The following is a 55,819-nucleotide window of genomic DNA, read 5'->3' as shown; positions in this document are numbered from 1 at the left end:
TTCACGAATGCGACAATGCTCGAGCAGATGGCCATCGCGTTTGCATTCGCCCTGGCCGGAACACTCTTGTTCATGCAGATCCTGGAGCGCATCAAGTTCAAAGATGCGATCTTCATTCCGCTGGTCGGGCTGATGTTCGGGAACATCCTGTCTTCACTGACGACATTCTTCGCCTATCGGTCGAATGTGATCCAGAACATGTCCTCTTGGCTGCAGGGGGATTTCTCCATGATCATGTCCGGACGCTATGAACTTCTTTATATCAGCGTCCCGATCCTGATCCTGGCCTACCTGTACGCAAACCGCTTTACGGTTGCCGGCATGGGGGAAGATTTCTCCAGGAACCTCGGGCTCAACTACAGGTTTGTATTGAACTTCGGACTGATCCTGGTGGCCTTGATCACCGTAACGGTCGTCCTCACGGTCGGCATGATTCCGTTCCTCGGACTCATCATCCCCAACATCGTCTCCATCATGAAAGGGGACAACCTTGAGAAGACTTTGCCGCACACGGCTCTCATGGGCGCGATTTTCCTTCTCGTCTGTGACATTCTCGGACGTGTGCTGATTTATCCATATGAAATTTCCATCAGTCTGATGGTCGGAGTCATCGGCAGCGGCATCTTCCTTTACTTGCTGTTCAGGAGGAAAGCCTATGCGTGATTCCACAAAACTCATCATCCTGTATGCGCTGGCGGCGCTTTTTGTCGGGCTGTACCTGTTCCATGATCTGAACGGCAGCTATGACTACGCCCTCCCGAGAAGGGGCGTGAAGGTTGCGGCGATGGCCGTGACCGGCATCGCGATCGCCTATGCAACGGTCGTCTTCCAGACGATCACCCAGAACCGCATCCTGACGCCGAGCATCATGGGGCTGGATTCTCTCTATATGTTGCTCCAGACGCTCATCATCTTTTTCCTGGGCTCGACTCATATAACGGTCGTCAACAAGCAGGTCAACTTCCTGCTGTCGGTGGCAGCGATGATCATTTTCGCACTGCTGCTCTACCAGCTCCTCTTCAAGAAGGGGAACCGGCCGGTCTACTTCCTGCTCCTGGTCGGAATCATCGTCGGAACCTTTTTCGGAAGCATCTCGACATTCCTCCAGGTTCTGATCGACCCGAACGAGTTCCTGACCGTCCAGGATGCGATGTTTGCCAGTTTCAATAATGTCAATGCAGATCTGGTCTGGCTTTCCATAGCGGTTGTCGCGGTCTGCATCATCATAGGATGGCGCCAGCTCAGGATCATGGACGTGATCTCGCTTGGCCGGGATATCTCCATGAATCTGGGCGTACCGTATGACAGGATGGTGCGCGGCACCCTGATCCTGTCGGCGGTCCTGATCGCCGTATCCACGGCGCTTGTCGGCCCGATCACATTCTTCGGGCTGATCGTCGCCAACTTGAGCTACCAGTTCATCAAGTCTTATAAGCATTCCTTCACGATTACAGCTGCAGCCGGCCTGAGCATGGTCCTCCTTATCGGGGGACAGTGGGTCGTCGAGCGTATCTTCACCTTCTCTACCACTTTGAGTGTCGTCATCGAATTCGCCGGCGGCGTGTATTTCATCTATCTACTACTTAAGGAGAGTCGATCCGCATGATTCAAGTTCGTGAGCTGTCCAAGTTTTATGGAAAAAAAGCCGTCGTCGAAAAGGTCTCGGTCAACATTCAGCGCGGTCAGATCACTTCATTCATCGGACCGAACGGGGCGGGTAAGTCGACCCTGCTCTCCATGGTGAGCCGCCTGCTAGATGCAGACACGGGAGAAGTGCTTGTCGACAAGGATGATGTCCGCAAGATGAAATCCAATGATTTCGCCAAACGCGTATCGATCCTGAAGCAATCCAACTACATGAATGTCCGCCTGACTGTAAGGGAACTGGTCTCTTTCGGACGCTTCCCGCACTCGAAGGGCCGGCTGACCGAAGAGGACAACCGTGTCATTAACCAAGCAATCGAGTATATGGAACTGGGCGAAATGGAAGACAGCTTCCTGGACGAATTGTCCGGCGGCCAGCGCCAGCGGGCATTTATTTCTATGGTCATCGCACAGGACACCGAGTATGTCCTTCTCGATGAGCCACTCAACAACCTTGATATGAAGCATTCCGTCCAGATCATGAAGATCCTCCGCAGGCTCGTGGATGAGCTCGGCAAGACCGTCGTCATCGTCCTCCACGACATCAACTTCGCATCGGTCTATTCCGACCGGATTGTAGCGCTGAAGGACGGGCGTGTGGTCAAGGACGGCCCTACCGAGGACATCATCAACTCCGAGTCGCTGAAAGAAATCTATGATATGGACATTCCGATCAAGCAGATGAGCAACTGCCGGATCTGTGTATACTTCAATTCTTGAACACATTCTTTAATTACGAAAGAAGAGGGATTCTGATGAAGAAGTTCACTTTCCTCGCCATGCTGATGGCGTTTATCCTCGTCTTGGGGGCCTGCGGCAACGACAATGCAGGAGAAGACAAAAAAGACAGCGGCACATCCGATCAAGCAGCGGATACCATGACAATCGAGCACGAGCTCGGCAAAGCTGAAATCAAAGGGACGCCTGAGAAAGTCGTTGTTTTCGACTTTGGTATCCTCGATACACTCGATGAGCTCGGCGTGGAAGTTGCGGGTGTCCCGCAGGCAACCGTCCCGAACTATCTCGAGCAGTATGCATCGGATGACTACACGAATGTCGGCAGCCTGAAAGAGCCGGACTTTGAAGCCATCCACGCGCTGCAGCCTGATGTCATCTTCATCTCCACCCGCCAGGCACAGCTGTATGACCAGTTCGCTGAAATCGCGCCGACCGTCTATATTCCGATCGACACGATGAACTACATGGAATCCTTCAAGGAAAACATGAATACAGTCGCTAAGATTTTCGGAAAAGAAGATGAAATGAACAAGGAACTTGAAGACATCGACAGCCGCGTGGCCGGCATCCAGGAAAAGACTTCCGCAACTGATGAAAAGGCCCTGATTGTCCTCGGCTCCCAGAGCAAGGTCAGTGCGTATGGCCCGTCATCCCGCTTTGGCCTCATCCATGATGTGTTCGGCCTGAAGCCGGCTGATGAGAACATCGAAGTCTCGACGCATGGCCAGAACATCACATTCGAATATATCCTGGAGACGAACCCGGATATTCTCTACGTCATCGACCGTGATGCAGCGATCGGCGAGGATTCAAGCGTGAAGGCATCGCTGGAAAACGACCTTGTGCAGAAGACGAATGCCTACAAAAACGATAACATCCACTATCTGAATGGCGAATACTGGTACCTTTCCGGAGGCGGCCTCCAGTCGATGAAAGAGATGATCTCCGAAGTCGAAGGAAGCCTCTGATCGGTCCCTCCCAAGCACCCTGCGTAAAGCAGGGTGCTTTTATTTGTCGTGAAAAAATTGTAGAATCGGCAGGAATTATGTCGGCCGAAACGGAATAGTTGGAATATGTTTTTGGGCTGCCGACTCCTTTTCTTCGGGTATGTCCCCTGCCTCCGGTGATAAAATGAATACAGAGTTTATTCAGGCTGGAGGGAATTGGGTGAACAATAAAAGGAAAGTGGGGGCCACGGCGGCCGCCTTCGTTTTGTTTGTGCTGCTGGCGATATTCTATGAATCCCCGTTGCTTGAGGCGCTTGACAGGACCTTGTCGGAGGCGCTGGCGGGGGCGGAGTTCTTGGGGGTGCTCAGCTTCCTCGGCAACCCTGAGACCGTTGCAGCAATCTGTTTAGTGGCGATCGTCCTGCTTTTGATCAGGCGTTCACCGCGTGATGCCCTGTTTATCGTACTTGCGGTTGGCGTGGGATTCGCCATTAATGAATGGCTGAAGGAATGGTTCGGGCGACCCCGTCCGGATATGCCGGACCAGCTGGCAAGCTACAGTTTTCCGTCAGGCCACGCCCAGATGGGGCTCCTCTATGTGAGTTCGATCGGAATCGTGGTCATGCGGCGGATCCGCCCGATCTTCTGGCGCTGGACAGTCCTGGCCGTTGCCGGCATTCTGGTTGCGGGTATGGGCCTTTCACGTATTGTACTCGGACGGCATTATGCAACGGATGTGCTGGCAGGCTGGGCCGCCGGGACGGCCTACCTGTTCCTGCTCCTGATTCTGTTTTCTTACTGGAATAGGGATCGCATCGAATCCTGATCAGCGGAACCCCTGATTGTTAAGGGGTCATGGCATGTGGTATAGATAAGGGACAGCAGGAAAGAAGTGATGGATGGTGTACAGAATCAGTGAAGAACTTGCAGAACTCGGGCGCCGGCGCATGGGTGACGCCCCGGTGGAAGGGTTCGTCTACGGACAGGGCCCCGTTGAGCCGGAACTGATGCTTGTCGGTGAGGCGCCGGGGGAATTTGAACTGGTGGACGGCATTCCTTTTATCGGGCGCGCGGGAAAGGAACTCATGAAATCCCTCGCCTCGATCGGGCTCCGCCGGGAGGATGTCTATATCACAAGCGCCGTACGCAGCCGACCGTATCGCTGGGGAACGAAAAAGGAGCGCGACGGCACACTGACCGAGCGAAAGTATAACCGTGCACCTAAGGCAAAGGAAATTCTTGCCCACGCGCCTCTTCTGGATGCGGAGATGCGGGACGTGAGGCCAAAGCTTATCGTCACGCTGGGCAACATCGGCCTGCAGCGCCTGCTCGGCAAGGAATATAAAGTGTCGGACGTGCATGGACAGCTGATCGAGGCTCCGGTCCAATATTTGAGGGACACGGAGGATGGGACATACAGCCTGACAGAGGACGTCAGGACAATTATTCCGACATTCCATCCGGCTTCCGTGTTCTATAACCCGTCATTGCGGGAAAAGGTGGAGGAAGACTGGCAGGAGATCGGAAAGGCTCTGCGAAGGTATGCCGGCGAAGGCTGAATGGGTACGGGAAGGAGGCGGAAGCAGATGAAGAGACACCGGAATGCCGGAGGTGACCTGAGCGGATCATTGGACGAGCAGGACGCCATCCGCATCATGAGCGGGCTGGCCAGTGCCTTTTATGTACTGGACAAGCAGTCGGATTTCATTTACATCAATGAAAAGGCGTCCCGCCTCCTTGGACGTGAAGGGGAGCAGCTCGTCGGGAAAAATGCCTGGGCGGAATTTCCGTATGCCGTCAACGCAGGTCTGAAAGAGATGTACGACCGGATCCGCAAAACGGGAATCGCCGAGACGGAAGAAATCTATTACCGTCCTGCGGGTCTCTGGCTTCAGGTCGACGCACAGGAGATTGGCGACGGCCGGATTGCAGTCCTCTTTCATGACATCAGCCGTTATAAGGAAGCCGAGGCGCGGTTGGAGATGCTCGCTTTCAAGGATGATCTGACCGGCCTTCCGAACCGTCGTTCAGCGATTGAGAAGATGGAAGAATATATCAAGGAAGCAAATCCGTTTTCCGTCGTACTCTTCGATATCGATAGCTTCCGCCAACTGAACGACCTTCACGGACATGAGTCGGGGGACCACTATATCCGCCAGATCGCAAAGCGGCTGAAAAGTCTGCTGCAGGTCGGAGACGTGGTGACCCGGATTGGAGGAGACGAATTTATTTTCCTCACCCATCGGACGGATCCGCATGACTTGAATCAGTGGATCAAGGAAATGTTCAAACAGACCGCCATCTCTGTCAGACTAAGTGATAATGTAAGTTTTTCCGCCTCTGCGAGCGTGGGGGTCAGCCGCTACCCGGAAGACGGGAAGACGACAGCCGAGCTGCTCAGCATGGCAGATACGGCAATGCACGAGTCGAAAAAAAAGAGGGGCAGCTGCTTTCTGCTGTTCCATGACGAGATGAAGACGAGGCTTGATCGCAAGCGGGTAATCGAGGATGAGCTGTTTTCGGGTGAGTTCAAGAACAAAGGGTTCTCCTGTGTCGTCCAGCCCCAGCTGGACGGCAAAAGCGGCAGACTGATCGGAATTGAAACCTTGTCGAGATGGAATCATCCAGAACTCGGGATCCTGTCCCCTTACGAATTCATCCCGATTGCCGAAGAAAGCGGGAAAATCAGGGAACTGACGATTCATCTCCTGAACCTGGTCCTGGCGGAGGGGAAACGCTGGGCCGAGAAGTATGGCAGCCTCCCGAGAATTGCCGTGAACGTGACCTCTCACCTGTTGGATGACAAACGGTTCTACGGCACTGTGATGAGGATGCTTCGGAAGTGGAACATCCCGCCGGAACGGTTCGAGATTGAAATCACCGAGTGGAAGGAAATCCTCAGTTCGGATCTGGTCCTTTCCAATCTGAGGAAATGCAGAAGCCAAGGGATCACTGTCGCAATCGATGACTTTGGAACCGGCTTCTCGGGCCTGTCCTATCTGACGAATTTTCCGGTGGACAAGATCAAAATCGACCAATTCTTCGTCTCCGGCATCGGCATGATCGGAAAGTCGGAAGCCATCCTGAAGTCGATTGTGTCCCTTGCAAAAGGACTTGACTGCAGCCTGATTGCAGAAGGCGTCGAGACCGAAGAACAGCTCCGATTTCTAATGGAAATCGGGTGCCGCGGCGTCCAGGGCTACTATTTTGATGCACCTTTGGCGCCTGCGGAATTTGAAAAGAAATATATGCCCGCATCGCTGTCTTGCTGAAGCTTCCCAATCCGCGCCGCCTGCGCGGATTTTTATGTTGTGGCATTTTGGGTTTTCCGCCGTCTCTTCGGAATTCGCGCCGGCACCCCGCAAGCCACGCCTGCATAGCCTATCCTTCTGTATAGTTGAAACTCATACGGCACATTTGAAGCGGTATTTCGAAAATTCATCCGCGAATAAGTTGCACAAGGGAAACTTTCTGGCATATAATAGCATCATCTTAAATCAGAAAGTGGATGGTTGAATGGAAGGAAACATCTGGATCGCATTTGGCCTGACCCTGTTTGCCGGATTGGCAACGGGGATCGGAAGCCTGCTTGCGTTCTTTACTTCCCGGACAAACACGAAATTCCTGTCAGCCTCACTCGGTTTCTCGGCAGGCGTCATGATCTACGTCTCGCTTGTCGAAATCTTCGTCAAGGCAAAAGACGCGTTGACCTATGAACTTGGAAACACACCCGGCTATTGGGCGACGATTGCCGGATTCTTCGGCGGGATGCTGGTGATTGCGATTATCGACCGCTTTATCCCGTCGACGGGAAATCCGCATGAAGTGAAGAGCATCGAAGACATCGGGCAGGGACCCACGAATGACGAATATGCGAGATTAAAGAAGATGGGGGTATTCACCGCACTGGCCATCGCCATTCACAACTTCCCGGAGGGGATTGCGACGTTTACATCGGCCCTCCAGGACCCGACACTCGGAGTGGCCATCGCCATTGCAGTAGCCATTCACAACATTCCGGAAGGCATCGCGGTATCCGTGCCGATGTACTTCGCGACAGGGGACCGGAAGCAGGCATTCAAACTGAGCTTCCTGTCCGGCCTGGCAGAACCCGCGGGTGCGGTGATCGCCTTCCTGATTCTCATGCCGTTTTTGAACGGGATCATGTTTGGTGTCATTTTTGCGGCGGTGGCGGGAATAATGGTGTTTATCTCGGTGGATGAACTGCTTCCCGCAGCGCAGAAATTCGACGAGGCGCATCTGTCAATCTACGGCATGATCGCCGGCATGGCAGTCATGGCCATCAGCCTTGTCCTCGTTTCATGATGGATATTGTCAAACTGTCCTGCACATTGTATAGTTATGAAGTCAACAAAACTATACAACTGTAAAGACAGGTGAAAAATATATGGCTTCCCATACAGAACGGCAGGCGTCAAAACCTGCCATTTCCCGCAACAGACTTCTCGGAACGGCCGGGCTAGCCTGGATGTTCGACGCAATGGACGTCGGCATCTTGTCCTTCGTCATCGCGGCGCTTGCTGTGGACTGGGCGCTGACGCCGGGGGAAATGGGCTGGATCGGCAGCGTCAACTCGATCGGCATGGCGGTCGGTGCATTCGCCTTCGGCATTTTGGCCGACCGCATCGGCCGGAAGAATGTTTTTATCCTGACGCTTGTGATATTCTCGCTTGCAAGCGGGCTGTCTGCTGCAACAACCGGCCTTGCCGCCTTCCTCGTCCTGCGGTTTATCGTCGGGGGAGGTCTCGGCGGAGAACTGCCGGTTGCCTCCACACTTGTTTCCGAAAGTGTCGGGGCGAATGAGCGGGGGCGCATCGTCGTCCTTCTTGAAAGCTTTTGGGCGGGAGGCTGGCTGATTGCCGCCCTGATCTCGTACTTTGTGATTCCGGAATATGGCTGGCGCATTGCGCTCGTCCTGACGGCCCTTCCGGCACTGTACGCGATCTATCTTCGAATCCATCTTCCGGATTCTCCGGAGTTTACGGCGAAAAAGGAAAAGCGGGGCACCATCGGGAGCAATATGAAGGCGCTGTTCTCGGCGAAATACCGGCGGGCGACCATCATGCTCTGGATTGTCTGGTTCACGGTCGTCTTCTCGTACTACGGCATGTTCCTTTGGCTTCCGAGCGTCATGGTCATGAAGGGCTTCGATATGATCCACAGTTTCGGCTATGTCCTCCTGATGACGCTTGCCCAGCTGCCGGGCTACTTCACGGCGGCCTGGCTGATTGAAAAGGTGGGCCGCAAGTTCGTCCTGAGCGTCTTCATGGTCGGTACGGCAATCAGTGCCCTCGTGTTCGGCAATGCGGACACCACCTGGCTGCTGCTCACGGCAGGCGCCTTCCTCAGCTTCTTTAATCTGGGGGCTTGGGGTGCGCTGTACGCGTACTCGCCCGAGCAGTATCCCACCGTCATCCGGGGGACCGGGACGGGGACGGCTGCAGCGGTCGGCCGGATCGGCGGCATATTCGGGCCGCTCCTTGTCGGGTCACTCGCGGGCGCAGGTGTCGGACTTGGATTGATTTTCTCCATCTTCACCGGTGCTGTCCTGATCGGAGCCGCTGCCGTGCTGATCCTCGGCACAGAAACCAAGCAGATTGAACTGGAATGAAACCTCAACAACCCCCTTTCCGTAAATAACGGAAAGGGGGGGTTCTGATGGAGACTAGAGATCTCTTTGTGTCGGTCACTCCGTCGCGTGTGGCTGATATCGTGATTGAAGCATTGACCGTAGGCTCGGTAAGCGGCCGGATCGTTGACCAATATACGAGGAGCGCAGACGGGCGTGAGGTGGTCGTCCTCATCGTGGAAAAGTACTTTATGAGAACGAGCAACCGGGCCACCCTCACGTTGATTGCCGACAACTTTGACAGCGACGGACGCACAAAGGTGCGGCTGACCGGATCCGGCGGCGGAAGCGGCGCCTTCATGAAGTTCGATTGGGGAGCCGGCGCGAGCTTTTCGGCGAAGGCGGAAGAAGCGCTGGCGGAGTACCGGCTGTAAGCGGCTTTGTGGAATCAGGATCGCATAGGCGGAAAATCGGACTTACGGCACCGGAATCGGACTTAGGTATCCAGATTCGGACTTAGAGCACTGAAATCGGACTTAGGTATCCAGATTCGGACTTAGGGCACCGAAATCGGACTTAGAAATTCAGCTTCGGACTTAGGATCTTGGAATCGGACTTAGAGCGTCGATTCCGGACTCACGGAAATATTCACTCCATAGTGGGAAATGAAAGACGCCGGGCTGGGATCCCGGCGTCTTCATTTATGTCTCCATTCATAATGGGTAAATCTCATGGTCTCATTATTCAAGATAAATTCGCGGTCATCCGTCCCGATTTGGAGGAAGCCGTTTTTCTCAAGGACTTTGCAGGAGGCGACGTTCGCTGTTGTGGTTTTGGCGAGAATCCTCCGAACACCGATATCGTCAGCGAGCTGAAGCAATTCTTTCAGCGCCAGAGATGCTGCGCCTTTTCCGCCATATGCTTCGGCAACCCTGTAGCCCAGTTCCGCGCTGCCGCTCACGGCATCAATATCGGTCAGGTTCATTCTTCCGAGGATCCGGTTGCCATCGTCTTTGATCAGGTAGAAGCAGGATCCGCCGGCAGCCTGCTCATCAAGCAGTTCGCCGAGCCGTTCCAGAAAGCCTTCATACCGGTAAAAGTCATCGCCACGGCCCGGCACTGCGGTCTCGAAGAACTCTCTGTTCACCAATTCAAATTCGTAAAGCGGCCTGGCATCTTCGCGACGGAGCGGTTCCAACCGAATGTCCATACGTGATTTCCCCCGTTCAAAAAAGAGCCGGTTCAGACGGCTCTTTTTTCCATTCCGGCGATGCCGGATTTCTTTTTGTAATCTGCAATCAGCCAGCCGTTCAGTACGGCGAGAAGGATAAGAAAGGCAAGCGGGACAGCCCACATGGAATCCGGTGAGGCCGCCAATCCTACGAGCGTGGAGACGATTGCCATGACCGGCGCCATGAGATAGTAGGCTTTCGTGTCGTAGAGCCAGCCGTACGGGAGGAAATGCGCCCCGGCAATCACGGCAAAAATGAACACCATCGCTTCTGGCCGGCTTCCGAGTGCCCAGAAGACGAGCGGGAAGTAGGCGAATTGGGCCAGGTTGCATACGAGGCCAAGACTTCCGAGCGGGTTGTCTTCTGATTTCCAATCGGCTTTCAGCAGACCGGCAAGCCCGACGGCCATCGGGAACAGCAGCCCGGTCAGCGCGAGCAGAATAATATTCTGCAGCCGGAGCTCGATCGGCATTAAAAAGACAGCGGTGATCAGCGTCCAGACCACCATTCCGGATAGCAGGAACGGCAGCCCATTTTTGTTGCGCAGTGCGAGATCTTGCTTCAGCGATTGCAGGTTCATCTGAATCCCCCCAGTGTGAAATCCCCGAAATCCCCTTACTTGGCTGTGAGATGCGGCCAGATGACGTCGGCCCAGATGCGGTATCCGAGATCGTTTGGATGAATGCCGTCCTTGAGCGTCTCCGGCAGATTGACTCCCCGCTGGTCCATGAGCGCGAGCATTTCATCATGAATGTTAATGTATGCCCAGCCGTTGTCTTCAATGAAGGCCTGCGTGCCGTAGACATAGTCGGTGAACCGGAGCCCAAGAGCATTTATCGTCGGCCCGAATTTGTTTTCAGTGGTCGGGTTCGGTGAGATGAAAAGGATCCGGGCTTCCGGCAGCATTTCCGAATATAAAGCGTGCAGCTGTACAAGTGATGCATAGGTGTCTTCAAGTGTGACATTCTTATTATGATTGTTGATGACAGATGTCTCGATGATGAGGACATCCGGACGTCCCGCGATGACAGGCCCGGTCACTTCGTCCTCGAGCAGGCGGACAGATGTGTAGCCCGAGTGTCCGTGGTTTTCGATTTTCAGGGTCTTGAGCGAAGGATAGACGGTGCGCAGATGAGCCTGGGTGAGCGCACGCCATGTCTTGGACTGGTTGGAAGCGCCGGAGCCTTTCGTGACACTGCTGCCTGTGACGGCCATGCGCGCTTCGCCGGTCGTGAGCGCACGGAATACGAGATAATCAGCAGCAGGCTGGCCCGGATTTTTCAGCGGGTCGACCGATTCAATTGTTGCGACATCGGCCGATGCCTTGCCGCCTTTTCCGTCCGGGCGGAAAAGAAGAAGGAGCACACCGGCGGCGGCCAGGAGCAGGAGGAACCGGACTTGTTTCATTTGGGCTCACCCACCGGAACGGGATATTTAAGGGCATTTTTATGGATTTTGGCCCGTGCTGCTTCTTCCAGATCGAAGCCAGCGACATCAGCCAGCTGCAGCAGGTAAATATAAACATCCGCTGCTTCTTCCATGATGCCTTCTCGGTTCTTTTCGACAGCCTGTTCGCCCGAAAGCCACTGGAAATGTTCGAGTAGTTCGGATGCTTCAAGAGAAACGGAAATGGCGAGGTTGCGGGCGTCCCGGTTGCCGCTTGTCCAGCCGCGGTCTTTATTGAAGGCGAGGATTTCCTCGGTGAGTGTGGTCATGGTGGATATTTCCCCCTAAATCTGTTTGATTTGAGTATAACCGATATCGGGTAGACAATGAATGGAAGAATGTTTCGGTTTAATGAAAGGGAGGGGGACGAATGTACAGGCCGATCAATCCCGATTTTTTCGTCCAGCCTGTCCTGGAACTGGCACCCGCACTGCTCGGACAGTACATCGTCCATGAGACGCCGGAGGGGCTGGCCGTCGCGCGGATTGTTGAGACGGAAGCGTACCACGGACCGGAAGACCGGGCAGCGCATAGTTTCAACAACCGCCGCACAAAGCGGACAGAAGTGATGTTCGCGGACCCGGGGCGCATCTACACGTATCAGATGCACACCCATACGCTTATGAATGTCGTTGCCGGGGATGAGGGAACTCCGCATGCGGTCCTGATCCGCGGAGCTGAACCGGTGGAGGGGCTAGAGCTCATGCAGGACCGGCGGGGGTGGCATCTGAAGATTCCTGACCTCACGAACGGGCCGGGCAAGCTGTCGAAGGCACTCGGCGTCACGATGGAGTCGTACGGCGGTCTCTGGTATGAGGAGCCGCTTTTTATCGCGCCGGGACCCGGAATAGGCGGAGAACTGAAGGCAGGCCCGCGTGTCGGGATCCAGAACACGGGAGAGGCGGTCCACTACCCGTGGCGGTTTTACGAGGAAGGCAACCCGTTCGTCTCGAAGTATCGCTGATGTTTTAATTGAGCGCAGGGCGGGAAAAGTAGAAATGGACATTCATAAAGGAGTGATCGGATTGGCTAAAATCGCAACAGTCATTACGGACATGTTTGAGGACAGTGAATATACGGAGCCGGCACAAGCGTTTAAGGATGCTGGGCACGAAGTGATCACGATCGAGAAGGAAGCCGGCAAGACGGTGGAAGGCAAGCAGGGACAGGCGTCTGTTACGGTAGACAAGGGCATCGGTGAAGTCAGTGCTTCCGACTACGACGCGCTCTTCATCCCTGGCGGATTCTCGCCGGACCAGCTCCGCGCGGACGAGCGTTTTGTCAGCTTCGCAAAAGAGTTCATGGACGCGAAAAAACCGGTACTGGCCATCTGCCACGGACCGCAGCTCCTGATTACGGCGAAGGCGCTGGAAGGTCGCAAGGCGACCGGCTACAAGTCGATTGCGCAGGACATGAAGTATGCCGGCGCGAACTTCGAGGACTCCGAAGTCGTCGTTTGCCAGGACCAGCTCGTCACGAGCCGCCAGCCTGACGACATTCCGGCATTCAACCGTGAATCGCTGCGTGTGCTGGAAGGGAAATAAGATCTGAATGCGAAGCGCGCCCTCTGTGGCGCGCTTTTTTGATTGGAGAAAAGCGGGAGCGCGCATAGAACCTTTTGAAGCGCGCATAGAAAAGGGATGAGCGCGCATAGGACCCGGTGGAGCGCGCATAGGACTGCTGCAAGCGCGCATAGAAACCTATGCGCGCTCGCATTCCGCTGATTAATAAGTGTTGACTTATATATGCGGATGCAAATACAATAAACCGGTATTCTTTATTGGAGGGATCCCGGTGGAACTGATGGAACTTGAATCATTCATGAAAGCGGCGGGCGACGGCTCGCGGCTGAAGATATTGCAGCACCTCAATTCGGGTCCGGTATGCGTCTGTGACATGACGCCGCTTGTCGGGCTGACACAGCCGGCGGTAAGCCAGCATCTGAAACGGCTGAAGGAAGCAGGCATCGTCGTGGGAGAAAAGCGCGGCCGCTGGACGTTCTGGTCGCTCGACCGGCAACATCCTCTGTACGACATCCTGACCAGCCTGCTTTCCAGAGTGCCGGCTCCGGAGCGGACGGTCAGTGACCTTGAGTCAACCGGCGAGAAAGGATGCTGCGGGGCATGATGGCCTGGCTTGCGGCACTCATTTTCCTCGTCACGCTCGTATTTGTCATCTGGCAGCCAAAGGGGCTGTCGATCGGGTGGTCTGCGATTGCCGGAGCGGTCGTCGCTCTGCTTGCAGGTGTCGTCAGCCTGCAGGACGTTTGGGTTGTGACGGGCATCGTCTGGAATGCGACGCTCACCTTCGTCGCGCTGATTCTGATCTCGCTCATCCTCGATGAAATCGGCTTCTTTGAATGGGCGGCGCTCCATATGGCGCGTTTCGCCAAGGGCAGCGGCCTGCGGATGTTCTTTCTCGTAACGCTTCTTGGCGCGATTGTCGCGGCGCTGTTTGCCAATGACGGTGCGGCACTGATCATCACGCCGATCGTCCTGGCGATGATGCGGGCGCTCGATTTCAAGGACAAGCTGATTTTGCCGTTTATCATGGCATCCGGTTTTATCGCCGATACGACATCTCTCCCGCTCGTGATTTCGAACCTGGTGAACATCGTCTCGGCGGACTTTTTCGGCATCGGGTTTTCTGAGTACGCCTCCCGCATGTTTGTACCGAATCTGTTCAGCCTTGCCGCGAGCATGCTTGTGCTTTATCTGTACTTCGGAAAAAGCATCCCGAAACGCTTTGACGCATCCAAATTGGCAGAGCCCCGCTCGGCCATCCGGGACATGAAGCTGTTCCGCCTTTCCTGGGTGGTCATCGCGGTGCTTCTCGCCGGCTATTTCCTGAGTGAAGCGCTCGGTGTTCCGGTCTCGATCATTGCGGGAATCGTCGCCATCCTGTTCCTCGCCATCTCCGCACCAAGCAAGGCGGTGGATGAAAAGGCGGTTGTTAAAGGCGCGCCGTGGGCGATTGTCTTTTTCTCGATTGGGATGTACGTCGTCGTTTACGGACTCCGTAACGCGGGCCTCACCGATATTCTTGCCTCTCTCATCGAGTGGACGGCGGGCCACGGTATGTATGCAGCAACTGTCGGCATGGGATTCATCGCGGCGATACTGTCATCGGTCATGAACAACATGCCGACTGTCATGATCGACGCGCTGGCCATCCAGGATGCGGATGTGCCCGACATTGTACGGGAAGCACTGATCTATGCAAATGTCATCGGGTCCGACTTGGGTCCGAAAATGACCCCGATCGGATCGCTGGCGACGCTACTCTGGCTGCATGTGTTGTCGCTGAAGGGCGTCAAAATCACTTGGGGCTATTATTTCAAGGTCGGAATCGTCCTGACGATTCCCGTCCTGTTCATCACGCTGACCGGCCTGTATCTGTGGCTGGAAGTGCTTAACTGAGGTGTTGGAAATGGAAAAGAAACTGATCTACTTTCTATGCACGGGCAACTCGTGCCGGAGCCAGATGGCGGAGGGGTTCGGCAGGGCGATTCTCGGCGACCGCTTTGAGGTGCGTTCCGCAGGCATCGAGGCCCATGGCCTGAATCCGGAGGCGGTCCGGGTGATGGAGGAGGCCGGCATCGACATCTCGGCCCAACAGTCAGAAACGATCAGTGCCGAACTTCTGAAGCGCGCCGATTATGTCATCACGCTATGCGGGGATGCCCGGGATAACTGTCCGTCGGTCCCGTCAGACGCCGCCCGTGACCATTGGGGATTTGATGATCCGGCACGGGCACAAGGGTCGGAAGATGAAAAGAGCGCCGTCTTCCGCCGTGTCCGGGATGAAATCCGGGACCGGATCGGGCGCTTTTCAGAAACAGGAGAATAATCATGTAACGCGCCTCATCGGGGGCGCGTTTTCTTCAGATGAGGAAATCTGAAAATTTCGTTGAGCAGCCGAGCCTGTTATGCTATGATATCCCGAAACCCAAAAAGGAGGCGGGACCATGATCAGGCAGTTACTGGAGGCCGACAGGCAGGAGACCATGGCGTTTGTCGGTGTTCAGCCGGCAGAGAATCTGTTTATCATCGGAGACATCGAGGCGTACGGCTTCGACGATCCGATCCAGACGCTATGGGGAGACTTCGGGGATGACGGTGTCATGCGCGGCGTTCTCCTTAAGTACACGGACAATTATATCGTGTGGGCGCCGGGTGACTTTGACGCGGCAGGGTTTGCCGGTATCATCAATGCCGATCCGTCGTTCCGCTTTTTGTCAGGCATCGAACCGATTGTCCGGAGGATGGAGCCCTATCTCAATAGGAAACCGGACAATCCGCGAGTGCTTCACTATGCCAAATGCGAGACGGGGACGGAACTTCCTGCCATCCCGCAGGAGATCACTGTCCGCAAGGCGGTTCCGGATGATGCCGCGGCGCTGATCGATCAGATGTACGCCATACCGGAATTTGCGGCCGGGGAATACAGTGTGGCGCATAAACGGCGCACCCTTGAAGAAGGGACCGCAAGAGCGTATCTCATTGAGGGGGACGGGCGCATCATCAGCTCGGCCTCGAGCACGGCTGAAAACTCGCTGTCCGCAATGATTGTAGGGGTCGGGACGATTCCGGGATACCAACAGCAGGGCCTCGCCTCCTATTGCATGTCGGAGCTTTGCCGGGAGCTATTGGAAGAAGGCAAGATGCTCTGCCTCTTCTACGATAATCCAGCAGCGGGCCGCATCTACAAGCGGATCGGCTTCAGGGATATCGGCAAGTGGTGCATGTGGACTTACGAGCGGGAGCGCGTTTCCGCAGAAAGCTGAAATGTTATGGGAAGTAACTTGTATTTATATAAACTCAGGCTCCGGACAAGTCGTCCGGAGCCTTTTTAATGGATACATGCAGGGTAAATTCAAAACTGTCATTTAATCTTCAATAAACTGTCAATTAAATCCTATTGGTAATTGTTATCTAATGAAAAGTATTTAGAAACATGCTTAAATGGTAGCAACCGCATTGAAGGGAAGATCTCCATGCTCCACTACAAGACCTACATCAAAGGGGACAAGCATCCGTGGGTGACCTTTATCCACGGGGCGGGCGGCAGTTCGTCCGTCTGGTTCAAGCAGATCAGGGAATTCCGGCAAGAGCATAATATACTTCTTCTGGACCTCCGGGGCCACGGTCGCTCAGAGCGGGGCCGGTGGAAGAAGGGAGACTCGTTCCGCGAAGTGGCGGATGATGTCGTCGAGGTCATGGACAAGCTTGGCATCAGCAGGTCTCATATGATCGGCATGTCACTTGGGACCATCGTTGCGCAGACGTTGGCGGAAAGGCATCCCGGTCGGGTCAAGTCGCTGATTCTGGGGGGCGCGGTCATCGGGCTTGATATCCGGACCAAGCTGCTGCTATGGGCGGGGAATACGTTCAAGCGGTTCGTGCCCTACATGCTTCTATATAAACTCTTTGCCTATATCATTATGCCGAAGAAGGAACATGAGGAATCCCGGCTCGCTTTTGTCAACCAGGCGAAGAAAATGTGCCAGAAAGAGTTTGTGAAATGGTTCTCGCTCACAAAGCTGATCAATCCGTATCTTGCGCGCCTCCAATCGACGACGACCGGTGTACCGACGCTGTTCCTGATGGGGGAGGAAGACTATCTGTTCATCCCTCCTGTCGAGGAAGTTGTCAGCCGCAGCGAGAAGTTCCGCCTGATCACGATCAGGAACTCCGGACATGTCTGCAACATTGACCAGCCGGATGAGTTCAACCGTCATTCGATCGGTTATATCAGGGAAATGGAATCGGCTATCGGGGCTGCTTAATGATGAGAGCCATGAGGCCTGCCGCAGGCTGAATGCTGAAGCAAATTCGTGTGAATGTGAAGTAAGCCACCATGAAAGTGAAGCAACCCCATGCAAATGTGAAGCAAATACCGCATGCCAATAAAACCCCGACCGGGTCCCGGTCGGGGTTTTGTTGCTCTGAAATTACGCTGTGACGGCTTCAAGTTCTGCCGCAGGGCCGAAGAATTCATAGTGGATCTTTTCGACCGGCACGCCAATCGCCTTGAGTTCGTGGATCATGGCATTCATGAATGGTGCCGGGCCGCACAGGTAGACGTCGCTGTTTTCGATGACGCGGCCGCTGAGGAAGTCGCGGTCCAGGAAGCCGTCCGTGTCGGAGTAGCGGACCGAGTAAGCTGCGTTGTCATTGCCGGCAGCCATTTCACGGAGATCGCCGTCAAACGCCTGCAGCTGCGGGTTGCGCGCGGAGTGGATAAATACCGCTTTGCGCTCCGGCTGGTTGCCGGTGATATGGTCGAACATGGCCATCATCGGCGTGAGGCCGACGCCGCCGCTGATGAGTGTGACCGGAGTTGCCGCTTCGGTATCAAGGAAGAAGTCGCCTGCAGGTGCGCTGACTTCAATCTTGTCGCCTGCATTCACGCTGCGGTGGAGGAAGGTCGAGACCTTGCCTTCAGGGTTGCACTCATCTTCGCGCTTGACGGAAATGCGGAACATGTCTTCGTGCGGTGCGCGGGACAGGCTGTATTGGCGGATCATCATGTACTTTTCGCCGGGGATCGTGACGCGTACGGTCAGGTATTGGCCTGGCTTGTATCCCGGTACGCCTTTGCCGTCAGCGGGCTTCAGGTAGAAGGAAGTGATGACGTCGCTTTCTTCCACTTTCTTCGCGACGACAAAGTCCTTGAAGCCGTCCCAGCCGTTTTCTGCAGTTGCCGCTTCCTCATACATGGATTTTTCGACTCCGATGAAGGCGTCCGCGATTACACCGTAAGCTTCGCCCCAGGCACCGAGGATTTCAGGAGTGGCTGCATCACCGAGCACTTCTTTGATCGCGCCGAGAAGATGATGGCCGACGATCGGATAGTGTTCCGGACGGACGTCGAGTCCGCGGTGTTTGTGCGCGATCTGGACGACTGCAGGAACGATCGCTTCGAGATTGTCGATGTATTTAGCAGCGGCAAGCACGGTGTTGGCAAGTGCAGTCTGCTGGCGTCCGCGGGACTGGTTGGCGTGGTTAAAGATGTTCAGGAGTTCGGGATGTGCTTCAAACATGTTCTTATAGAAAACTGTAGTAATCGTCTTGCCGTGTTGTTCAAGTACAGGGACAGTGGACTTCACGATATCGATTGTCTTTTGGGAAAGCATGTTTACAACTCCCTTTCGGTTGTTTGGATTGGTTGTTCTTGATCTGTCTTCATCATATTCCCATGCTTTCTTCAAAGCAATATATAAAATACATCTTTAAGTTGGTGTCAGAATTCAGTCACAATCCATTCAAGGAACTGTCAAAATTCAGATAAGCCGCTTTCCTTTATTGAAATGGATGCGAACGCTTATAATATGGAAGGAAAGGCGAGTGACTATGCATGAGAATGACGATGTACACTGATTATGCGCTCCGTGTCCTCATGTACCTCGGCGCGAAAAAAGACGGTGAATTGTCTACAATCCAAGGCATTTCGGATGCTTACGGAATTTCTAAGAACCATTTGATGAAAGTCACACACAAACTCGGCCAGTTGGGATATGTGGAGACCGTCCGCGGCCGCGGAGGCGGTGTGCGTCTGGCAGTGCCCCCGGAGGATATCAACATCGGGACGGTCGTCCGTCAGACCGAAGATGACTTCAATATTGTCGAGTGCTTCAGCTCTACGGCAAACCGGTGTGTGCTAAGTCCGATCTGCGGCTTGCGCGGTGCGCTGAACCAGGCGCTGATGGCATATCTCGCGGTGCTCGACCAACATACGCTCGCCGATTTTATCGTCAATAAAGAAGATCTTACGGCGTTATTATCAAGCCGGGAGATATGATAGAATAAGGAAGGAAAATTCGAACAAGACGGTCAGGAGTGAATCATAAAATGTCTAAAGTACTGGTTTTCGGACATAAAAATCCGGATACGGACTCGATTACGGCGGCAATCGCCTATGCACACTTAAAGAAAGAACTCGGCGTTGACGCGGAAGCGGTCCGTCTCGGAGAAGTGAACGATGAGACGGCGTACGCACTGGAGAAGTTCGGTTTCGAAGCGCCGCGTCTTGTCACAAATGTCGCGGGTGAAGCGGAAGGCGTCATCCTCGTCGACCATAATGAGTTCCAGCAGAGCGCGGATGACATCGCGGACGTGAAAGTCCTTGAGGTTGTCGATCACCACCGGATCGCGAACTTTGAGACGGCAGACCCGCTCTACTATCGTGCGGAACCGGTCGGCTGCACGGCGACGATCCTCAATAAGCTCTACAAGGAAAATGACGTCGAGATTCCGGCGAACATCGCCGGCCTGATGCTTTCGGCGATCATCTCCGACTCGCTCCTCTTCAAGTCGCCGACATTCACCGGCGAAGACCGCAAGGCGGTTGACGAGCTGGCGGAAATTGCCGGCGTAAATGCCGAGGAGTACGGACTTGCCATGCTGAAGGCGGGTGCCGACCTCAGCAAGAAGACACTTGAAGAACTCGTCAACATGGATGCCAAAGAGTTTGAGATGGGCGGCAAGAAAGTGGTCATCGCCCAGGTCAACACGGTCGATGTCAGCGATGTTCTAGGCCGCAAGAAAGAGCTGGAAGACCTGCTCTACCGGGTCATTGCAGAGCGTGAGCTGGGCCTTTACATGCTGGCGATCACGGACATCCTGACCAATGATTCGACAGTCCTCGTCCTCGGAAGCGAATCCCAGGCGGCATGCGGCGCATTCAATGTCCCGCTGGAAGATAATCTGGCCGTCCTGAAGGGAATCGTATCCCGCAAGAAGCAGATTGTTCCGGTACTGACGGAAGCCCTGGCAAAATAATAGATCAAGAAAAGCCCCGGCATCGCCGGGGCTTTTGCTTTCTTTGGAAACGGAAGCAAAAATGGTTTGCATCACCGTGGGTCTTTTCCTCATACTTTACTTAGGGCAACTGCCTCAGAATAGGAGTCTAACAGATGTCAGATTCAAAGCATAAGTTTCTCTCTGAGTCCATTCCGGTCCAGCTTTTCCTGATCACCGCGGGTGCCATCATAGCGGCCATCGGGCTGGAACTGTTTCTCGTCCCGAACAACATCCTGGACGGCGGAGTCATCGGGCTGTCGATCATCCTGTCGGAACTAACGCCGCTTACCCTCAGTATTTTCATCATCGTCCTGAATATCCCGTTTATCTTCCTTGGTTATAGGCGGATGGGCATCCGGTTCACTGTCAACGCGCTATACGGCATCATTGTGCTCTCTGTGGCGACCGGCTATCTCCACCGGTTCGACGTGGTGACGGATGACCTGTTCCTCGCGACGGTGATCGGAGCGGTGATCCTCGGTTTCGGGGTCGGGCTTGTCATGCGCATGGGTGGTGCACTGGACGGAACGGAGATCCTTGCCATCCTGATCAGCAAGCGGCGGCCGATCTCTGTCGGACAGACGGTCATGATCATGAACGTCTTCATCTTCATCCTTGCGGGTCTGCTTGTGTTCACATGGGAGACCACCTTCTACTCGATGATCACGTACTTTATCGCCTCAAAGGTGATCGATATGGTCGTAGAAGGTACGGAAGAGTCCCTGTCGGTCATGGTCATTTCCGAGCACGCGGAGGAATTGGGGAAGAGCCTGATCGATAACGTCGGACGAGGCGTCACTTTCCTGAACGGGGAAGGTGCATTCACGAATGATTCGAAGAAAGTCCTCTACGTCGTCGTCGACCGCCTTGAGATGGCAGATGTACGGACGGCGATCCGTGAGACGGATCCCGAAGCATTCGTCATCGTCCAGCGTGTCAGCGAAATCTCCGGAAGCAACTTCAAAACACCGGTGCACTGAAAATCACCCGGTTCCCTGATGGGGGCCGGGTGATTTTTCAGTTGAACAAGTGTCTCAGATAGCGCTCCGGCGCATTCAGAAAGTCTTTCGTCATGCGGACATGCTCGACTTCATCAAACGCTGCCGGCTCAAGCCGGCAGCCGCGGATCTCATAAAGGTCTGCACCGGGGTAAGCCATGATGATCGGGGAATGGGTGGAGATCAGGAACTGGGCGCCTTCTTCCACCATCTCATGCAGCATCGCAAGAAGGGTCAGCTGCTTGGCGGGAGAGAGGGGCGCCTCGGGCTCATCCAGGATGTAAAAGCCATCCGGCCGGAATCGCGCGGAGAAAAGGTCCAGGAAGCTCTCGCCGTGGGAGCGGAACTCCAGCCCCTCGCCGTACAGATTCCGGAGTTCGTGATACGTGCGGGCATAGGGCAGTGCCTCCAGGCTGCGGGGATTCCGGCTTCTGATTTCTTCCAGCGTCTCCCGGGCATCTTCGCGCATTTGGGACACGGCGATCGTGTAGGTCACGAAATCCAGCGCCCGGAAGAAAAAGCCGTTGCGCGATTTGACCGACCAGCTGAGCGTGAGATGATCTGCTATTTCCCGGGCGTGCTCAAGTGCAGGGTTCCCTTCGATCGGTTCGCGGCTGATCAGGATGCTGTCTGCCGCGGCGGCGATGCCTTCAAGGAGTGTCGTCTTTCCCGTGCCGTTGTCGCCGGCGATGATCGTGACCGGGGAGCGGAACGTGAATGAATCGAATTCCCGGACGACCGGGAGCCCGAACGGAAATCGGTTTTCCGCCGGCATCGGCTTCTTTAGTCGGATCTGTTTCAGGATCATGACGGTTCACCCCTTTTTCTATCACTCTAGCAGATCAAACATTAGTCCCGCATCAAGAAAAACACCTCCGGACATACCGGAGGCGAAATTGTCATTACAGTTTCAGAGGCTTCTTTGCAGGGCCTTCAAGCACCGAGCCGTCCTCGCGGAAGCGGGAACCGTGGCATGGGCAATCCCACGTGCGGTCGCCCTCGTTCCAACGGGTTTTGCAGCCCAGGTGCGTACATGTCGGTGATTCCAGACGGACTGTATACCCGGCGGCCAATTCGCCTGCGGTCAGTCCGGCCACCTTGATGCCCTGGAGCAGTTTCGCGCCGAAGCCGGTGCGGTCGGGACTGTAAAGCCCGATGGCTTCGTTCGGTCTTCCGGTGATCAGGTCACGCAGCACTTCCGATCCTGCGAGCGAACCGGACAGTCCCCATTTACGGAAGCCGGTGCTGATATAGATGTGGGGGAGGTCTTTGGTGATGCGGCCGATATACGGTACATCATCCGGCGTTTGAGGATCTTGGGCCGACCATTGGTGTGAAATGTCGCTCACGCCGAACTGTTCCCGGAGATGCTCCGCCAGTTCGCCGTAGTTCTCACCGGTTTCTTCTTTCATGCCGGCAAGGTGATTGGCGCCGGAGACCATCAGATACGGCTGGCCGTCGATTCCTGCGGTTCGGATGGACAGTGAGTCGGCATCCACGCCCAGATACTGGTTTTTCAGCTCCGTTCCGGCCTTGGCGGCAACGATATAGGAGCGGTTTACCTGCAGCTTAAGGACATTCATGTTCTGCAGTCCGACAAGCGGGTAGTGGGTGCAGAGAATGAGTTCCTTGAAAGTGACATCCGTCCCGTTTTCAAGTTCCACAATCCGCTTTTTGAAATCCATCTTCCTTACTGCGGAATCTTCGAAGATGCGTGCCCCCGAGTCCGCTGCCATCCGTGCCAGGCGCTGGCCGAAACGGAGCGGATGAATCTGCAGTTCGTCATGCATCGACAGCGCACTCTCCACGGTGAACGGCAGCTCAGTCTCATTGACGAATGCACCTTGGATGCCGATTTCCTTGTAGGCCTCCCATTCCTTCCGGAGATTTTCCGTTCCGGAAGGTGTACGGGCGTACAGGATGGAGTCAAGCGAGCGGGCTTCATCATCCCGGGCGATCTCCCGTGCCCGGCGCACGGCGCGCTCGTTGGCCTGGTAATAGGTCCGTGCCGCTTCCAGGCCGAACTGCTTGATCAGCTTGGCATAGATGATGTCATGCTGGGCGGTCACCTTTCCTGTCGAGTGGCTTGTCGTGGAGCCGAAGATGCGGTCCTTCTCCAGGACAATGACATCTTTCCCGGCCTTTGCGAGCTGCTCGGCCGCTGCGATTCCGCCCATTCCCCCGCCGATGATGCATACATCACAGCGGAGCGAGCCTTGTGCTTCCGGGAACTGATCGCGCGGGTACCCTGTGTCCAGCCAAAGTGATTGATTCAATGATAGTCCTCCAATCATTGGGGTGTATCCATGCCCATGGCTGTGGGCGGATTCCTTGTCTCATGCTGTGCATCCCCCTACAATGAAGGCAGTGAAACCGGAAGGGGATTGGTGTCGTGAAGATAGAAGTATGGTCTGATTATGTTTGCCCGTTCTGCTATATCGGCAAACGGAAACTGGAACAAGCCCTCGAGAAGACAGGCTTGGGAGACGGAGCGGAAGTCGTCTTCAAAAGCTATGAGCTGGACCCGCATTCTCCCGAGACATCCGAGGAGTCGATGGTTTCTGTGCTGGCCGGGAAATATGGCACGACAGAGACCCAGGCGGAAGCCATGACTGCCAATGTCACCGCCGCTGCAAAAGAAGTCGGACTTGAGTACAACTTCTCCAAAATGCGTCCTGCAAATACATTCAGCGCGCACCGGCTTGCGAAATGGGCAGAAGAGCAGGAGAAAGCGGACCAGATTTCGGAAAATCTGCTTCGAGCTTACTTTATCGAAAACCGTGAAATCGGGCGCAGGGAAGTTCTGGCGGATATCGCGGAAGAGACGGGTCTGGACCGCAAAGAGGCAGAAGCCGTTCTCGCATCCGGCCGTTACGAAGAAGAGGTCAGGGCAGATATCGAAGAAGCCCGCCAGCTCGGTGTGCAGGGCGTCCCGTTTTTCGTAATCAACCGCAAATACGCCATTTCCGGCGCGCAGCCCGATGAAGTGTTTGAGCAGGCGCTCCGCAAAGTTGCAGAAGAAGAATCATGAAATCATGCCCACGCCGCATCCTAACTGATAGGATGCGGCTTTTTGCATGAAAAAAGGCCGCCCATATACGGGCAGCCGTAACATCAAGATTCAAGGCTTTCTTCTTCTGCATCTTCTGTCTGAGGTTGTTCCTCAGTCGCTTCCAGGTCGAGATGAATTTTAACGTCTTCGCCGACGAGGACGCCGCCGGTTTCAAGCGCCTGGTTCCAGGTCAGGCCGAAGTCCTTCCGGTTGATCTTGCCGTCAACAGAAAATGCGACGACTTCCTGGCCCCAAGGGTTCTTGGCCCGGCCCTCATATTCGGCTTCAAGCGTGACGGATTTGGTCTCACCCTTGATGGTCAGGTCACCGGTCACTTTGTACTCGCCATCTCCGTCGGGCTGGATGTCCGTGGAGACGAATGTGATCTGCGGATGATTCTCCGTATCGAAGAAGTCGGCAGAGCGGAGGTGATTGTCACGGTCCTCGCTGTCCGTGTCGATCGAATTCACATCAATCGTGAACTTGAGGGAGGCGCCTTCCAGATTTTCCGGATCAGCTTCGACCTCTGCGTCAAAGTTTCCGAACGATCCCCGGACCTTTGAAATCATCATGTGCTTCACCGTAAATGTTACGTGAGAGTGCGCCGCGTCAATCTGCCATTTCGTCTTTGCCATTGAAACTCCTCCTTGTAAAAGCCGTAATAATTTGAATTTAAGACAATATTCCGAACGAGTCAATCAATACGTCTTCTGTTTTTGTGCTCACGGGTGTGACTTGTCAAAACGCCGGGCAGACAGCATACTATATAATTGTGAATGAAGTTTAGAGAGTAAGAGTCCCGCTGCGGTTGAGCGGAGAGCCTCTGAAAGGAATGGCAATTTAATGAGCAAACAGCAATGGGCCGATGACCTGAAAAAATGCATCGGCGATGAACACGTAAAAATAGATGAACCGCTTTCGAGCCATACAATGACCCGGATGGGCGGGCGGGCGGACCTGTTCTGCGACCCGGAGACGGAAGAAGGCGTGCAGGCGGTTGTCCGCTATGCACATGAACATGAAATCCCGGTACTTCTGCTCGGGAACGGTTCGAACATGGTGGTCCGCGACGGCGGTGTCCGCGGCATTGTGCTGAACTTGTCCAATCTGAACGAGGTCCGCTTTGACGGAAACTCGGTCTATGCGGAAAGCGGGGCGGACATCAAAGCCGTCTCCAGGCAATCCGCGGCATGCGGACTGACCGGCTTTGAATTCGCCTGCGGCATCCCGGGGTCCGTCGGCGGTGCGATGGTCATGAACGCCGGTGCGTACGGCGGTGAAATCAAAGACATCATCCACCGGTGTACGGTACTGACACCGGAGGGCGAGCGCCTGGTACTGTCAAAAGAGGAACTGGAGCTGGGTTACCGGACGAGTATCATTGCGAAAAAAGGATACTATGTCCTGTCCGCCGAGTTCGCTCTGGAAGAAGGCGATCAGGAAGAGATTGATGCGAAAGTGGCAGATCTGACCCACCAGCGCGAATCCAAGCAGCCTCTGGAGTATCCGTCCGCGGGGAGCGTGTTCAAGCGGCCTCCCGGTTACTTTGCCGGCAAGCTGATCCAGGATTCCGGCCTGCAGGGCAAAGGATTCGGCGGCGCTGAAGTATCTACTAAGCACGCAGGTTTCATCGTAAACAAAAACCGCGCAACGGCAACCGACTATATCCGAACGATTGAAATGGTGCGGGAAGCTGTCAGGAACAATTTCGGTGTCGACCTCGAGCTGGAAGTCAAGATTGTCGGGGAAGAATCATAAACAGTGAAAGGAGCGCGGAATGATCCTGCGCTCCTTTCAGATTTCAAAAAAATCGGCTGCCCTCCCGGGACAGCCGATTTTTCATTATTGGACGTGCTTTTCTTCCGCCATGCGTTCGACGGTTCCCGTTTCTTCGATCCGGTCATCATCCACATGCACCTGGCACATTTTGTGGTCGTGCATGAACTTGAAGATGCCGTTGTTGAAGTCGGTTCCCATCTCCTTGAAGAAGATCCCTTCGAATTCGCATCCTTTCGACTGGGTAAAGCTGACGCGATAACCGTCGCCATCCTTCACCAGGTACGCGCGGACACCCTTTTCGTACATATCCTCTTCGACGGATTTGATGTTTCTCGCGACGGAGACGACATGAAGGTCGGCAAACGGAATCTCACGGAGCAGCACGTTGATGAACGATCCCCTCGTGATCTCTTCCCACCGGCTCTGGGCGGTTTGCCCGATGACGATCTGGGTTACATTTTTATCGTAGGCCACTTCCTTGATGACCTTTGCGGACGGGAGACGCTCGTTGTCGCGGAGGATGAAGGCCTGCGCGCCGAGTTCTTCCGCAAGTTCCTGCCAACGCTCCACGTATTCGGACTTGTCTGCATCAAACTGGTCAAACGGAAGCGGGTCGACCGTCAGAATATAAAACGGGCAATTGAGCATGCTGGCCATCTTATGTCCTCTGCGGATCAGCCGCTCGCCGTTCGGCCCATAATAGACACAAACCAGAATGCACTCATCCATTCCCGGCTTTTTCAACATGGCGGTGAGTCACCTCTTGTTCATAATAGCTGGGCTTCCGGAGATAAATGCCCGGAGCCTCATTCGAAAACCAAAACATTATAAGACATCATCACCGAAAATACAACAAAACCGGCGAAAGGAAGGGCATGGAGTGCGAAACAGGCCTATTTCCTGTATACTTTTAAGTGGGAAATCAGTGCCGCCGGAGTGCGGCCGCTGTATTTCGCATGCCCTTTCTACATAACTGCCGTCCATGTACCCGCGAGGGTTCCGGACGCTGTTGCCCCATATTATGCGCCCTGCCGGTCATTCCGTCAAGGCGGCTTGCCCGGAAGGGGTCCACCACGCTGATTGGAGGTCCATATGTTCGCTGTTTTTGTCATCTTTCTCCCATTCATCATGGCACTGTTTTTGCCCGCGGTGCACCGTCTGATCGGCGACCGTCTGATCGGTTGGTATGTCATGGCGGTTCCGCTCGTTCTCTTTGCAACCCTGGTCAGGCTGATCCCCCGAATAGCTGACGGAGAGGTCATTGACGTCTCCTATGCCTGGATTCCGGAGGCCGGCATCGATCTTGCAGTCCGTGTCGACGGCCTCGGCATGATTTTCGCACTCCTCATCACGGGGGTCGGCACACTTGTCGCCCTTTATTCTATTTATTACCTCTCGCCGAGGGAATCGCTCGGCCACTTCTATGTTTATCTGCTCCTGTTCATGGGCGCCATGCTCGGCGTCGTTTTTTCGGACAATCTGATGCTTCTTTACACGTTCTGGGAACTGACGAGTATTTCGTCCTTCCTGCTTATTGCGTTCTGGTACCACCGGAAGGGTTCCCGCTACGGGGCACAGAAGGCAATGCTCATCACGGTCATGGGCGGAGTCTCGATGCTCGCAGGCTTCCTCATGCTTTACTTCATGACCGGTACGTTCAGCATCAGTGAAATCATCGGGATGCGGGAGACGCTTGCCGGAGAATCGCTGATTGTCCCTGCCATGTTCCTGATCCTGCTTGGTGCGTTCACCAAATCAGTCCAATTCCCTTTCCACATCTGGCTGCCGGATGCGATGGAGGCGCCGACCCCGGTCAGCGCGTATCTGCACTCGGCGACCATGGTCAAGGCAGGAATTTACCTGGTTGCGCTGTTCACGCCGCTGTTCGGCGGTCTCGATGCCTGGTTCTGGTCACTGAGCATAGCCGGGATCGTGACGCTCCTGTGGGGGGCGTTCAACGCCATGAAGCAGAACGATCTGAAAGCCCTCCTGGCTTATTCCACCATCAGCCAGCTCGGGCTGATCATGAGCCTTCTCGGCTTCGGCTCCGCGGCATTGTCCGCTGATGCGGCGGGAGATCCGACGGTTTACGCGGCTGCCGGGTTTGCGGCGCTGTTCTATCTGTTGAATCACTCGACGTTCAAGGGGCTGCTCTTCATGGTCATCGGGATTGTCGACCATGAAATCGGCACGCGGGACATCCGCCGCCTGGGGGGCCTCATGTCCTTTATGCCGGTGACGTTCACATTTGCCGTAATCGGAAGTTTCTCGATGGCTGGGCTGCCGCCGTTCAATGGTTTCCTGAGCAAGGAAATGTTCTTCGGTGCGGCGGTAAACATCGCATCCGGACAGCCGTTTGCCGGCGGTGCTGAAGTGCTGTTCCCGGTAGTCGGCTGGCTGGCCAGCGTGTTCACATTCGTCTATTGCACCATCATCGTTTACCGGACATTTCTCGGGCCGGTCCAGCCGGAGAAAATCGACCGTGTGCCGCGTGAGGCACCGAAGGGAATGCTGGTCGCGCCCGGTATCCTTGCGGCGCTGGTCATCCTGATTTTCTTCTTCCCGAACATCATCGGGAAGTATGTCATCGGACCGGCCATGCCGGTCATGTTCCCCGTGCTCTCACAGGAGGCGAATCTTGTCCCTGAGATTGAGGCGTGGCATGGGGTGAACCTGCCGCTTGTCATGACATTCGGTGTCATCGCCCTCGGCCTGCTGCTGTTCATCACCTTCCGCCACTGGAAGCGGATCTACCGGGTAGCGCCGTTCCGATGGACGATGGACTCGATCTACCGCGGCCTGCTGCAGACAGGGGAAGCCGGCTCCACCATCGTGACGGACCTGTATATGACCGGCAGGAGCCGGGATTATTTCGCATTCATCTATGTGTTCTTCCTTGTAACAGTGGGCGGAATGCTCTTCCTGACAGGGGCTTTCGAGCCTGACTTCAGCAGGGGGCCGGTCGGGATTTTCGAAATCTCATTTGTCATCATCATGGCATTCGCGGCCATTGCGATGCTGTTCGCCCGGTCCCGAATCACGGCGACTCTTCTGAATGGAGTCCTCGGCTATTCCGTCGCCATCTTCTTTGTCTTCTTCAGGGCGCCGGACCTGGCGCTCACCCAGACGGTCATCGAGACAGTCACGACGGTGCTGTTCCTCCTGTGCTTCCACTTCCTTCCCGAATGGAAGCCCGAGGATTCACCTCTCAGGACGAAGATTGTCAACGGGCTGATCGCAATCGGCGCGGGGACACTTGTCACGGCTTTCGGTCTGACGGTTCAGGGGTATGACGTATACTCGTCCATCTCCTCTTACTTCGAAGATTCGTACAAGCTGGCCGGCGGCAGCAACATCGTCAATGCCATCCTCGGAGACTTCCGTGCATTCGATACGATGCTCGAAGTCGTGGTCCTCTTTATCGCAGGCATCGGCGTCTATACGCTGATTGCCCTCAAGCCGAAGAAAGGAGGGGATGACATTGAAGGAAAATGATGTGATCCTCCGGACAGTCACACGCGTCGTGGTGTTTATCATCCTGACCTTCGGCGTCGAACTGTTCTTGTCGGGACACCATAATCCCGGCGGGGGCTTTGTCGGGGGACTGGTCCTGTCTTCGGCGCTTGTTCTCCTGTATGTCGTCTTCGATATCGAGACCGTCCATCAGGGGGTGCCGTTCGATTTCCGCAAGATTGCGGCGTTCGGTGCCATGATCTCCCTCCTGTCGGGGACTGCGGCAGCCGTATTGGGCAAGCCGTTCCTCACCCAGGGCTTCGGTTACTTCGACCTGCCGATTTTCGGGCTGACCGAGCTCGCCACCGTGACGGTTTTCGAGGCGGGCGTTGCACTTACCGTCATCGGCACGGTCGTCACCATCATCTTGAGTATCAGTAAGGACGTGTAGCAGATGGAATTCCATATGACCATCCTGGTGGGCATCCTCGTGACCGTGGCGGTCTATCTGCTGCTGTCCCGTAATATGGTCCGCATCATCCTCGGCACAGCCGTCCTGTCACACGCCGTCCATCTTCTGCTTATCACGATGGGCGGAGCGGGTGAAGGCAAGGTGCCTCTTCTCCGGGAATCCGAAGGGCCTTATGCCGATGCGCTTCCGCAGGCGCTGATCCTGACGGCGATCGTCATCAGCTTTGCGACCACTGCGCTCCTGCTCGTGCTGGCCTACCGGACATACGAGGAAAGCGGATCCGACAATATGAACACCATCAGGAGGATTGATCGTGAATAATATTCTTGTCCTCCCGATGCTTCTCCCGCTGCTCACCGGATTTGTTCTGTTTTTCCTGCGCCCTTCCGTGAAGGCGCAGAAGATTGTCAGTATCCTGTCGCTCCTGTCTCTGGTCGCCGTCTCTGTCCGGATCCTTTTCAAGGTCCGGGAGGATGGCATTATCCGGCTTGATTTCGGAGGCTGGGAGCCGCCATTCGGCATCCTGTTTGTCGGGGATTCGTTTTCCGCACTTATGGTGCTCACGGCCTCGGCCGTCTCCACACTCGTCATCGCCTATTCCTTCACATCGACGGAACGGCGGATGGAGAACATGTTCTTTTATCCGTTTGCATTCTTCCTGGTCGCCGGGGTCAACGGATCTTTCCTGACAGGGGATATGTTCAACCTGTTTGTCTGTTTTGAAGTCATGCTGCTGGCATCATACGTGCTCATCACGCTTGGCGGCGGCAAGGTCCGTCTTGCGGAATCGATGAAGTACATCGCGATCAACGTAGTGGCGTCCTGGTTCTTCCTCGTCGCGCTTGCCTTCCTGTACGGGACGGTCGGCACGCTGAATATGGCACACATCTCCGTCCGCGTCGCGGAAGCGGGGCAGGGGCCTCTCCTAAGCGCGATTGCGGTCGTGTTCCTGATCGTATTCGCGCTGAAAGCGGGACTTTTCCTGTACTTCTGGCTGCCGGGATCGTACAGTTCGCCGCCGGGGCCGATCGCGGCCCTGTTCGCGGCGCTCCTCACGAAAGTCGGTGTGTATGCCATGTTCCGGACGTTCACGCTCATCTTCTATCATGATGAGTTCATTATCCAGACCATCATCGGCACGATGGCGGTTCTCACGATCATCGGCGGCTGCCTCGGTGCAATCGCCTATACCGACATCCGCCAGATTGCCTCGTACAACGTCATCATTGCGGTCGGATTCATGATTATCGGACTCGCGGTCTTTAATGAAGAAGCGTTCAAGGGCTCTGTATTCTATCTGATCCATGACATGGTCATCAAAGCGCTCCTGTTCCTGATCGTCGGGGCGATGGTTTATCTGACCGGCAAGACGAAGATCACCGAAATGAGCGGGCTGATCCGGAATTATCCGGTGCTTGGCTGGCTGCTGTTCCTGACAACGCTCGGCCTGGCCGGCATTCCGCCGCTCAGCGGATTCATCGGCAAGATGTATGTCGGCCTTGGGGCGGTCGAAGGCGGGAACTACTTCCTGCTCTTTATCGGATTCGCCTCAAGCCTTGTCGTGCTGTATTCGATGCTCCGCATCTTCATGAACTGCTTCTGGGGCGAGACGATCATCAACAGGGAAGATCAGCGTCTCTTTCCTGCGAGGCGCCTGATCCCGATCGCGCTGCTCGGTGTCCTGACGGTCGGCATCGGTGTCGGTGCCCAGGCGCTTGAGCCGTTCGTCTCCGATGCGGTACGCGTGATGGCCAATCCCGATCTGTATATCGATGCGATCCTCGGGGAGGTGGGTTCATGAACAAGTTTGCCGGAGACGGAGGATTCGGGGCGACGGCCGCCCAGTTCCTCCTGAACCTGTTCATCGCATTCCTCTGGATGCTGCTTCTGGACGAGGACGAGTTCCGTGCGACGACATTCATCGCCGGATTTATCGTCGGGATTTTCATCGTTTTCTTCATGCACCGGTTTTTCGGTACCCAGTTCTACCTGCGCAAGTTGTTCGCGATCATCAAACTGGTCCTGATTTTTAACTGGGAATTGATAAAATCTAGCGTTTCGGTCATCGCGCAGATCCTGAGTCCGACATTAAAGATCCGTCCGGGCATTTTCCGCTACGACACGGTGCTTGAAAGTGATGTGGAAGTGACGATGCTGTCCCTGCTGCTGACACTCACGCCGGGCTCCGTCGTCATGGAAGTGACCGAAGACGGTCAGGGGCTCTACATTCATGCGATGGACCTCGACACGTCGAAAGAATCGCTTCTTGCGCAACTGAACAATTTTGAACAAGCGATCATGGAGGTGACGCGATAATGGTGGAGACCCTCATGCTCATCTCGCTCGTGCTGTTCTCATTCACGATTCTGATCGCGGTCTACAGGATCATCAAGGGGCCTTCGAAGCCGGACCGTGTCATCGCGCTGGACATGATCGGTGTGAACCTGCTGGCTTCGATTGCAGTCGTGTCGTGCATCCTCTTGACGAAAGCATTCATGGAAGTGATCCTGATCCTCGGTATCCTGAGCTTTATCGGGACGATCGCCTTCTCGAAATACATAGAGAGGGGGATCATCGTTGAACGCAGACACAATCGTTGAATACATTGCGGCGATCCTCATGGTGACCGGCGGCGTGATGAGTGTCGTCAGTGCGATCGGTCTGATCCGTCTGCCGGATGTCTACACCCGGTCACACGCGGCGACAAAGAGTTCGACGCTTGCTGTATTGCTCTCGCTTCTTGGCGCATTCCTCTATTTCTGGGCAGTCGAGCGTTTTATCGGCGTCAGGCTCCTGCTTGGGATTATCTTCGTCTTCCTGACAGCACCTGTAGCGGGACATGTCATTATCCGTGCCGCTCACAGGTCGGGCGTCAAGCTGGCGGACATCTCCAAAGGGGATGAACTGGAGGAAGCCAGAGATAAACTCAGACAGGAAAAAGAAAGCAGATCCGAAGGCTGACAGCCCTTCGGATCTGTTTTTTCTTATAGGGTAGCTGCCCCCCAGGAAGGATTTTCCGGAAAAGGGGAGAATCAATTGGGGCAGGGGGGATGATGAAATGAGAAAGTGGCCGAAGTGGCTGCGTTTGATCCTATATGCATTAGGTGCGTGCATGGTGTTGGGGATTGCCGCACTGATTTACGTAAACGTTTACATAGGCAGGTCCGCCCCGGTTACCGAGGGCGAGCTCCGCGTGCCGGTGCTGGAGTCGGAAGTGACGGTCGTGCGCGATGGCAAAGGTGTGCCGCATATCCGTGCGGAGTCCGATGCGGACCTGTACCGGGCACAGGGGTATGTCCAGGCGCAGGACCGGCTTTTTCAGATGGATCTGGCACGCCGGCAGGCATCGGGAAGGCTGGCTGAAGTAGTGGGAGAGGCGGCTGTACCGTCCGACAAGCTGTTCCGCACGTTCAGCCTCCGCCATGCGGCAGAGCAGTCGCACGAAGGCTACGGAGAGGAAGCCAGGCAAGTGCTTGGCTGGTTTGCCGAAGGGGTGAACGCCTATATCGGCCAGGCCAAAGAAAAAGGCAATCTGCCATACGAGTTCAGCCTGCTCGGCTACGAACCGGAGGAGTGGACGCCGCTTGATTCCCTCACAATCGGGAAGTTCATGGCGTATGATCTCGGCGGACACTGGCAGGCGCTGGCATTCCGCCACTGGGCGGTGAACCAGTTCGAAGGGGAAAAGATGGAGGAACTGTTCATCCATTACCCCGCGGACGCGTCCACGGTCATTGAAGCGAACCGGGCAAACCCGGTCCGGGTCGCAGGGGCGTTTGATCCATCACTCATCCCGCCGGAGTTCAACGGCAGCAACAACTGGGTCGTTTCCGGAGACAAGACGGCTTCCGGAAAACCGCTTCTTGCCGATGATCCGCATCTTGGGCTCACGACTCCGTCCATTTGGTATGAGATGCACCTGGAGTCGCCGGAACAGAATGTCGCAGGTGTCATCTTCGGCGGCATTCCGGGAATCATCCTCGGCCACAACGATGAGATTGCATGGGGCGTGACGAACGTCGGGCCGGATGTACAGGACCTGTACATTGAGAAGCCGAACCCGGAAGACCCGACGCAGTTCCTCTATGACGGGGAATGGGAGCAGGCGGAAGTGCGCGACGAGCCGATTCAAGTGAAGGACGGGGAGACTGTGGACTTCCGTGTGGTGACGACGCGGCGCGGTCCGGTCATTTCAGACCTGATGCTGGAAGAAACGGGGCCTGGCGCTGTGCTTTCGATGCAGTGGACGGCACTCGAGCCTACACGGGAGCTTGAGGCTGTGCTGACGTACAACAAGGCTTCGGATTGGGAAGAGTTCGAGAAGGCTCTGGAAAACTTTAATGCGCCGGCACAGAACTTTGTCTTCGCCTCGAAGGACGGTACCATCGCCTACAAGGCGAACGGCAACATCCCGATCCGCAAAAAAGGGGACGGACAGCTGCCGGTGCCGGGAGATTCTCCGGAATATGGGTGGGAAGGCTATATCCCGTATGATGAGCTGCCGGTTGCCGTCAACCCGGAGGAGGGATTTATCGCCACCGCGAACAACCGGGTCATCGGGGAGGACTATCCTTACCACATCACTGAATTCTGGGCGCAACCCTACCGCTATGAGCGGATCGCGGAAGTGCTCCGCGAAGGCGACGACCTCACGCCGGAGGACATGATGGCCCTCCAGATGGACGTGGAAAATCTGTACGCACGGGAATTTCTCGATGACATGATCGGATCGCTTAAGGCGACGGGCACGGCAGAAGAATACGCATCCGCCGTCCGGCTTCTCGAAAACTGGAACCTCGAGGATGATAAGGACCTCGGGGCACCGCTGATCTTCCATAGATGGATCCAGCAGCTGCCCCGGACGATGTTCCGTTCCTCAATGCCAGGGGATGTGTATGAACTCATGCCGGGCAAGAACCATCTCACCGATGAGATGATGCGGCAGGCCTATGCAGGGAACCCGGGCGCATGGGTGACGGGTTATGGCGGAGTGGATGCCTGGGTCACCGACTCGTTCAAACGTGCGGTCATGTCGATCGCGGACGCCTACGGGGACGACGTGGACGACTGGAAATGGGGAGATTACCACCAGCTCGTCTTCCCGCACCCGGTCGGCGGCGCCTCGCCGATTCTGGAACGATTCCTGAACCCGCCGCGCACGCCGGTCTCCGGCTCGCATATCACCGTCCAGGCTGCCGGATTCAACTATGACGGCACCGCCGACCATGGTGCGTCCTGGCGGTTCGTCGCCGATCTCTCGGACCTCTCACGAACCTGGCATATCGTCGGTCCCGGCCAAAGCGGCCATGTAAAGTCCGACTGGTTCCATGACCAGGTGGACGACTGGGTGAAAGGGGACTATCACGAAACCCGTATCGACGGGAAGGCGGAAGGCGACGAACTGAGACTGGTGCCGTGAAGTGTGGAATTGCAATAAGGCGCGTGAGTTGCCACAAGGAGTGCGGATTTGCGATTTGGCTCACTGAATTGCCGCACGGGCTGCCGATTTGCCGCATGGGGCCTGGATTTGCCGCATGGGCTGCCGATTTGCCGCATGGGGTCCGGATTTGCCGCATAGGTCGCCGATTTGCCATAAGGAGTGCGGATTTGCGATTTGGCTCACTGATTTGCCACATGGGCTGCCGATTTGCCACATGGGGCCCGGATATGCCGCATTGGCCGCTGGTTGCCACAAGGAGTTCGAATTTGCCGCATGGTGCCCCGACTTGAAATAAGGAACTGGGAGTTGCAATAAGGATCCACGAATTGAATCAAGAAGCCAGGAGTTGCAATAAGGGCTGCCGAAATGAAATATAGCAGTTTGACTTGAAATAAGCGGGCGGATCATCCGGAGAGAGGGGAAGAAAGTGAGAAGGTTTATAGTTGGCGCGTTAATTGCCGCGGGTCTCCTGTCAGCCTGCAGCGACCCGGAAGTCACGAGTTTCAGTGAACTCAATCAGATGCCTGGCGATGTCTGGGAACAGGTTGATCCCGACCTGACCCTTCAGTTGCTTAATTCGAAAACCAAGTCTTACATCGTTTTTCAATCCGAGCAGGCAGTAGCCGCAGATTACGAAATCGAGGACAAAACGGTCATCATCAGGCTGGAAGAATCCGGTGAAACAAAGGACGTTGTGGATACCCACGTCTATGAACTGAAGACAGACGCCAAACAAGACACGATCGAAGTCAGGGTGAACGGGAAGCAGAAGCCGTTTGATAACGTGACCGGTTTTTGAGGCGGAAAAAAGAGAACTTCCGATGACCCGGAAGTTCTCTTTTTACTTAAGCAGCATCACCGGAATTCCGCTTTCCTGACAACCCTTCCTTTCCTGCCGGTTGTCGTCTCTGCGTGGAGGAGTGACTGAAGGACAGCTTCCTCGGTCGAGGCGATTGCCGCTTCGAACAGGTCGTTCATGATAGGGTGGTCATCCTTGATGATTTCCCGGGTGACAGTCATTTCCTCACCGCCGTGCGAGGTCAGCAGCCCGTTCGAGAAGGCGATGATGATGTCGCCGCTCCCGTTGTGGATGTGGGTGCCGGTCCGGCCGAGTCCGATCGCGGCCCGTCTGGCGATCCGCTTTAGCTGGCGGGCTCCAAGAGGGGCATCGGTCGCGACGACGATGATGACCGAGCCGTCCGGACGCTTTTCCTCTTCGGCAACCGGTGTTTCGGGAGTCGGCTCTTCCGGCGCCACCCAGCCCGGGAAGCGGCATTCATGGCCGCGGCCGAAATTGGTGAGTACGAGGGTGCCGACGGTGAATGTCCGGCTGCCTGCCTCCACGACGCGGGAAGAGCTGCCGATGCCGCCTTTCGCGCCGTAGCAGATCATGCCCTTGCCGGCACCTACCGCGCCTTGCTCAAGTTCTTCTCCCGAAGCCTCATGGATGGCCCGGACTGCGTCTTCCGGACGCACGGCCATTTTCCGCATCGAGTTCAGATAGCTGTCGTTGCACTCGCCGACAACAATATTGAGTGAACTGGTCGAATCCCCGATCGCCGGGTTCTCGTCCAGCATGTATTGAAGTGTGCCTTCAAGCACCGCGCCGACACTGAACGTATTTGTCAGCATGATCGGCGATTCCAATACGCCGAGTTCCTCGACCTGGACGAGCCCTGCCGTCTTGCCGAAACCGTTCAGGACGAACGAGGCAGCAGCCGGTTTTTCTTTGAACCAATTGCCACTGTGCGGGAGAATGGCCGTCACTCCCGTGCAGAAATAATCGTCTCCGTCCCCGGGCCGGTCAAGCGTGACATGTCCAACCGACACCCCTTCCACGTCCGTGATGGCATTCCATTTCCCTTTGTTCACTGCTTATTCCCCCTTATGTATCTGCTCTGTCTTCCATTATCTCAAAGTTCAATCACAAATGGGCACACGAAAAAACCGTCCCTATTTGAGGACGGTTCACTTCACAAGAAGGACAGGGCATTCGGCGCGCTTGGCGACTTTATGGCTGACGCTGCCGAGCACCATCTCCTGGAAAGCATTTAATCCGCGGCTGCCGACAATGGCCAGGTCGTAGCCGACCGAATTGATGAATTTGACGATTGCAGGTCCGGGTTCCCCGAACTGGATCTGCAGTCCGGGCCGGATTCCCTTGTCGCTGAAAATGGCGAAAACCTCGGACAGCTGGTCACGGACACGTGTTTCCAGTTCTTCCTTTGTGACATTTTCATACTCCTGCGGACGGGAGCGGTCGTGGTCGACGACATAGAGCAGGTCGACGGATGCGCCGGTTGATTTTGCGATTATGGCGCCGTGCTTGGCCGCCCGCCTGGAATGGGCGGAGCCGTCCACGGCGATAATGATTTTTTCGTACATTCGTCCGGTATCCTCCTTCGGTTTCCGGAAAGGGCGGATGCGAACCGCCCGCCGGCGCCCGGCCAGCCGGACGCGGGGAAACGTTCTCTATGTAATACTATATTCCCTTCCTGCCGTTTGAAAACCTTTTGAACCAAAAGAAAAACAGCCGGGCCTCATTTTGATGGCCTTGATTCCTTGTTCAGGCGAGCATAAAATGGGGTGGCCGGGACAAGACGGGACGTTTGTTCACGCTTGCCGGAAATGTATAGCGGCTAAGCCGGAAAACGTTGTGTATAATTAAAGAAACGATTGTTGTTTGCCATAGCATGAATTTGGCCGCGCCGCTCTTTAGGTTTACGGAGCGGCCGACGCTCCGGGTTGCAGCTTTTGCGCCCTGGACACGATGATGCGGCAGGGGGGGACACGGATGAAACTGACGGAATGGACGATGCAGGAACAGGAAGAACTCATCCACTTCATGACGGAGAACAGCTGGCCGTATCATGGCATACCGCATCCCGCTCGGGAAATGATCGAGAAAGCGATCGATGACGGCGGTTACGAATCCGACGAGGTGAAGACGTTCTGGGTGGAGACCGAGGACAGGGAGAAGGTCGGCATCGTCAAGCTGTATGACATGCAGGATGAGATTCCGGTGTTTGATCTGCGGATAGCGGAAAGGGCGCGCGGCAGGGGGTTCGGCCCGCGGGCGCTCCGGCTGGTCTGCGATTATGTGTTCAGCATGCCGGACAAGAAAATCCGGCTGGAAGGCCACACCCGGCAGGACAATGCCGCAATGCGGAAAACCTTTGAGCGGGCAGGCTTCGTGAAAGAAGGCCATCTGCGCAGGTCATGGTACTCCCCGAAAGAGGACTCTTACTATGATGCCGTCACGTACGGAATCACGCGGGAGGACTTTGAAAGTGGCAAGACGACCCCCGTGGAGTGGAACGACCGTGAAATTGCTGCGGCAACCGACCACCAGGGACGTCCGCCGGGCTTTACGGATGAGTTCCGCTCGGAGCGGCTCCTGATCCGCGCCCCGCGCGTGGAGGATGCAGCCGATGTTTATGACGCGCTCACCTATTCCCATCCGGAGCTGAAGGAATGGCTCCCGTTCGCCAAGGACAAGCCGACGCTTGAAGGCGTGGAAGACAGCCTCAGGAAAGCGGTGGCCGATTTTATCACCCGTAAAGATCTTCGTCTGCATATTTACCGGCTGGAAGACGGTGCGTTTATCGGTTCATCCGGATTGCATCGCATCAATTGGGAGATACCTAAATTCGAAATCGGGTACTGGATCGATACCCGCTACACAGGCCATGGCTACATCACGGAAGCTGCGGAGCGGATCACCCAGTTTGCCGTGGAAACCCTCGGGGCCAGGCGGGTCGAAATCCGTTGTGATACGAAGAACATGAAGAGCCGTGCCATCCCGGAAAAGTTGGGTTATGAACTCGAAGGCATCCTTAAGAATGATGATGTCGCCTCGGACGGCAGCCTCCGCGACACCTGTGTTTATGCAAAAGTGAACTGAATGCTGCGCCGGCGGGACCGGGATTTTCCGAATATCAAGCAAGCGCGACCAAATGTGAAGCATGTCATCATGCAGCACGAGGCCAAATAAAATAGGGATGCCGCCAAATCAGCGGCATCCCTATTTTTAATGTTTATTCCTGCCGGTGATCAGCTGGAAGATGAAAATGATACCGGCGATGATAAGGACGATGTGGATCAGACCGCCGAAAATATCAAGAAGGAAGCCGATCAGCCAGAATGCGATCAGAATCAAAATGATCCACCAAACGATTTTGCCCATGAAGTCACCCGCTTTCCGTCTTTCTCTGTTAACCAAATCCTACCCCTGCTTGTTCCCGGATAAACCGGTCCGGGCATCCTTTGCTCCGTGCTATAATGGACGGACAGGCAATGGAAGGGGCGGATCTGGTATGGCGACGCCGAGCATGGAAGACTATCTGGAACAGATCTGGCTGAAATCGGCAGCAACGGGGGAGGCACGTGTTTCCGACATCGCGGAAGCGCTGGAAGTCCTGCCGTCATCGGTCACGAAGATGGCGAGGAAGCTGGACCGGGAAGGCTATTTAGTTTACGAACGCTATAAAGGGTTAATATTAACTTCAAAGGGTGAAGCGTTCGGCCGGAAGCTGGCCGGCCGTCATGAGCTGCTTGAACGCTTTCTCCGCCTGATTGGCGTGGATGAAACGCATGTCTACAACGATGTCGAGGGGATTGAGCATCATCTGAGCTGGGATGCAATTGACCGCATCACCGAACTTGTACACGTCCTCGAAAGAAATCCTGCTATGCTGGACCAACTGGAGCGCTATCGGGCGGCGGATCGTGCGGACGAAGAAAGGGAGAGATAAATATGGCAAAGGCCGAATCCGGGCGAATCATCGAGGCGCTCGCGGAACGGCGGGAAGGCTCCCGCTGGGTGCTGTCCTGCGACGGACAGGAATTTAATATGAACGCTTCAGAAGCGCCGGAGGAATTGAATGAAGGCGACAGGCTGAAAGTATTTCTCCACCCGGACCGGCGCGGCAACCTCGTCGCGACGAGCCGGCTGCCCCGTATGGAAGTGGGGTCATACGGCTGGGCGGAAGTGATTGACACGGACGGGCGGGACGGCATCCGGACAGACATCGGATCGTCCGTCGAAGTCATCGTCAATCCGAAGGACATGCCGCAGCTCAAAGAGCTCTGGCCGGAGCCGGGTGATTGCCTGTACATGACGCTTCGCATGGATAAGGGCGGCAATCTGTTCGGAAGGCTCGTCACCGAGGAGCGCATCAAGGATGAGTATGTCGACGCACCGGCAGCTCTTTTCAATAAAAACCTCAAAGCCCGGGCGTACCGGCTGCTTCCGGTCGGGGCATTCATGCTGAGCGAGCCGCAGAAATACCGGATCTTCGTCCACCATACCGAAATGAAATTTGAGCCGAGGCTCGGGCAGGAAGTCGAAGTCCGGGTGATCGGCATCCGCGATGATGGCTCTCTTAACGGCTCCCTTCTTCCACGGAAAGAGGAACGGATCGGCGATGATGCAGAGACGGTAATCCGGTATCTGAACGGAGCCGGCGGCAAAATGCCTTTCACGGACAAGTCAGCGCCCGACGAAATCAGTGAAATGTTCGATATGAGCAAAGCTTCTTTCAAGCGGGCGATCGGCAAGCTGCTGAAAGAACGTAAAATCGTTCAGGAAGACGGCTGGACATATTTAAAGGATGCCCAGCGGGATTCATGAAACTTTTTACCCTCCTCGCCCGTTCATATGGGTGAGGAGTTGCTTTTGCATCCAGGAAAGGGGAAAACCTCATGAACAAAAAGAGAAGATGGGTATTGCCCGCAATATTGGCACTGGTACTTTCCATGTTGACGGGACCTGCCGTTTCTGCCGAGCCTGCGGTCGATGAACGTCTAGGTGTTCCGATTGTCGTATACGGCGCGGACCTGACCGCGGACCAGAGAGCGAGCGTGGAAAGCAGCCTGAAGGTGAAGGAAGAAGCGGAAGTCGAGGAAATCACCGTTTCCGGACAGGATCTGGGCAAATACATCCAAGGAGCGAATCCTCGGGCGCGGATGTATTCGTCCGCGAAAATCACGGTGACAGAGCCGGGAAGCGGACTCGTCATCCAGATTGTCACTCCGGACAACATCACCCAGGTTACGTCGGATATGTATGCAAATGCAATGCTTACAGCGGGAATCGAAGATGCCGATGTCGACGTCGCGGCACCGAAACCGGTCACTGGCCACTCCGCGCTGGCAGGCATCTACAAAGCGTATGAGGCCAGCGGCGGCACGCTTGATACCGAACGGACGGACGTTGCCAACGACGAACTTACCGTTGCGACAGAGCTCGCCGAAAAGTCGGGTGTTGACGAGCAAAAGGTGACGGAACTTCTTACCGAGCTGAAGCAGCAGATCGCCGAACAGAACCCGGCGACGAAGGAAGACGTGGAGCGGATTGTTACCGAGCAGCTCGACAAGCTCCAAATCGAACTGAGCCCCGAAGACCGCCAGCTTCTGGTGGACCTGATGGACCGCATCCGCCAGCTTGATATCGACTTTAGCAAATGGTCGGATCAGCTCGGACAGTTTGCTCAGGACTTCAATGATAAATACGGCGACAAAATCCGTGAGACAGTGAACGATGAAGGCTTCTGGCAGAAAGTCAAAGACTTCTTCAATAACCTGATCGACTCGGTCCGCTCGCTGTTCAGCTGAATCTGAAAAAACGGATGCCCGGCAGTTTTGCCGGTGCATCCGTTTTTGTTGTTCTATTCAAAATGGCCGGGTCCGGCGCGAAAGTGACGAATCATGCTTCGAAAGTGATGAATCGGCCCATGAAAGTGATGAAACGACCCACGAAAGTGATGAAACGATCCATGAAAGTGATGAATCGACCCACGAAAGTGATGAAATGACCCACGAAAGTGACGAATCCCTCTGGAACGGTTTGGACGGCCGTCATCGAATCCGCTGGTCCAGCTCCGTATGCCATGACTTGGTTTCATCCGGGTTGACGCCCGTAATGAAAACGGGGCGATTGGTTGTCTCGATCAGCAGAATGGGCGACTGCTTCCTGTCGACGAAAAGAAGGGAAGAACCATGGCCTTCGACTGAAAAGTGTCCTTTGGCGTAGTCGGCAAAGCCGAAGCCATTTTCTTTATAGTGAATCTTAGGCATTGTTTCGAGAAGTTTTGCGGAGCGGATGTCCGAGTAGGGAATCTCTTCGCCGTACATACCGGAAATCTCCACTGCCGAACCGCCCAAAGTGACATCCGGCTGTTTGGCGCCGATAAAGAGGAGGACCGTTGTCCCGCCGATCACGACAACTGTCATGATGACCGAGGTGAGAAAGGCACGCTTCCTCTTGTAAGGGACTTCGCGGCGCGACAGGATGATAAGTCCGCCGAACAGGACCAGCATCATAAAGGCCATCTGCAACTCGAACGTATAGCGGAAACCGGTTAATTCGAGCGGCATAAGGAGAAGAAGCCCCGCCGAGATGATCAGGAACAGGCGGCCGACACCCTGCGGGTAGCCGTTATCGATCAATTGTTTTTGTTCTTCCTCAGGGCGCGTGGCAAATCCCGAAATGAACATATAGGAACGCCTTTTAAGGATCAGGTAGGCGAACAGGGCAAATAGAATGATCAGTAATAATTGTGTCCAGAAAATCAGCGACATGGTCAAATTCCTTTCCGGATGGGGTATGTCTATTAAGTGTAGCGGGGAAGCCCGCTGATTGCAAAATGCTTCCTGAGGGTATAAGATAACAAAAGGAAATCATCTCGAATTCAAGATAAAGGAGTGGGGAAATATGCAACTCGGAGGAATCCACCATGTCTCGGCCATCACGGCCAGCGGAGCCAAAAACCATGACTTCTTTACCAGGGTGCTGGGCATGCGGCTTGTTAAAAAAACGGTCAATCAGGACAGCACCTCTATGTACCACCTGTTTTATGCAGATGCGGTCGGCACGCCGGGAACGGATATGACGTATTTTGAAATCCCGATGGCAGGACGCACCTACCCGGGGGTCTCTTCCATCAGCAGTACCGGATTCCGGGTCAAGTCCGTAGAGGCACTTGAGTTTTGGATCGGCCGGTTCGGGGAACTTGGCGTGGAACATGAAGAAATCCGGGAACGCAACGGCCGGAAGACGATCGCCTTCACCGACAACGAAGGATCACGACTCATGCTCATTGCCGATGACGGTTCGGGCGTCCCATACGGTATCCCCTGGAAAAAATCAGATATTCCAGAAGAATTTGCGATTGTCGGTCTTGGTCCTGTAAAATTGACGGTACGTCACCCGGAACGCACGGAAACCGTACTGACGGAAGTGCTGAACTTCCGAAAGTCGGGCACTTATCCGTCCGATGTCCCCGGCATGCCGGACATCGTCGTCTACGAGACCGGCGAGGGGGGAGCAGGCGCGGAAGTGCATCTCGAGACCCGTCCCGACCTGCCGCCGGAGCGGCCTGGCAGGGGCAGCGTCCACCACGTCGCCTTCCGGGTTCCGACCTTCGGGGACTACGACAAATGGCTGGAGCATCTTGAGCGGGCAGGGTTCCAGACAAGCGGTAAAGTGGACCGTTACTATTTCCGGTCGATTTACTTCCGCGAGCCGAACGGCATCCTGTTTGAACTGGCAACGGATGAGCCGGGCTTTGACTCGGATGAACCGATGGACTCACTTGGCGAGACATTGGCACTGCCGCCATTCCTTGAGCCGAACCGCCGGGAGATCGAGGCATCGCTCAGTCCGCTTGAGCTTGACTGAGCGTCGTTCCGGGTACACAAATGGGGAAAGGGGAGTTAAAACATGGAATTTGAACTGAAGGAACTTGGCAGTGATGGATATGCATTCGTGCATGAAGAGAACGGCAAGCGTGATGCTGAAATCACCTGGACGATGATGGGGGATGTGATGGTGATGGACCATACATTCGTCGACCCGTCGCTCCGGGGAGGAGGCGTGGCGAAAAAGCTGCTCGACCGGGCGGCCGACTATGCCCGTGAAAACAACTACAAGATGGAAGCGGTATGTTCTTACGTTGTGACGGCATTTGGCCGCTATGATGAATATGAGGATGTCAAGGCAAAATAAGCACACGAAAAAAGCAATCCGTTCCGTTGGGCGGATTGCTTTTTTATGTTTGGCAGTGGCAGATTGTCATAAAGTCCTCCCTCAGAATGTGATGAAGAGCAGGATTGCGGTAAGAACAGACGATCCGGCAATGGCGTACATAGCATCGGACTGACTGAAGATGAGTTTCTTTTCCATGGGTTCGTCTCCCCCTTTTTTCGATTAATAAGTTGATAGTGTATTTCTACCCCGCTAAATGTCTGGGTAAACCTTCCAGACCACGCTTGATTTAAAAAAGATGAAACCCCCTCGTGGTCTCATCCGTAAGAAGAAAGTAGAATAAAAGAAAAAGAAGAGGTGTCACTAAATGGAACCAAACTCTTTCAACCGTCCGTTCAAGCGGACTGGCGAGCGTGTGCTCGGAATCATCGGCCTGGTGTTCAACGTGCTCGGAATCATCCTGACATTCGCTTTGAACAATTTCATGAAGATGATGACGAACGACCCGCAGTTCCAGCAGGAATTCGAGGCGGAAATCTGGAATGACCCGAACTTAACCGAAACAGACGCACAGGCGATTATCGATATGATGTACATGGGTATGGACTGGATGGTCAGCTTCGGCTGGTTCTTTATCGCCGCACTCGTCATCAGTACTGTGCTGATTGTGGTCGCGCTCATCCAGCTGAATAAAAACTCAAAGCTAAGCGGGATTCTGTTCATCATCGCAGGAGTTCTTGCAGGTATTTTGTCGCTTACTTCGATTTTGCTCTACATCGCAGGAATCATGTGCTTCGTGCGCAAGCCGCCTGTTGTTGCGGAAACGGCCTATGACAATGACCCGATGCGGCCACTCTGATAAGTGCCTCAAGCAAAGTGCTCCGGTCCGATGGCCGGGCACTTTGCTTTTTCTGTACCACGATTTAATGGAACCCTTTAGAAAAATGAGATAAAAGATATTGGAGATTAAACCATAAAAAAAGCACCTGCTCATACAAGAGCGGGTGCTTTGAGGTAATAGACATATTGTGCAGTGGACGTTGGATAGCCTTCGAACAGCTCGTCAAATTCCTCAAGAAGTTCAAAGCCCTGTTTTTCGTAGAACAGGCGGGCTCCTTCGTTAAGGCTATCAACGTAGACGAACAGCTGATGGCCGTCCTCAAGGGATGAAATGCCGGCTTCAAGAAGTGCCGTGCCGAACCCCATGCCCTGGTAATCCGGCAAGAGATACATATCGGTCAGTTCAGCATCGCCGTCTTCGTCAACATGGGTGAAGTTGGCAAATCCGACCGGGCGCCCTTCATGTTCCGCTATCAGCATCGTGGTCTTTTCCAGCCGTTTCATCATCATCGGGGAAGCATAGGCTCGTGTGAGAAAGGACTCCTGGACATCTTCCGGGAGAATGCCCTGATACGTATCATCATAGCTGACCGCCGCGATCTGCCGGACGGTCTCGAAATCATGTCGTGTCATCAAACGGATCATGGAAAAGGTCACCTCGGAAATAGATTTCCATCAACTATAACAAATAAATCGATCCTCCGATATATGTTGTGGAATAATGTAATCAAATTGAAATGAAAGAAGTGGGAAAGATGAAATGGACGGTTAAAAACTTTGCGGAACTGACTGCGGACGAACTCTATGAAATTCTCAGACTGCGTGTCGATGTGTTCGTCGTCGAGCAGGAGTGCCCATATCCGGAAATCGACGGACATGACCGGGCTGCTCTGCACCTGTCCGGGTGGGAGGGTGATACGATTGCAGCCTACGCAAGGATCATCAAGCCCGGAGAAGTACATGAAGATCCGGCGATCGGCCGAGTCATCGTCAGGAAATCCCACCGGGGAAAAGGAATTGCGCGTGAGCTTGTCGAAAGGGCAAAAGAGGTTGCCGCAGAACGTTACGGCGATATCCCTGTGCATCTTTCGGCGCAATTACATCTGAAAGAATTTTATGCATCCTGCGGATTCCGGCCGGTTTCCGAACCCTATGATGAAGACGGAATCCCCCATGTGGATATGCGGCTTGTGGTTTCCTGCGGCAAGTGAAGGGGTATACTTCACTATGAACCCATACATGACCGAAATTGGAACTGGAGGATGATGGAAATGGCAAGCAAAAATAAGAATCTCTTATTGGCAGGCCTCGCGGCGGGTGCCTACGCGTATTTCAGCAAGAAGGAGAACCGTGACAAGGCAATGGTCGCCTTCAATAACCTGAAGACAAAAATGGATTCGTTTGTGGAATCACAGAAGGTTAACCGTAACTACGAGGACACGAAAGCAGGCCTTTCCGATCCTTACGACTTCCAGGATAATGACATGGTCGCCGAAGGTGCACAGACAAGCGTCCATTACTACAATCAGGAAGTGGAAGACAAAAAAAGCAAGAAGAAGAATCCAGACGAAGACGGACTGTACCACAAAAAAGAAACCGGTCAGCCTGCCGGCCAACAAAAGGCGAGCCTCGGCAGCAATGATGAGACGGCCGAGCAGCACAATGAAGACACGGATTCCGTCACGACGGAAAATCGGGTCAATACCGATAAACTGTAAGACGTTTCCGCAAAGAGCCCATCCATTTCGGATGGGCTTTTTTGCATAAATGTGTGAAAAATAACCGCGTTAGGGTATAGAATGAGTATTTAAGAAAACCGGAAGGACGTGTGTCATGGAAAAAGGGAAGGCAGTCTTTATCCTGAACCCCTCTTCGGGGAAGGAACTGGCGGAAACCTATCGCGAACTGTGCATCCGGGTTTTGGAGGAGATGGGCTATTCCGTCGAAGTCCGGGCAACGGAGAAGGAAGGCGATGCGACTGCCTTTGCGCGGGAAGCGGCGAGAAGCGGGCATCCTCTCGTTGTCGCAATGGGAGGGGACGGCACCGTGAACGAGGCGATCAACGGGCTGGCCGGGGAACAAGACCGGCCGGACTTTGCCCTGATCCCGCTGGGCACAGTAAATGACTTTGCAAGAGCCTTGTCGATTCCGCTGGATCCTGAAGACGCAATCCGCGGACTTCCGGAGTTTGTTGCAAGGCCTACTGATATCGGCCTGGCCGGCGACCGTTATTTTATGAATATCCTCGCTGTTGGCAGTCTTGCCGAAGGAGTGATGGACGTACCGGTAGGGGAAAAAACGCGTTTTGGTCCGCTTGCTTACGCTGCACACGGACTGCAGACGCTGCTTTCGGATGAGAGGAACCAATTCACCATCACTCACGACGGAGGCAAATGGACCGGGCAGGCATCGCTGGTGCTTGCGGCCCTGACAAATTCGGTGGGCGGTTTTGAGAAGATGAATGCCGGTGCCAGGACAGATGACGGGCTGCTCCACCTGACAGTGATCAAGCAAGTGAAGCTGCCGGGACTGCTAAAAATGTCCGCGTCACTGCTCCTTGGAAAGCTGCAGGACGAGGGGGCGGTCGAGAAAATCCGGACGACCCATGCCCATATTGAGACGGATGAGCCGCTTTCCTGCAACATTGACGGTGACGAAGGAGGAAACACTCCGATCGCAATCAAGGTCCTGCGCCGTCACCTGAGGATATTGGCGCCGGAACCAACGGAAGGAGAATGAGCATGAGGAAAAGAGGTGCAGCAGGATGAAGGACCCGGGTCTGCAGTATATGACCAACCTATTCATGGACCGGGTCGAGGTATTGAAGTCGTACGATCGGAGCGAGGACTTTTATCATCTCGAAAAGGATTTGCTGGAAGCGGTGTCCGAAGGGGACCGGGCCAGGGCCAAGGATCGGCTGAACCACATCGTCATGATGGTCAAAGATATTGCCGGCGACCGTTGGGTGAAGGATGTATCCAATTATTACATCATCTTCGCTGCGCTGACTGCCCGTTTCCTCATGGTGCCGAAATTCCCTCCTGAATGGGCCGTTGCGACAAACATCACCGCGATGCGGATCGTGGACCGCAAGTCGGGAACCATGGACATCACGGAGACAACGAACGACCTCGTTGAATTCTTCATACACGTCCTCGAAGGCCGGGACAAGCCGGAACTCTCCCACCCAATTGTCAACGACATCATCCAGTTCATTGACGCCTCGATTGAGGATCCGATCACTGTTGACCAGCTGGCAAAGCGGGCCGGCATCAGCACGAGCCATCTCTCGCGCATTTTCCGAGAGCATGCCGGACTGACACTCATCGACTATATCAATATGCGGAAAATCGAGGAATCCCAGTTTTTCCTCCGCAATACGGACATGAAGATCGCGGAAGTGGCGGAGCGCTTCAGTTTCTGCAATCAGAGCTACTTCACCAGGACGTTCAAAAAGTATACAAAAGTGACGCCGAAGCAGTTCAGGGAGCGAAAGGACATCAATTACTTCACTTCATTTGTGCCTGGAAGCGGTGAAGATGCCGTGACATAAATTGAAAAGCCTGCAGCGGGTGGTGTATACTACTCTATAGTCTAAAAAAGTTGTAGGTGAATCGATTGAATAAGCGCATCGGGCTGATCCTGACATTGGCAGCTGCAGCGTTGCTCCTTGGCGGATGCTCCAGCGTCCAGAACAAGGAAGGCACGTTCTATAACCTTTTCGTACGGCCGATGGACTGGTCCCTGGAATCCCTCGGGACTTTCTTCAACGGCAACTATGGATTGGCGATCATCGCCATCACAGTCATCATCCGTCTGATCCTCATGCCGCTCATGCTGAGAAACTATAAGACCCAGCAGGCGATGAAAGTGAAGATGGACGCACTTCGTCCTGAGATGGAGGACATCCAGAAGCGCATCAAGGAAACGAAGGACAAGGACGAGCAGATGAAGCTCCAGCAGGAAATGATGGGGCTTTACCAGAAGCACGGTGTCAATCCGCTGAACATGGGATGCCTGCCTGTCCTGATCCAGATGCCGATCATCATGGGCCTTTATTTCGCCATCCTGTATTCCCAGGACGTCAAGACCCACCAGTTCCTCTGGTTCAATCTCGGCTCGCCGGATATGATCATGGCCCTTGTTGCAGGCGTTGTCTATCTCCTGCAGGCCCGTGTGTCTCTCTGGACGATGCCGGAGCAGCAGCAAAAGCAGATGAAGATGTTCATCTATATGTCTCCGATCATGATCACGTTCATCTCCTTTACGGCGATGTCCGCACTCCCGCTTTACTGGGCGGTCAGCGGTGCGATCCTCGTGATCCAGACCTATATCGGACGGAAGTTCTATTATGAACATCCTGAAAAGGCAGTCGAGCAATAAACCGGGTAATAATCCCGGTTATCAGAACAAACGGCAGTGGCCCGGGAGTCTCATGCGAGGCCGGGGGCACTGCCGTTTTTCTGCTTATGATCAATTAAAAGGGGATGAGGGGGATGTCTAAGGAAAAGCGGTGGTTGTTCGGAATCGGGATTGCGGTGGTGTTCATCCTGACGCTGGTCTTCATTGTGCGGCAGGCGATGCATGCGGCGGGACTGTCGATGGCGCTCCTGTTTATCCTGACGAATACTGCGCGTGCCGCAGGGTTCAGGGAGCGCGGCATGATGCGTGAAGCAAAATGGATGAATTTACTGGCCGGATTTTTCGCCATCCTGTTTATCGTCCTGGCGGTCATGCTCTTTATCTGACCACCCCATACAAAAACGCGCCGGTCATTTTTGACCGAGCGCGTTTTCTGTCTTGCCGCCCCTTGCAGGGACTAGATGTTCCCGCTCTGCGAGCAAAGCATCCAGCTTTTCCATCAATTGAAGTATGTCCTGGATCGAGATCGGTTTCATGAATATGCCCCTTTGCCCTTGTTTACCAAACTATACGGACAAGGGAGTGGGCATTTGTCCGTAGTCCGATAAAATGGTTCTTTAGTAGGAGAAACGGTTTTTCGTGGAGAAAACGATCAGGGCTGCAGGGACGGTGCAAATAATCATGCTGAGGAACGACAGCGCGGGCCGGACTTCGTACAAAGCACCGCCGAGCAATGTCAGGAATGCCGTGCTCAGGCTCATGGCAAATGCGGCATACAATGCCTGTGAAGGTGCAATCAGGCGTGTCGGCAGCTTTTCTGATATGTAACGGATAAATGCGACATGTGCGATGCCGAATGAAGCCGCGTGCAAAGCCTGCGTGAGGGTAAACATCCAAACGGTCGGCACCAGGAAGATGAGCACCCAGCGCAGCGTGGAGCCGGCCGCGGCAAGAAGGAACATCCGGGAAGCCGGCATATTGCCGAACAGCCGGTCCGCGACGCCAAAAAACAGGATTTCGAACAGGATTGCGACATTCAGCACGAGCCCGATTGTGAAACTCGCCACGCCAAGGTCTTCCAGATAAACGAAACCATAGTTGTAGTAGGAAGCATGCGCACCCTGAAGCAGGATCGAGATGGTGAGGACAGTCAGGAAGCCCCGGTCACGGACCAGTTCGCGGAAAGCCCCGGATCTCTTTTCCGAAGGTTTCTCTGTCTCGTCCCGGTAGAGCGATGCGGGAACGGCCGTATATTGTGCACCCAGCATGAAAAGGAGTCCGGCGAACATCATCCATAGAATGGCATCATTGCCGAACAGGTCTGTGACCGCCCCGATGATCAGAACGGCAGCCATATAGCCGGCCGAGCCGAAAGCGCGGCTCCGGCTGTAATTGATCCGATCTTTCTGGATCAGGACGGATGCGCTTGTCTCCATCGCCGGCAACAGGTTCGGATAGACGATATTAAATGCCGCGGTGACGACGAGGATCGCCGTGTAGGAGCCGGCCGGTATGTAGACCAGGGCAATGAGGAAAGACAGCGCAACACCTGTTTTCATCACACCCGTGATCGGGAAGCGCCTGGCTGCGGCAGGGAACAGGAAAAGAGTCGAAAACGCCCTGATGAACATCCCTGCACCCATGACGGCCCCCGCCTCAAAGACGGTGAGGCCTTTGGCGGAGACGAGCCAGCCTGTCCAGTAGGGCAGGAAGATACCCCAGGTAAAGAAGAACGCGAAGAAATTCAGGGAGAGCCAGCGGGATTTCATATCGGATTCCTCCGCATGTAATAGATTCGTCACAAAAGCATCATAGCATAACGGAGAACGCCGCGGAATGGGGCCGGATATGGTACGATAGACCAATGGGAAATTCACGAAAGAAGGGTCACCGAGAATGGGCAGAATGAAAGCACGGAAGCAGAATCGCGACCGGAAAGGCGTATGGATCGCGATTCTCGCGGCAGTCACACTACTGGTCGGCGGAGCAGCGGTCTTTGCCGGCATGAACGGTTGGGATGCCGAAAAGATCAGGGGTGTGCTCGGCGGAGGCACGTCCGGACAGGTACAGGAAACCGGCGGAACCGGGACGGAAGAGCCGGATACCGGCGAGACTTCACCCGAGGAAGAAGAAAGTCCCGAAGGCGTGCAGCTGCCTGCAAGCGGCACGACGGAGCCCGATCCCCTGGAAGGCATCGGGGAGTACGTGGAAGGCCGCGAACTTCCTGCAGAGCCGACATATATTGGCGGCATCCTTTTGGCAAATAAAAAGTATCCGCTTCCTGCCGGCTTTGCGCCCGGTGAAAATCCCGAGGCGCGTGAAGCATTCGAAGAAATGAGTGCGGAAGCGCTTCTTGAGGGATTTGACCTGGACGCTTTCAGCACATTCCGGACTTATGAGCGGCAGCAGGAGCTGTACGAACGGTATGCCGAGCGTGACGGAGCCGAGGCGGCGGACCGATACAGCGCCCGTCCCGGATATTCCGAACATCAGACCGGCCTCGCTTTTGATATCGGGGAGGCGACACAGCCCGAGCATTATGCCAGTGAATCGTTCGGTGACACGCCGGCGGGGCAGTGGCTTCTCGAAAATGCCCACCGGTTCGGCTTTATCCTCCGATATCCGGAAGGCAAGGAAGACATCACCGGCTATATGCACGAGTCGTGGCACTACCGCTACGTCGGCAAGGAAGTGGCGGGGAGGATCCATTCGCGCGGCAGTACTCTGGAGGAATATCTTCTGGTGCCGGATGGCCGCGTGAAACCGTCAGAACCGGAGAAATAAGAAAGCATCCTGTTTTCAGCTTATTTCTAAGTGATTACCGGTGCCTGCTGGAAATCAGCATCTGATAAATGAAATCCCTCCTGCGCGGTGCAGACACCGTGCAGGAGGGATTTTCGCTTGTTCATAAAATCGGTGACAGAAGCCTTGAGACGGATTCCTTGAACCGGATGTTGGTATTGCGGTTCTGGTAGGCTTCCAAAGTCAATTCCGTGGAAAGCCTCTTATCTTGTTCGAACAGTTCAGCGAGCTCCCGGGACTTCTCCCGGTCGTAGATAAAGGCATTGATTTCGAAGTTAAGTTTGAAGCTGCGGACGTCGATGTTGGCGGTTCCCACTGTCGCCACCTCATCATCGACGACAATCATCTTCGCGTGGATAAAGCCGTTTTCGTAGATGTAGACCCTGGCCCCCGCCTTAAGCAGGATGCCTACATGGGAATACGTCGCCCAGTACACAAACATGTGATCCGGCTTGTTCGGAATCATGATTCGGACATCGATTCCCGACAAGCATGCGATCCGGAGCGCATCAAGGAAGCTCGCATCCGGGATAAAGTACGGCGTTTGGATATAGATGTACTTTTTCGCCAGCTGGATCATCTTCAGGTAGCCGTCTTTGATCTGTTCCCATTGTTCGTCCGGGCCGCTCGATACAATCTGCAGGCCGACGTTGCCTTTTCGGGGGATGGCCGGGAAGTAGCGTTCATGGTACTCGATGTCATGGGAGGCGGAAGCCTGGTTCCAGTCCAGTGTGAAACGGGTTTGGAGCGGGTGGACCGCGCTGCCTTCGATCCGGAGGTGGGTATCACGCCAGTAGCCGAACTTGCGGTTCAGTCCGAGGTACTCATCGCCGACGTTGAAGCCGCCGACGTAGCCGATCCGGCCGTCAATGATCGCAATCTTGCGGTGGTTCCGGTAGTTCATCCGGGGGTTGATGAGCGGGAGGATGGCAGGGAAGAACGCCTCCACCTCGCCGCCCACGGCTGTCAGATCGCGGAAATGGCGCTTCCTGAGCCCTCGGGATCCGATATCATCGAAAAGCACCCGCACTTTGACACCGCTTTTTGCTTTCCGGATAAGCGTATCCAGGATGCGCTGTCCAAGATTGTCGAGTCTGAAAATATAGTATTGGATGTGGATATGGTCTTTGGCGTGCTCGAGGTCTTCCAGCAGCGCCTCAAACTTCTTGCCCCCGTCGTTGAAAATCTCTATGTGATTGTCCTGTGTCAGGAGGGCATGATTATTCCTGAGATGCAGATAGACCATATCCCGGTAGTGGGCGGTATCGTCCAGCCGGAAGTCGAATGTGCCATCCTCTATCGCTTCGATCTGGTAGTTGACAAGCTGCTCGATTCCGATCTTGTTCCTGTCTTCCCAGCGGAACAGCTGTTTTTTCCGCAGCTGTCTGCCGAACATCAGGTATATGAAGAATCCGAACACGGGGATGAAGAACAGGACCAGCAACCAGGCCCAGGTAGATGTCGCATCGCGTCGCTCAAGGAAGATCAGGGCAACCGCGAGGAAAATGTTCAGGATAAAGACCGCGACCGTCGCGTACGTGATGAACTGTGCCATGAAAACCTCCAGTTGCGTATGATCTGTCTAAGGACAGTATACCGTTAGCCCGCCAAAAACACGAATGGAGAGGGGCCGGCCGACGAGAATACCTACTTGACTTATAGGATTAAACCTTATATTCTATTGCTTGTGCTTTTTGCAAACCGCTCCTTTTCGGAGGATCATGATAATAATTGGAGGAATTACTATGAATACCTGGCTGGTTGTCATCAACGTCGCCGCCTTGCTCGTTCTCGTCGGTGTCCTGTTTTATATGCAGCGCCGGCATGTCTCGTTCTCGAACCGGGTCTTTGCCGGTCTTGGCCTCGGGATCCTGTTCGGCCTGGCCCTTAATCTCATCTACGGTACGGATTCGGAAACCCTGGCTGATTCCGTTGACTGGTTCAATATCATCGGCTCCGGATACGTCCGCTTCCTGCAGATGATCGTTATGCCGCTCGTCTTCATCTCTATTCTTGCTGCGTTCACAAAAGTCACGACCGGCAAAAACTTCGGGAAGACGGCAGGCCTCATCCTCGGCATGCTGGTCGGTACGACAGCTCTTGCTGCTGCAATCGGCATCGGTTCCGCGGTCGCCTTTAATCTGGATGCCTCTGAACTCGTGCAGGGCTCTGCTGAAATGGAACGCGGAGCGGCGCTTGAGGAGCGCTCGGCGGAAGTGGCGGATAAAACACTTCCTCAGCAGATCACCGAGCTGATCCCGTCCAACCCGTTTCTTGACCTGACCGGTGCACGCCCGACCTCGACAATCGGTGTTGTCATATTCGCAGCGTTTCTGGGCGTCGCCTATCTTGGCATCGCACGGAAAGAACCTGAAAATGCCGCGATGGTGAAAAAAGGGATCGATGCCATCTATGCGCTTGTCATGCGTGTCGTCAAGCTGATCCTCCGCCTCACGCCTTATGGCATCCTGGCAATCATGACCCGCACGGTCGCGACATCCGATTTCGGGGCGATCGCCAACCTCGGCAAATTTGTCATCGCTTCTTATGTGGCGCTGATCGCCATGTTCCTGATTCATCTGGTGATCATCACGCTGAACGGCCTGAACCCGATCACATATCTGAAGAAAACGTCGGAGACGCTGCTCTTCGCGTTCACTTCCCGTTCCAGCGCAGGTGCACTGCCGCTCAACATCAAGACACAGACGGACCGGCTCGGCCTGCCTGATGCAACCGCAAACTTCGCGGGTTCGTTCGGGCTGTCAATCGGCCAAAACGGCTGCGCGGGCATTTATCCTGCGATGCTGGCCGTCATGATCGCACCATCCGTCGGCATCAACCCGCTTGATCCCGGTTTTATCGCTACACTGATTGTCGTGGTCGCCATCAGCTCGTTCGGCGTGGCGGGCGTAGGCGGCGGTGCGACCTTTGCCGCCATCCTCGTCCTGTCGGCGATGAACCTTCCTGTCGCGCTTGCCGGTGTGCTCATCTCCGTCGAACCGCTCATCGACATGGGGCGCACAGCTCTTAACGTCAGCGGTTCGATGACGGCGGGCGTCACGGCGGCCAATGTGAACAAAGAAGTCGACCGCGATGTCTACAACGGGGATATCCGTTCCCAGCCAATCGATGCTTAAATGAAAAAAGATGCCGTCCACTCAATGGACGGCATCTCAGACTGTAGACAAAACGTACCCAGATGAAATCTTTCTGGGTACGTTTTGTCATTCATGT

63 protein-coding genes (1 of these 63 cut by a window edge) are annotated in these 55,819 nt (G+C 54.9%); 46 read left to right on the top strand and 17 right to left on the bottom strand.

From position 1 onward, the window contains the following. From DZC51_RS04860 to DZC51_RS04815, 10 genes are all read left to right on the top strand, one after another. Positions 1-663, top strand: partial view of an ABC transporter permease gene (locus tag DZC51_RS04860; RefSeq protein WP_157294252.1) — the 3' portion only. It extends 288 nt beyond the left edge of the window; the window shows 663 of its 951 coding nt (coding positions 289-951); its start codon lies off the left edge, out of view; it ends in the stop codon at positions 661-663. Next, entirely contained in the window at positions 656-1,606 is a 951-nt protein-coding gene (locus tag DZC51_RS04855) for an iron chelate uptake ABC transporter family permease subunit (RefSeq protein WP_157294251.1), read from the top strand. Before DZC51_RS04860 ends, DZC51_RS04855 begins: the two co-directional genes overlap by 8 nt. Further along, the gene (locus DZC51_RS04850) at positions 1,603-2,364 is read left to right on the top strand and encodes an iron ABC transporter ATP-binding protein (protein WP_157294250.1); all 762 of its coding nucleotides are present in this window, start codon (positions 1,603-1,605) and stop codon (positions 2,362-2,364) included. The genes DZC51_RS04855 and DZC51_RS04850 overlap by 4 nt, the downstream gene beginning before the upstream one ends. Positions 2,365-2,399: 35 nt before the next feature. Further along, complete coding sequence (locus tag DZC51_RS04845) at positions 2,400-3,350, top strand: siderophore ABC transporter substrate-binding protein (RefSeq protein WP_157294249.1); 951 nt, start codon at positions 2,400-2,402, stop codon at positions 3,348-3,350. Positions 3,351-3,549: 199 nt separating this feature from the next. Then, positions 3,550-4,155, top strand: coding sequence for a phosphatase PAP2 family protein (locus DZC51_RS04840; protein WP_157294248.1), 606 nt, complete (start codon positions 3,550-3,552; stop codon positions 4,153-4,155). A gap of 76 nt (positions 4,156-4,231) precedes the next feature. Further along, the gene (locus DZC51_RS04835) at positions 4,232-4,888 is read left to right on the top strand and encodes a uracil-DNA glycosylase (protein WP_157294364.1); all 657 of its coding nucleotides are present in this window, start codon (positions 4,232-4,234) and stop codon (positions 4,886-4,888) included. A 27-nt stretch (positions 4,889-4,915) separates the two neighbouring features. Continuing rightward, the gene (locus tag DZC51_RS04830) at positions 4,916-6,601 is read left to right on the top strand and encodes a putative bifunctional diguanylate cyclase/phosphodiesterase (RefSeq protein WP_198304064.1); all 1,686 of its coding nucleotides are present in this window, start codon (positions 4,916-4,918) and stop codon (positions 6,599-6,601) included. A gap of 244 nt (positions 6,602-6,845) precedes the next feature. Continuing rightward, positions 6,846-7,655, top strand: coding sequence for a zinc transporter ZupT (zupT, locus tag DZC51_RS04825; RefSeq protein WP_157294246.1), 810 nt, complete (start codon positions 6,846-6,848; stop codon positions 7,653-7,655). A gap of 82 nt (positions 7,656-7,737) precedes the next feature. After that, a complete protein-coding gene (locus DZC51_RS04820; protein WP_157294245.1) occupies positions 7,738-8,961 on the top strand; it encodes an MFS transporter in 1,224 nt (407 codons plus the stop codon). A 47-nt stretch (positions 8,962-9,008) separates the two neighbouring features. Continuing rightward, complete coding sequence (locus DZC51_RS04815; protein ID WP_157294244.1) at positions 9,009-9,353, top strand: DUF6054 family protein; 345 nt, start codon at positions 9,009-9,011, stop codon at positions 9,351-9,353. A 263-nt stretch (positions 9,354-9,616) separates the two neighbouring features. On the opposite strand, the gene DZC51_RS04810 is transcribed toward DZC51_RS04815, so the two are convergent. The 4 genes from DZC51_RS04810 to DZC51_RS04795 are packed head-to-tail and all read right to left on the bottom strand — an operon-like array spanning position 9,617 to position 11,866. Beyond that, positions 9,617-10,129: a GNAT family N-acetyltransferase gene (locus DZC51_RS04810; RefSeq protein ID WP_157294243.1), complete on the bottom strand. Its 513-nt coding sequence runs from the start codon at positions 10,127-10,129 to the stop codon at positions 9,617-9,619. A gap of 32 nt (positions 10,130-10,161) precedes the next feature. Further along, complete coding sequence (locus tag DZC51_RS04805) at positions 10,162-10,731, bottom strand: DUF7010 family protein (RefSeq protein ID WP_157294242.1); 570 nt, start codon at positions 10,729-10,731, stop codon at positions 10,162-10,164. 35 nt (positions 10,732-10,766) lie between these two features. Then, positions 10,767-11,558 carry an SGNH/GDSL hydrolase family protein gene (locus tag DZC51_RS04800; protein WP_157294241.1) on the bottom strand — a complete coding sequence of 264 codons (792 nt, stop codon included), beginning with the start codon at positions 11,556-11,558 and terminating at the stop codon, positions 10,767-10,769. Continuing rightward, complete coding sequence (locus DZC51_RS04795) at positions 11,555-11,866, bottom strand: nucleotide pyrophosphohydrolase (RefSeq protein WP_157294240.1); 312 nt, start codon at positions 11,864-11,866, stop codon at positions 11,555-11,557. The genes DZC51_RS04800 and DZC51_RS04795 overlap by 4 nt, the downstream gene beginning before the upstream one ends. Before the next feature lie 101 nt (positions 11,867-11,967). Between DZC51_RS04795 and DZC51_RS04790 the strand changes: the two genes are divergently transcribed. From DZC51_RS04790 to DZC51_RS04760, 7 genes are all read left to right on the top strand, one after another. Further along, the gene (locus DZC51_RS04790; RefSeq protein ID WP_157294239.1) at positions 11,968-12,561 is read left to right on the top strand and encodes a DNA-3-methyladenine glycosylase; all 594 of its coding nucleotides are present in this window, start codon (positions 11,968-11,970) and stop codon (positions 12,559-12,561) included. Between the two features lie 61 nt (positions 12,562-12,622). Beyond that, positions 12,623-13,141, top strand: a complete 519-nt coding sequence (locus DZC51_RS04785; RefSeq protein WP_304504510.1) for a type 1 glutamine amidotransferase domain-containing protein — start codon at positions 12,623-12,625, stop codon at positions 13,139-13,141. A gap of 259 nt (positions 13,142-13,400) precedes the next feature. Next, the gene (locus DZC51_RS04780; protein ID WP_232524064.1) at positions 13,401-13,724 is read left to right on the top strand and encodes an ArsR/SmtB family transcription factor; all 324 of its coding nucleotides are present in this window, start codon (positions 13,401-13,403) and stop codon (positions 13,722-13,724) included. Continuing rightward, positions 13,721-15,016, top strand: coding sequence for an arsenic transporter (locus DZC51_RS04775; RefSeq protein WP_157294236.1), 1,296 nt, complete (start codon positions 13,721-13,723; stop codon positions 15,014-15,016). Before DZC51_RS04780 ends, DZC51_RS04775 begins: the two co-directional genes overlap by 4 nt. A gap of 10 nt (positions 15,017-15,026) precedes the next feature. Next, on the top strand, positions 15,027-15,446 hold the full coding sequence (gene arsC / locus DZC51_RS04770) for an arsenate reductase (thioredoxin) (RefSeq protein ID WP_157294235.1): 420 nt from the start codon (positions 15,027-15,029) through the stop codon (positions 15,444-15,446). 118 nt (positions 15,447-15,564) lie between these two features. Beyond that, positions 15,565-16,383, top strand: coding sequence for a GNAT family N-acetyltransferase (locus tag DZC51_RS04765; RefSeq protein WP_157294234.1), 819 nt, complete (start codon positions 15,565-15,567; stop codon positions 16,381-16,383). 210 nt (positions 16,384-16,593) lie between these two features. Further along, a complete protein-coding gene (locus tag DZC51_RS04760) occupies positions 16,594-17,385 on the top strand; it encodes an alpha/beta fold hydrolase (protein ID WP_157294233.1) in 792 nt (263 codons plus the stop codon). A 165-nt stretch (positions 17,386-17,550) separates the two neighbouring features. Here the strand turns inward: DZC51_RS04760 and hmpA are convergent, their stop codons facing one another. Further along, positions 17,551-18,735, bottom strand: coding sequence for an NO-inducible flavohemoprotein (gene hmpA / locus DZC51_RS04755; protein ID WP_157294232.1), 1,185 nt, complete (start codon positions 18,733-18,735; stop codon positions 17,551-17,553). Between the two features lie 221 nt (positions 18,736-18,956). Here hmpA and DZC51_RS04750 point away from each other — a divergent pair, with 221 nt between their 5' ends. The 3 genes from DZC51_RS04750 to DZC51_RS04740 all read left to right on the top strand — a co-directional run bounded on the left by DZC51_RS04750 (position 18,957) and on the right by DZC51_RS04740 (position 21,381). Then, positions 18,957-19,400, top strand: coding sequence for an RrF2 family transcriptional regulator (locus tag DZC51_RS04750; protein WP_157294231.1), 444 nt, complete (start codon positions 18,957-18,959; stop codon positions 19,398-19,400). A gap of 50 nt (positions 19,401-19,450) precedes the next feature. Beyond that, on the top strand, positions 19,451-20,380 hold the full coding sequence (locus DZC51_RS04745) for a manganese-dependent inorganic pyrophosphatase (RefSeq protein WP_157294230.1): 930 nt from the start codon (positions 19,451-19,453) through the stop codon (positions 20,378-20,380). 134 nt (positions 20,381-20,514) lie between these two features. Next, the gene (locus DZC51_RS04740; protein WP_157294229.1) at positions 20,515-21,381 is read left to right on the top strand and encodes a YitT family protein; all 867 of its coding nucleotides are present in this window, start codon (positions 20,515-20,517) and stop codon (positions 21,379-21,381) included. 37 nt (positions 21,382-21,418) lie between these two features. Here the strand turns inward: DZC51_RS04740 and DZC51_RS04735 are convergent, their stop codons facing one another. Then, positions 21,419-22,207 carry an AAA family ATPase gene (locus tag DZC51_RS04735; protein WP_157294228.1) on the bottom strand — a complete coding sequence of 263 codons (789 nt, stop codon included), beginning with the start codon at positions 22,205-22,207 and terminating at the stop codon, positions 21,419-21,421. 94 nt (positions 22,208-22,301) lie between these two features. Continuing rightward, positions 22,302-23,675, bottom strand: coding sequence for an FAD-dependent oxidoreductase (locus tag DZC51_RS04730; RefSeq protein WP_157294227.1), 1,374 nt, complete (start codon positions 23,673-23,675; stop codon positions 22,302-22,304). A gap of 116 nt (positions 23,676-23,791) precedes the next feature. Between DZC51_RS04730 and DZC51_RS04725 the strand changes: the two genes are divergently transcribed. Further along, a complete protein-coding gene (locus tag DZC51_RS04725; protein WP_157294226.1) occupies positions 23,792-24,430 on the top strand; it encodes a DsbA family oxidoreductase in 639 nt (212 codons plus the stop codon). 83 nt (positions 24,431-24,513) lie between these two features. On the opposite strand, the gene DZC51_RS04720 is transcribed toward DZC51_RS04725, so the two are convergent. After that, positions 24,514-25,086: a YceI family protein gene (locus DZC51_RS04720; protein WP_157294225.1), complete on the bottom strand. Its 573-nt coding sequence runs from the start codon at positions 25,084-25,086 to the stop codon at positions 24,514-24,516. Between the two features lie 208 nt (positions 25,087-25,294). Between DZC51_RS04720 and murB the strand changes: the two genes are divergently transcribed. Beyond that, a complete protein-coding gene (murB, locus tag DZC51_RS04715) occupies positions 25,295-26,209 on the top strand; it encodes a UDP-N-acetylmuramate dehydrogenase (protein WP_157294224.1) in 915 nt (304 codons plus the stop codon). An 84-nt stretch (positions 26,210-26,293) separates the two neighbouring features. Here the strand turns inward: murB and DZC51_RS04710 are convergent, their stop codons facing one another. Continuing rightward, positions 26,294-26,977 (bottom strand): adenine nucleotide alpha hydrolase family protein, encoded by a 684-nt coding sequence (locus DZC51_RS04710; RefSeq protein ID WP_157294223.1) that lies wholly within the window; start codon positions 26,975-26,977, stop codon positions 26,294-26,296. 345 nt (positions 26,978-27,322) lie between these two features. On the opposite strand from DZC51_RS04710, the gene DZC51_RS04705 reads away from it, so the two are divergent. From DZC51_RS04705 to DZC51_RS04665, 9 genes are all read left to right on the top strand, one after another. Beyond that, positions 27,323-29,725 (top strand): Na+/H+ antiporter subunit A, encoded by a 2,403-nt coding sequence (locus DZC51_RS04705; protein ID WP_157294222.1) that lies wholly within the window; start codon positions 27,323-27,325, stop codon positions 29,723-29,725. After that, positions 29,712-30,134 (top strand): Na(+)/H(+) antiporter subunit B, encoded by a 423-nt coding sequence (locus tag DZC51_RS04700; RefSeq protein WP_157294221.1) that lies wholly within the window; start codon positions 29,712-29,714, stop codon positions 30,132-30,134. The genes DZC51_RS04705 and DZC51_RS04700 overlap by 14 nt, the downstream gene beginning before the upstream one ends. Positions 30,135-30,137: 3 nt before the next feature. Next, positions 30,138-30,476, top strand: coding sequence for a Na(+)/H(+) antiporter subunit C (locus DZC51_RS04695; protein ID WP_063181867.1), 339 nt, complete (start codon positions 30,138-30,140; stop codon positions 30,474-30,476). Next, entirely contained in the window at positions 30,469-31,956 is a 1,488-nt protein-coding gene (locus tag DZC51_RS04690; RefSeq protein ID WP_157294220.1) for a Na+/H+ antiporter subunit D, read from the top strand. Before DZC51_RS04695 ends, DZC51_RS04690 begins: the two co-directional genes overlap by 8 nt. Continuing rightward, positions 31,953-32,471 (top strand): Na+/H+ antiporter subunit E, encoded by a 519-nt coding sequence (locus DZC51_RS04685; protein ID WP_157294219.1) that lies wholly within the window; start codon positions 31,953-31,955, stop codon positions 32,469-32,471. Before DZC51_RS04690 ends, DZC51_RS04685 begins: the two co-directional genes overlap by 4 nt. After that, positions 32,471-32,755 carry a Na(+)/H(+) antiporter subunit F1 gene (locus tag DZC51_RS04680; protein ID WP_157294218.1) on the top strand — a complete coding sequence of 95 codons (285 nt, stop codon included), beginning with the start codon at positions 32,471-32,473 and terminating at the stop codon, positions 32,753-32,755. Before DZC51_RS04685 ends, DZC51_RS04680 begins: the two co-directional genes overlap by 1 nt. Then, on the top strand, positions 32,733-33,116 hold the full coding sequence (locus DZC51_RS04675; RefSeq protein ID WP_157294217.1) for a Na+/H+ antiporter subunit G: 384 nt from the start codon (positions 32,733-32,735) through the stop codon (positions 33,114-33,116). Before DZC51_RS04680 ends, DZC51_RS04675 begins: the two co-directional genes overlap by 23 nt. 97 nt (positions 33,117-33,213) lie before the next feature. After that, positions 33,214-35,574 carry a penicillin acylase family protein gene (locus DZC51_RS04670; RefSeq protein WP_157294216.1) on the top strand — a complete coding sequence of 787 codons (2,361 nt, stop codon included), beginning with the start codon at positions 33,214-33,216 and terminating at the stop codon, positions 35,572-35,574. Positions 35,575-36,022: 448 nt separating this feature from the next. After that, positions 36,023-36,394 (top strand): hypothetical protein, encoded by a 372-nt coding sequence (locus tag DZC51_RS04665; protein WP_157294215.1) that lies wholly within the window; start codon positions 36,023-36,025, stop codon positions 36,392-36,394. 56 nt (positions 36,395-36,450) lie between these two features. Here the strand turns inward: DZC51_RS04665 and DZC51_RS04660 are convergent, their stop codons facing one another. Both DZC51_RS04660 and DZC51_RS04655 read right to left on the bottom strand, forming a co-directional pair. Next, on the bottom strand, positions 36,451-37,467 hold the full coding sequence (locus tag DZC51_RS04660; RefSeq protein WP_157294214.1) for a DmpA family aminopeptidase: 1,017 nt from the start codon (positions 37,465-37,467) through the stop codon (positions 36,451-36,453). A 96-nt stretch (positions 37,468-37,563) separates the two neighbouring features. Then, positions 37,564-37,980, bottom strand: coding sequence for a universal stress protein (locus tag DZC51_RS04655; RefSeq protein ID WP_157294213.1), 417 nt, complete (start codon positions 37,978-37,980; stop codon positions 37,564-37,566). Positions 37,981-38,389: 409 nt separating this feature from the next. Between DZC51_RS04655 and DZC51_RS04650 the strand changes: the two genes are divergently transcribed. Continuing rightward, positions 38,390-39,499, top strand: coding sequence for a GNAT family N-acetyltransferase (locus DZC51_RS04650; RefSeq protein ID WP_157294212.1), 1,110 nt, complete (start codon positions 38,390-38,392; stop codon positions 39,497-39,499). Between the two features lie 126 nt (positions 39,500-39,625). Here DZC51_RS04650 and DZC51_RS04645 read toward each other — a convergent pair whose 3' ends face one another. Continuing rightward, a complete protein-coding gene (locus DZC51_RS04645; RefSeq protein ID WP_143059391.1) occupies positions 39,626-39,781 on the bottom strand; it encodes a lmo0937 family membrane protein in 156 nt (51 codons plus the stop codon). A 130-nt stretch (positions 39,782-39,911) separates the two neighbouring features. Here DZC51_RS04645 and mntR point away from each other — a divergent pair, with 130 nt between their 5' ends. From mntR to DZC51_RS04630, 3 genes are all read left to right on the top strand, one after another. Then, the gene (mntR, locus tag DZC51_RS04640; RefSeq protein WP_157294211.1) at positions 39,912-40,349 is read left to right on the top strand and encodes a transcriptional regulator MntR; all 438 of its coding nucleotides are present in this window, start codon (positions 39,912-39,914) and stop codon (positions 40,347-40,349) included. Between the two features lie 2 nt (positions 40,350-40,351). Further along, a complete protein-coding gene (locus tag DZC51_RS04635) occupies positions 40,352-41,227 on the top strand; it encodes a CvfB family protein (protein WP_157294210.1) in 876 nt (291 codons plus the stop codon). Positions 41,228-41,298: 71 nt separating this feature from the next. Beyond that, the gene (locus tag DZC51_RS04630) at positions 41,299-42,210 is read left to right on the top strand and encodes a DUF1002 domain-containing protein (RefSeq protein WP_157294209.1); all 912 of its coding nucleotides are present in this window, start codon (positions 41,299-41,301) and stop codon (positions 42,208-42,210) included. Between the two features lie 243 nt (positions 42,211-42,453). Here DZC51_RS04630 and DZC51_RS04625 read toward each other — a convergent pair whose 3' ends face one another. Continuing rightward, a complete protein-coding gene (locus DZC51_RS04625; RefSeq protein ID WP_157294208.1) occupies positions 42,454-43,176 on the bottom strand; it encodes a DUF3784 domain-containing protein in 723 nt (240 codons plus the stop codon). A 133-nt stretch (positions 43,177-43,309) separates the two neighbouring features. Here DZC51_RS04625 and DZC51_RS04620 point away from each other — a divergent pair, with 133 nt between their 5' ends. The 3 genes from DZC51_RS04620 (at position 43,310) to DZC51_RS04610 (ending at position 45,440) form a co-directional block, all read left to right on the top strand. Further along, entirely contained in the window at positions 43,310-44,275 is a 966-nt protein-coding gene (locus tag DZC51_RS04620) for a ring-cleaving dioxygenase (RefSeq protein WP_157294207.1), read from the top strand. Positions 44,276-44,317: 42 nt separating this feature from the next. After that, a complete protein-coding gene (locus tag DZC51_RS04615; protein WP_157294206.1) occupies positions 44,318-44,602 on the top strand; it encodes a GNAT family N-acetyltransferase in 285 nt (94 codons plus the stop codon). A gap of 346 nt (positions 44,603-44,948) precedes the next feature. Continuing rightward, on the top strand, positions 44,949-45,440 hold the full coding sequence (locus DZC51_RS04610; protein WP_157294205.1) for a DUF4064 domain-containing protein: 492 nt from the start codon (positions 44,949-44,951) through the stop codon (positions 45,438-45,440). 131 nt (positions 45,441-45,571) lie between these two features. Here the strand turns inward: DZC51_RS04610 and DZC51_RS04605 are convergent, their stop codons facing one another. Further along, positions 45,572-46,066: a GNAT family N-acetyltransferase gene (locus tag DZC51_RS04605; RefSeq protein ID WP_157294204.1), complete on the bottom strand. Its 495-nt coding sequence runs from the start codon at positions 46,064-46,066 to the stop codon at positions 45,572-45,574. 110 nt (positions 46,067-46,176) lie between these two features. Between DZC51_RS04605 and DZC51_RS04600 the strand changes: the two genes are divergently transcribed. The 6 genes from DZC51_RS04600 to DZC51_RS04575 all read left to right on the top strand — a co-directional run bounded on the left by DZC51_RS04600 (position 46,177) and on the right by DZC51_RS04575 (position 50,169). Next, on the top strand, positions 46,177-46,632 hold the full coding sequence (locus DZC51_RS04600; protein WP_157294203.1) for a GNAT family N-acetyltransferase: 456 nt from the start codon (positions 46,177-46,179) through the stop codon (positions 46,630-46,632). Between the two features lie 60 nt (positions 46,633-46,692). Beyond that, positions 46,693-47,139: a hypothetical protein gene (locus DZC51_RS04595; RefSeq protein ID WP_157294202.1), complete on the top strand. Its 447-nt coding sequence runs from the start codon at positions 46,693-46,695 to the stop codon at positions 47,137-47,139. Between the two features lie 115 nt (positions 47,140-47,254). Further along, positions 47,255-48,160: a diacylglycerol/lipid kinase family protein gene (locus tag DZC51_RS04590; protein WP_157294201.1), complete on the top strand. Its 906-nt coding sequence runs from the start codon at positions 47,255-47,257 to the stop codon at positions 48,158-48,160. A 25-nt stretch (positions 48,161-48,185) separates the two neighbouring features. After that, the gene (locus DZC51_RS04585) at positions 48,186-48,974 is read left to right on the top strand and encodes an AraC family transcriptional regulator (RefSeq protein ID WP_157294200.1); all 789 of its coding nucleotides are present in this window, start codon (positions 48,186-48,188) and stop codon (positions 48,972-48,974) included. Between the two features lie 65 nt (positions 48,975-49,039). Continuing rightward, positions 49,040-49,804 carry a membrane protein insertase YidC gene (gene yidC / locus DZC51_RS04580; RefSeq protein WP_157294199.1) on the top strand — a complete coding sequence of 255 codons (765 nt, stop codon included), beginning with the start codon at positions 49,040-49,042 and terminating at the stop codon, positions 49,802-49,804. Positions 49,805-49,917: 113 nt separating this feature from the next. Then, positions 49,918-50,169 (top strand): hypothetical protein, encoded by a 252-nt coding sequence (locus tag DZC51_RS04575; RefSeq protein ID WP_157294198.1) that lies wholly within the window; start codon positions 49,918-49,920, stop codon positions 50,167-50,169. Positions 50,170-50,193: 24 nt separating this feature from the next. On the opposite strand, the gene DZC51_RS16335 is transcribed toward DZC51_RS04575, so the two are convergent. Continuing rightward, positions 50,194-50,319, bottom strand: a complete 126-nt coding sequence (locus DZC51_RS16335; RefSeq protein ID WP_255448105.1) for a hypothetical protein — start codon at positions 50,317-50,319, stop codon at positions 50,194-50,196. Between the two features lie 81 nt (positions 50,320-50,400). Further along, positions 50,401-51,552 (bottom strand): MFS transporter, encoded by a 1,152-nt coding sequence (locus DZC51_RS04570; RefSeq protein WP_157294197.1) that lies wholly within the window; start codon positions 51,550-51,552, stop codon positions 50,401-50,403. Positions 51,553-51,679: 127 nt separating this feature from the next. Here DZC51_RS04570 and DZC51_RS04565 point away from each other — a divergent pair, with 127 nt between their 5' ends. Then, complete coding sequence (locus tag DZC51_RS04565; protein ID WP_157294196.1) at positions 51,680-52,567, top strand: M15 family metallopeptidase; 888 nt, start codon at positions 51,680-51,682, stop codon at positions 52,565-52,567. Positions 52,568-52,688: 121 nt separating this feature from the next. Here the strand turns inward: DZC51_RS04565 and cls are convergent, their stop codons facing one another. After that, the gene (cls, locus tag DZC51_RS04560) at positions 52,689-54,140 is read right to left on the bottom strand and encodes a cardiolipin synthase (protein WP_157294195.1); all 1,452 of its coding nucleotides are present in this window, start codon (positions 54,138-54,140) and stop codon (positions 52,689-52,691) included. A 190-nt stretch (positions 54,141-54,330) separates the two neighbouring features. On the opposite strand from cls, the gene DZC51_RS04555 reads away from it, so the two are divergent. Beyond that, the gene (locus tag DZC51_RS04555) at positions 54,331-55,722 is read left to right on the top strand and encodes an L-cystine transporter (protein ID WP_157294194.1); all 1,392 of its coding nucleotides are present in this window, start codon (positions 54,331-54,333) and stop codon (positions 55,720-55,722) included. Positions 55,723-55,819 lie beyond the last annotated feature (97 nt).

Origin of the sequence: Bhargavaea sp. CC-171006 (assembly GCF_009761675.1) — a bacterium.
Taxonomy (GTDB): Bacteria; Bacillota; Bacilli; order Bacillales_A; family Planococcaceae; genus Bhargavaea; species Bhargavaea changchunensis.
The sequence above is the reverse complement of the archived record's forward strand: the minus strand, read 5'-3'. Positions and strand labels throughout refer to the sequence as shown.

Coding starts and splice junctions, on each gene's coding strand:
- DZC51_RS04855 (WP_157294251.1), top strand. CDS start 656: ATGCGTGATTCCACAAAACTCATCATCCTGTATGCGCTGGCGGCGCTT.
- DZC51_RS04850 (WP_157294250.1), top strand. CDS start 1,603: ATGATTCAAGTTCGTGAGCTGTCCAAGTTTTATGGAAAAAAAGCCGTC.
- DZC51_RS04845 (WP_157294249.1), top strand. CDS start 2,400: ATGAAGAAGTTCACTTTCCTCGCCATGCTGATGGCGTTTATCCTCGTC.
- DZC51_RS04830 (WP_198304064.1), top strand. CDS start 4,916: ATGAAGAGACACCGGAATGCCGGAGGTGACCTGAGCGGATCATTGGAC.
- zupT (WP_157294246.1), top strand. CDS start 6,846: ATGGAAGGAAACATCTGGATCGCATTTGGCCTGACCCTGTTTGCCGGA.
- DZC51_RS04820 (WP_157294245.1), top strand. CDS start 7,738: ATGGCTTCCCATACAGAACGGCAGGCGTCAAAACCTGCCATTTCCCGC.
- DZC51_RS04815 (WP_157294244.1), top strand. CDS start 9,009: ATGGAGACTAGAGATCTCTTTGTGTCGGTCACTCCGTCGCGTGTGGCT.
- DZC51_RS04810 (WP_157294243.1), bottom strand. CDS start 10,129: ATGGACATTCGGTTGGAACCGCTCCGTCGCGAAGATGCCAGGCCGCTT.
- DZC51_RS04805 (WP_157294242.1), bottom strand. CDS start 10,731: ATGAACCTGCAATCGCTGAAGCAAGATCTCGCACTGCGCAACAAAAAT.
- DZC51_RS04800 (WP_157294241.1), bottom strand. CDS start 11,558: ATGAAACAAGTCCGGTTCCTCCTGCTCCTGGCCGCCGCCGGTGTGCTC.
- DZC51_RS04795 (WP_157294240.1), bottom strand. CDS start 11,866: ATGACCACACTCACCGAGGAAATCCTCGCCTTCAATAAAGACCGCGGC.
- DZC51_RS04790 (WP_157294239.1), top strand. CDS start 11,968: ATGTACAGGCCGATCAATCCCGATTTTTTCGTCCAGCCTGTCCTGGAA.
- DZC51_RS04780 (WP_232524064.1), top strand. CDS start 13,401: ATGGAACTTGAATCATTCATGAAAGCGGCGGGCGACGGCTCGCGGCTG.
- DZC51_RS04775 (WP_157294236.1), top strand. CDS start 13,721: ATGATGGCCTGGCTTGCGGCACTCATTTTCCTCGTCACGCTCGTATTT.
- arsC (WP_157294235.1), top strand. CDS start 15,027: ATGGAAAAGAAACTGATCTACTTTCTATGCACGGGCAACTCGTGCCGG.
- DZC51_RS04765 (WP_157294234.1), top strand. CDS start 15,565: ATGATCAGGCAGTTACTGGAGGCCGACAGGCAGGAGACCATGGCGTTT.
- DZC51_RS04760 (WP_157294233.1), top strand. CDS start 16,594: ATGCTCCACTACAAGACCTACATCAAAGGGGACAAGCATCCGTGGGTG.
- hmpA (WP_157294232.1), bottom strand. CDS start 18,735: ATGCTTTCCCAAAAGACAATCGATATCGTGAAGTCCACTGTCCCTGTA.
- DZC51_RS04750 (WP_157294231.1), top strand. CDS start 18,957: ATGAGAATGACGATGTACACTGATTATGCGCTCCGTGTCCTCATGTAC.
- DZC51_RS04745 (WP_157294230.1), top strand. CDS start 19,451: ATGTCTAAAGTACTGGTTTTCGGACATAAAAATCCGGATACGGACTCG.
- DZC51_RS04740 (WP_157294229.1), top strand. CDS start 20,515: ATGTCAGATTCAAAGCATAAGTTTCTCTCTGAGTCCATTCCGGTCCAG.
- DZC51_RS04735 (WP_157294228.1), bottom strand. CDS start 22,207: ATGATCCTGAAACAGATCCGACTAAAGAAGCCGATGCCGGCGGAAAAC.
- DZC51_RS04720 (WP_157294225.1), bottom strand. CDS start 25,086: ATGGCAAAGACGAAATGGCAGATTGACGCGGCGCACTCTCACGTAACA.
- murB (WP_157294224.1), top strand. CDS start 25,295: ATGAGCAAACAGCAATGGGCCGATGACCTGAAAAAATGCATCGGCGAT.
- DZC51_RS04710 (WP_157294223.1), bottom strand. CDS start 26,977: ATGTTGAAAAAGCCGGGAATGGATGAGTGCATTCTGGTTTGTGTCTAT.
- DZC51_RS04705 (WP_157294222.1), top strand. CDS start 27,323: ATGTTCGCTGTTTTTGTCATCTTTCTCCCATTCATCATGGCACTGTTT.
- DZC51_RS04695 (WP_063181867.1), top strand. CDS start 30,138: ATGGAATTCCATATGACCATCCTGGTGGGCATCCTCGTGACCGTGGCG.
- DZC51_RS04685 (WP_157294219.1), top strand. CDS start 31,953: ATGAACAAGTTTGCCGGAGACGGAGGATTCGGGGCGACGGCCGCCCAG.
- DZC51_RS04680 (WP_157294218.1), top strand. CDS start 32,471: ATGGTGGAGACCCTCATGCTCATCTCGCTCGTGCTGTTCTCATTCACG.
- DZC51_RS04670 (WP_157294216.1), top strand. CDS start 33,214: ATGAGAAAGTGGCCGAAGTGGCTGCGTTTGATCCTATATGCATTAGGT.
- DZC51_RS04655 (WP_157294213.1), bottom strand. CDS start 37,980: ATGTACGAAAAAATCATTATCGCCGTGGACGGCTCCGCCCATTCCAGG.
- DZC51_RS04650 (WP_157294212.1), top strand. CDS start 38,390: ATGAAACTGACGGAATGGACGATGCAGGAACAGGAAGAACTCATCCAC.
- DZC51_RS04645 (WP_143059391.1), bottom strand. CDS start 39,781: ATGGGCAAAATCGTTTGGTGGATCATTTTGATTCTGATCGCATTCTGG.
- mntR (WP_157294211.1), top strand. CDS start 39,912: ATGGCGACGCCGAGCATGGAAGACTATCTGGAACAGATCTGGCTGAAA.
- DZC51_RS04635 (WP_157294210.1), top strand. CDS start 40,352: ATGGCAAAGGCCGAATCCGGGCGAATCATCGAGGCGCTCGCGGAACGG.
- DZC51_RS04630 (WP_157294209.1), top strand. CDS start 41,299: ATGAACAAAAAGAGAAGATGGGTATTGCCCGCAATATTGGCACTGGTA.
- DZC51_RS04625 (WP_157294208.1), bottom strand. CDS start 43,176: ATGTCGCTGATTTTCTGGACACAATTATTACTGATCATTCTATTTGCC.
- DZC51_RS04620 (WP_157294207.1), top strand. CDS start 43,310: ATGCAACTCGGAGGAATCCACCATGTCTCGGCCATCACGGCCAGCGGA.
- DZC51_RS04615 (WP_157294206.1), top strand. CDS start 44,318: ATGGAATTTGAACTGAAGGAACTTGGCAGTGATGGATATGCATTCGTG.
- DZC51_RS04610 (WP_157294205.1), top strand. CDS start 44,949: ATGGAACCAAACTCTTTCAACCGTCCGTTCAAGCGGACTGGCGAGCGT.
- DZC51_RS04605 (WP_157294204.1), bottom strand. CDS start 46,066: ATGATCCGTTTGATGACACGACATGATTTCGAGACCGTCCGGCAGATC.
- DZC51_RS04600 (WP_157294203.1), top strand. CDS start 46,177: ATGAAATGGACGGTTAAAAACTTTGCGGAACTGACTGCGGACGAACTC.
- DZC51_RS04595 (WP_157294202.1), top strand. CDS start 46,693: ATGGCAAGCAAAAATAAGAATCTCTTATTGGCAGGCCTCGCGGCGGGT.
- DZC51_RS04590 (WP_157294201.1), top strand. CDS start 47,255: ATGGAAAAAGGGAAGGCAGTCTTTATCCTGAACCCCTCTTCGGGGAAG.
- DZC51_RS04585 (WP_157294200.1), top strand. CDS start 48,186: ATGAAGGACCCGGGTCTGCAGTATATGACCAACCTATTCATGGACCGG.
- DZC51_RS04575 (WP_157294198.1), top strand. CDS start 49,918: ATGTCTAAGGAAAAGCGGTGGTTGTTCGGAATCGGGATTGCGGTGGTG.
- DZC51_RS16335 (WP_255448105.1), bottom strand. CDS start 50,319: ATGAAACCGATCTCGATCCAGGACATACTTCAATTGATGGAAAAGCTG.
- DZC51_RS04570 (WP_157294197.1), bottom strand. CDS start 51,552: ATGAAATCCCGCTGGCTCTCCCTGAATTTCTTCGCGTTCTTCTTTACC.
- DZC51_RS04565 (WP_157294196.1), top strand. CDS start 51,680: ATGGGCAGAATGAAAGCACGGAAGCAGAATCGCGACCGGAAAGGCGTA.
- cls (WP_157294195.1), bottom strand. CDS start 54,140: ATGGCACAGTTCATCACGTACGCGACGGTCGCGGTCTTTATCCTGAAC.
- DZC51_RS04555 (WP_157294194.1), top strand. CDS start 54,331: ATGAATACCTGGCTGGTTGTCATCAACGTCGCCGCCTTGCTCGTTCTC.